General features: G+C 63.9%; 60 protein-coding genes (2 of these 60 cut by a window edge). 19 read left to right on the top strand and 41 right to left on the bottom strand.

Features of this window, described 5'->3' with window-relative positions:
* On the top strand, nt 1–1,023 hold the 3' portion of the coding sequence (locus tag NMG46_RS00855; RefSeq protein ID WP_254815862.1) for an ABC transporter permease. 291 nt of this gene lie to the left of the window's left edge; only the last 1,023 of its 1,314 coding nucleotides appear in the window; its start codon lies beyond the left edge, outside the window; it ends in the stop codon at nt 1,021–1,023.
* On the top strand, nt 1,020–1,985 hold the full coding sequence (locus tag NMG46_RS00850) for a substrate-binding domain-containing protein (protein WP_254815861.1): 966 nt from the start codon (nt 1,020–1,022) through the stop codon (nt 1,983–1,985). Before NMG46_RS00855 ends, NMG46_RS00850 begins: the two co-directional genes overlap by 4 nt.
* A 68-nt stretch (nt 1,986–2,053) precedes the next feature.
* Here the strand turns inward: NMG46_RS00850 and NMG46_RS00845 are convergent, their stop codons facing one another.
* Genes NMG46_RS00845 through NMG46_RS00820 form a run of 6 tightly spaced genes read right to left on the bottom strand, consistent with a single transcriptional unit; the run spans nt 2,054 to nt 9,115 of the window.
* Nucleotides 2,054–2,515: a MarR family transcriptional regulator gene (locus NMG46_RS00845; protein WP_254816362.1), complete on the bottom strand. Its 462-nt coding sequence runs from the start codon at nt 2,513–2,515 to the stop codon at nt 2,054–2,056.
* Nucleotides 2,512–3,096, bottom strand: coding sequence for an amino acid synthesis family protein (locus tag NMG46_RS00840; RefSeq protein ID WP_254815860.1), 585 nt, complete (start codon nt 3,094–3,096; stop codon nt 2,512–2,514). The genes NMG46_RS00845 and NMG46_RS00840 overlap by 4 nt, the downstream gene beginning before the upstream one ends.
* Nucleotides 3,089–3,964, bottom strand: a complete 876-nt coding sequence (locus tag NMG46_RS00835; protein WP_254815859.1) for a UPF0280 family protein — start codon at nt 3,962–3,964, stop codon at nt 3,089–3,091. The genes NMG46_RS00840 and NMG46_RS00835 overlap by 8 nt, the downstream gene beginning before the upstream one ends.
* Entirely contained in the window at nt 3,961–5,505 is a 1,545-nt protein-coding gene (locus NMG46_RS00830) for a 6-hydroxynicotinate reductase (protein ID WP_254815858.1), read from the bottom strand. The genes NMG46_RS00835 and NMG46_RS00830 overlap by 4 nt, the downstream gene beginning before the upstream one ends.
* Nucleotides 5,502–8,255: a molybdopterin-dependent oxidoreductase gene (locus tag NMG46_RS00825; RefSeq protein ID WP_254815857.1), complete on the bottom strand. Its 2,754-nt coding sequence runs from the start codon at nt 8,253–8,255 to the stop codon at nt 5,502–5,504. The genes NMG46_RS00830 and NMG46_RS00825 overlap by 4 nt, the downstream gene beginning before the upstream one ends.
* Complete coding sequence (locus NMG46_RS00820; RefSeq protein WP_254815856.1) at nt 8,255–9,115, bottom strand: xanthine dehydrogenase family protein subunit M; 861 nt, start codon at nt 9,113–9,115, stop codon at nt 8,255–8,257. Before NMG46_RS00820 ends, NMG46_RS00825 begins: the two co-directional genes overlap by 1 nt.
* Before the next feature lie 272 nt (nt 9,116–9,387).
* Here NMG46_RS00820 and pncA point away from each other — a divergent pair, with 272 nt between their 5' ends.
* Nucleotides 9,388–9,987: a bifunctional nicotinamidase/pyrazinamidase gene (pncA, locus tag NMG46_RS00815; protein WP_254815855.1), complete on the top strand. Its 600-nt coding sequence runs from the start codon at nt 9,388–9,390 to the stop codon at nt 9,985–9,987.
* A 40-nt stretch (nt 9,988–10,027) separates the two neighbouring features.
* A complete protein-coding gene (locus NMG46_RS00810) occupies nt 10,028–11,455 on the top strand; it encodes a sodium:proton antiporter (protein ID WP_254815854.1) in 1,428 nt (475 codons plus the stop codon).
* Here NMG46_RS00810 and NMG46_RS00805 read toward each other — a convergent pair whose 3' ends face one another.
* The 8 genes from NMG46_RS00805 to gcvA (NMG46_RS00770) form a co-directional block, all read right to left on the bottom strand.
* A complete protein-coding gene (locus tag NMG46_RS00805) occupies nt 11,456–12,199 on the bottom strand; it encodes an ABC transporter ATP-binding protein (protein WP_254815853.1) in 744 nt (247 codons plus the stop codon).
* Nucleotides 12,192–12,920, bottom strand: a complete 729-nt coding sequence (locus NMG46_RS00800; protein WP_254815852.1) for an ABC transporter ATP-binding protein — start codon at nt 12,918–12,920, stop codon at nt 12,192–12,194. Before NMG46_RS00800 ends, NMG46_RS00805 begins: the two co-directional genes overlap by 8 nt.
* A complete protein-coding gene (locus NMG46_RS00795) occupies nt 12,917–13,879 on the bottom strand; it encodes a branched-chain amino acid ABC transporter permease (RefSeq protein WP_254815851.1) in 963 nt (320 codons plus the stop codon). Before NMG46_RS00795 ends, NMG46_RS00800 begins: the two co-directional genes overlap by 4 nt.
* Nucleotides 13,876–14,757 carry a branched-chain amino acid ABC transporter permease gene (locus tag NMG46_RS00790; RefSeq protein WP_254815850.1) on the bottom strand — a complete coding sequence of 294 codons (882 nt, stop codon included), beginning with the start codon at nt 14,755–14,757 and terminating at the stop codon, nt 13,876–13,878. Before NMG46_RS00790 ends, NMG46_RS00795 begins: the two co-directional genes overlap by 4 nt.
* 107 nt (nt 14,758–14,864) lie before the next feature.
* Entirely contained in the window at nt 14,865–16,169 is a 1,305-nt protein-coding gene (locus NMG46_RS00785; protein ID WP_254815849.1) for an ABC transporter substrate-binding protein, read from the bottom strand.
* A gap of 161 nt (nt 16,170–16,330) precedes the next feature.
* Nucleotides 16,331–17,788, bottom strand: coding sequence for a hypothetical protein (locus NMG46_RS00780; RefSeq protein ID WP_254815848.1), 1,458 nt, complete (start codon nt 17,786–17,788; stop codon nt 16,331–16,333).
* Nucleotides 17,789–17,810: 22 nt separating this feature from the next.
* The gene (gene pncB / locus NMG46_RS00775; protein ID WP_254815847.1) at nt 17,811–19,115 is read right to left on the bottom strand and encodes a nicotinate phosphoribosyltransferase; all 1,305 of its coding nucleotides are present in this window, start codon (nt 19,113–19,115) and stop codon (nt 17,811–17,813) included.
* Nucleotides 19,116–19,306: 191 nt separating this feature from the next.
* The gene (gene gcvA, locus NMG46_RS00770; protein WP_254815846.1) at nt 19,307–20,281 is read right to left on the bottom strand and encodes a transcriptional regulator GcvA; all 975 of its coding nucleotides are present in this window, start codon (nt 20,279–20,281) and stop codon (nt 19,307–19,309) included.
* A 182-nt stretch (nt 20,282–20,463) separates the two neighbouring features.
* On the opposite strand from gcvA (NMG46_RS00770), the gene speB reads away from it, so the two are divergent.
* From speB to NMG46_RS00750, 4 genes are all read left to right on the top strand, one after another.
* Nucleotides 20,464–21,525 carry an agmatinase gene (gene speB / locus NMG46_RS00765; protein WP_254815845.1) on the top strand — a complete coding sequence of 354 codons (1,062 nt, stop codon included), beginning with the start codon at nt 20,464–20,466 and terminating at the stop codon, nt 21,523–21,525.
* Between the two features lie 135 nt (nt 21,526–21,660).
* Nucleotides 21,661–22,470, top strand: coding sequence for a transporter substrate-binding domain-containing protein (locus NMG46_RS00760; RefSeq protein WP_254815844.1), 810 nt, complete (start codon nt 21,661–21,663; stop codon nt 22,468–22,470).
* Nucleotides 22,471–22,476: 6 nt separating this feature from the next.
* Nucleotides 22,477–23,145: an amino acid ABC transporter permease gene (locus NMG46_RS00755; protein WP_254815843.1), complete on the top strand. Its 669-nt coding sequence runs from the start codon at nt 22,477–22,479 to the stop codon at nt 23,143–23,145.
* Nucleotides 23,142–23,789 carry an amino acid ABC transporter permease gene (locus NMG46_RS00750; protein WP_254815842.1) on the top strand — a complete coding sequence of 216 codons (648 nt, stop codon included), beginning with the start codon at nt 23,142–23,144 and terminating at the stop codon, nt 23,787–23,789. Before NMG46_RS00755 ends, NMG46_RS00750 begins: the two co-directional genes overlap by 4 nt.
* Nucleotides 23,790–23,806: 17 nt before the next feature.
* On the opposite strand, the gene NMG46_RS00745 is transcribed toward NMG46_RS00750, so the two are convergent.
* Complete coding sequence (locus NMG46_RS00745; protein ID WP_254815841.1) at nt 23,807–25,210, bottom strand: MATE family efflux transporter; 1,404 nt, start codon at nt 25,208–25,210, stop codon at nt 23,807–23,809.
* Nucleotides 25,211–25,441: 231 nt separating this feature from the next.
* Between NMG46_RS00745 and NMG46_RS00740 the strand changes: the two genes are divergently transcribed.
* Nucleotides 25,442–26,023 carry a histidine phosphatase family protein gene (locus NMG46_RS00740; protein WP_254816361.1) on the top strand — a complete coding sequence of 194 codons (582 nt, stop codon included), beginning with the start codon at nt 25,442–25,444 and terminating at the stop codon, nt 26,021–26,023.
* A gap of 19 nt (nt 26,024–26,042) precedes the next feature.
* Here the strand turns inward: NMG46_RS00740 and NMG46_RS00735 are convergent, their stop codons facing one another.
* From NMG46_RS00735 to gcvA (NMG46_RS00695), 9 genes are all read right to left on the bottom strand, one after another.
* Nucleotides 26,043–27,629: an FGGY-family carbohydrate kinase gene (locus NMG46_RS00735; RefSeq protein WP_254815840.1), complete on the bottom strand. Its 1,587-nt coding sequence runs from the start codon at nt 27,627–27,629 to the stop codon at nt 26,043–26,045.
* On the bottom strand, nt 27,626–28,309 hold the full coding sequence (locus NMG46_RS00730; RefSeq protein ID WP_254815839.1) for an HAD family phosphatase: 684 nt from the start codon (nt 28,307–28,309) through the stop codon (nt 27,626–27,628). The genes NMG46_RS00735 and NMG46_RS00730 overlap by 4 nt, the downstream gene beginning before the upstream one ends.
* A 15-nt stretch (nt 28,310–28,324) precedes the next feature.
* Nucleotides 28,325–29,803, bottom strand: a complete 1,479-nt coding sequence (locus NMG46_RS00725; protein WP_254815838.1) for a mannitol dehydrogenase family protein — start codon at nt 29,801–29,803, stop codon at nt 28,325–28,327.
* A 70-nt stretch (nt 29,804–29,873) separates the two neighbouring features.
* Nucleotides 29,874–30,644, bottom strand: coding sequence for an L-iditol 2-dehydrogenase (locus tag NMG46_RS00720; RefSeq protein ID WP_254815837.1), 771 nt, complete (start codon nt 30,642–30,644; stop codon nt 29,874–29,876).
* On the bottom strand, nt 30,641–31,645 hold the full coding sequence (locus NMG46_RS00715) for an ABC transporter ATP-binding protein (protein WP_254815836.1): 1,005 nt from the start codon (nt 31,643–31,645) through the stop codon (nt 30,641–30,643). The genes NMG46_RS00720 and NMG46_RS00715 overlap by 4 nt, the downstream gene beginning before the upstream one ends.
* A gap of 52 nt (nt 31,646–31,697) precedes the next feature.
* Complete coding sequence (locus tag NMG46_RS00710; protein WP_254815835.1) at nt 31,698–32,522, bottom strand: carbohydrate ABC transporter permease; 825 nt, start codon at nt 32,520–32,522, stop codon at nt 31,698–31,700.
* Nucleotides 32,523–32,533: 11 nt separating this feature from the next.
* Nucleotides 32,534–33,406, bottom strand: a complete 873-nt coding sequence (locus NMG46_RS00705; RefSeq protein ID WP_031195183.1) for a carbohydrate ABC transporter permease — start codon at nt 33,404–33,406, stop codon at nt 32,534–32,536.
* Between the two features lie 114 nt (nt 33,407–33,520).
* On the bottom strand, nt 33,521–34,831 hold the full coding sequence (locus NMG46_RS00700) for a sugar ABC transporter substrate-binding protein (protein WP_254815834.1): 1,311 nt from the start codon (nt 34,829–34,831) through the stop codon (nt 33,521–33,523).
* A gap of 209 nt (nt 34,832–35,040) precedes the next feature.
* Nucleotides 35,041–35,952: a transcriptional regulator GcvA gene (gene gcvA, locus NMG46_RS00695; RefSeq protein ID WP_254815833.1), complete on the bottom strand. Its 912-nt coding sequence runs from the start codon at nt 35,950–35,952 to the stop codon at nt 35,041–35,043.
* Between the two features lie 110 nt (nt 35,953–36,062).
* Here gcvA (NMG46_RS00695) and NMG46_RS00690 point away from each other — a divergent pair, with 110 nt between their 5' ends.
* Complete coding sequence (locus NMG46_RS00690; protein WP_254815832.1) at nt 36,063–36,248, top strand: hypothetical protein; 186 nt, start codon at nt 36,063–36,065, stop codon at nt 36,246–36,248.
* 75 nt (nt 36,249–36,323) lie between these two features.
* On the opposite strand, the gene NMG46_RS00685 is transcribed toward NMG46_RS00690, so the two are convergent.
* On the bottom strand, nt 36,324–37,283 hold the full coding sequence (locus NMG46_RS00685; RefSeq protein ID WP_023722533.1) for a sugar-binding transcriptional regulator: 960 nt from the start codon (nt 37,281–37,283) through the stop codon (nt 36,324–36,326).
* 362 nt (nt 37,284–37,645) lie between these two features.
* On the opposite strand from NMG46_RS00685, the gene NMG46_RS00680 reads away from it, so the two are divergent.
* Complete coding sequence (locus NMG46_RS00680) at nt 37,646–38,278, top strand: HAD family phosphatase (protein WP_254815831.1); 633 nt, start codon at nt 37,646–37,648, stop codon at nt 38,276–38,278.
* A 22-nt stretch (nt 38,279–38,300) separates the two neighbouring features.
* Here the strand turns inward: NMG46_RS00680 and NMG46_RS00675 are convergent, their stop codons facing one another.
* The 7 genes from NMG46_RS00675 to ureC all read right to left on the bottom strand — a co-directional run bounded on the left by NMG46_RS00675 (nt 38,301) and on the right by ureC (nt 43,931).
* Nucleotides 38,301–39,068 (bottom strand): class II aldolase and adducin N-terminal domain-containing protein, encoded by a 768-nt coding sequence (locus tag NMG46_RS00675; protein ID WP_254815830.1) that lies wholly within the window; start codon nt 39,066–39,068, stop codon nt 38,301–38,303.
* A gap of 81 nt (nt 39,069–39,149) precedes the next feature.
* Complete coding sequence (ureG, locus tag NMG46_RS00670) at nt 39,150–39,791, bottom strand: urease accessory protein UreG (protein ID WP_254815829.1); 642 nt, start codon at nt 39,789–39,791, stop codon at nt 39,150–39,152.
* Nucleotides 39,788–40,228 carry a DUF3995 domain-containing protein gene (locus tag NMG46_RS00665; protein WP_254815828.1) on the bottom strand — a complete coding sequence of 147 codons (441 nt, stop codon included), beginning with the start codon at nt 40,226–40,228 and terminating at the stop codon, nt 39,788–39,790. The genes ureG and NMG46_RS00665 overlap by 4 nt, the downstream gene beginning before the upstream one ends.
* Entirely contained in the window at nt 40,225–40,914 is a 690-nt protein-coding gene (locus NMG46_RS00660; protein WP_254815827.1) for an urease accessory protein UreF, read from the bottom strand. Before NMG46_RS00660 ends, NMG46_RS00665 begins: the two co-directional genes overlap by 4 nt.
* Entirely contained in the window at nt 40,907–41,518 is a 612-nt protein-coding gene (locus NMG46_RS00655) for an urease accessory protein UreE (RefSeq protein WP_254815826.1), read from the bottom strand. The genes NMG46_RS00660 and NMG46_RS00655 overlap by 8 nt, the downstream gene beginning before the upstream one ends.
* Nucleotides 41,519–41,574: 56 nt before the next feature.
* Nucleotides 41,575–42,168, bottom strand: a complete 594-nt coding sequence (locus tag NMG46_RS00650; protein ID WP_254815825.1) for a hypothetical protein — start codon at nt 42,166–42,168, stop codon at nt 41,575–41,577.
* 47 nt (nt 42,169–42,215) lie between these two features.
* Nucleotides 42,216–43,931, bottom strand: coding sequence for an urease subunit alpha (gene ureC / locus NMG46_RS00645; RefSeq protein ID WP_254816360.1), 1,716 nt, complete (start codon nt 43,929–43,931; stop codon nt 42,216–42,218).
* Between the two features lie 176 nt (nt 43,932–44,107).
* Here ureC and NMG46_RS00640 point away from each other — a divergent pair, with 176 nt between their 5' ends.
* Both NMG46_RS00640 and NMG46_RS00635 read left to right on the top strand, forming a co-directional pair.
* The gene (locus tag NMG46_RS00640) at nt 44,108–44,491 is read left to right on the top strand and encodes a hypothetical protein (protein WP_023677006.1); all 384 of its coding nucleotides are present in this window, start codon (nt 44,108–44,110) and stop codon (nt 44,489–44,491) included.
* A gap of 126 nt (nt 44,492–44,617) precedes the next feature.
* Nucleotides 44,618–45,112, top strand: coding sequence for a hypothetical protein (locus NMG46_RS00635; RefSeq protein ID WP_254815824.1), 495 nt, complete (start codon nt 44,618–44,620; stop codon nt 45,110–45,112).
* 26 nt (nt 45,113–45,138) lie between these two features.
* On the opposite strand, the gene NMG46_RS00630 is transcribed toward NMG46_RS00635, so the two are convergent.
* From NMG46_RS00630 to NMG46_RS00610, 5 genes are read right to left on the bottom strand one after another with little or no spacing between them, the layout of a single operon-like run.
* Entirely contained in the window at nt 45,139–45,444 is a 306-nt protein-coding gene (locus tag NMG46_RS00630) for an urease subunit beta (protein ID WP_254815823.1), read from the bottom strand.
* A gap of 7 nt (nt 45,445–45,451) precedes the next feature.
* The gene (locus NMG46_RS00625) at nt 45,452–46,045 is read right to left on the bottom strand and encodes a HupE/UreJ family protein (RefSeq protein ID WP_254816359.1); all 594 of its coding nucleotides are present in this window, start codon (nt 46,043–46,045) and stop codon (nt 45,452–45,454) included.
* 35 nt (nt 46,046–46,080) lie between these two features.
* On the bottom strand, nt 46,081–46,338 hold the full coding sequence (locus tag NMG46_RS00620; RefSeq protein WP_254815822.1) for a DUF1272 domain-containing protein: 258 nt from the start codon (nt 46,336–46,338) through the stop codon (nt 46,081–46,083).
* A gap of 19 nt (nt 46,339–46,357) precedes the next feature.
* On the bottom strand, nt 46,358–46,660 hold the full coding sequence (locus NMG46_RS00615; protein ID WP_023677011.1) for an urease subunit gamma: 303 nt from the start codon (nt 46,658–46,660) through the stop codon (nt 46,358–46,360).
* A gap of 28 nt (nt 46,661–46,688) precedes the next feature.
* Complete coding sequence (locus tag NMG46_RS00610; RefSeq protein WP_254816358.1) at nt 46,689–47,501, bottom strand: urease accessory protein UreD; 813 nt, start codon at nt 47,499–47,501, stop codon at nt 46,689–46,691.
* 232 nt (nt 47,502–47,733) lie between these two features.
* On the opposite strand from NMG46_RS00610, the gene NMG46_RS00605 reads away from it, so the two are divergent.
* The 3 genes from NMG46_RS00605 to NMG46_RS00595 all read left to right on the top strand — a co-directional run bounded on the left by NMG46_RS00605 (nt 47,734) and on the right by NMG46_RS00595 (nt 50,042).
* Entirely contained in the window at nt 47,734–47,988 is a 255-nt protein-coding gene (locus NMG46_RS00605) for an acyl carrier protein (protein WP_023677013.1), read from the top strand.
* Between the two features lie 4 nt (nt 47,989–47,992).
* Nucleotides 47,993–49,201 carry a beta-ketoacyl synthase gene (locus tag NMG46_RS00600; RefSeq protein ID WP_254815821.1) on the top strand — a complete coding sequence of 403 codons (1,209 nt, stop codon included), beginning with the start codon at nt 47,993–47,995 and terminating at the stop codon, nt 49,199–49,201.
* Between the two features lie 136 nt (nt 49,202–49,337).
* Nucleotides 49,338–50,042, top strand: coding sequence for a glutathione S-transferase family protein (locus NMG46_RS00595; protein WP_254815820.1), 705 nt, complete (start codon nt 49,338–49,340; stop codon nt 50,040–50,042).
* 21 nt (nt 50,043–50,063) lie between these two features.
* Here NMG46_RS00595 and NMG46_RS29630 read toward each other — a convergent pair whose 3' ends face one another.
* Entirely contained in the window at nt 50,064–50,192 is a 129-nt protein-coding gene (locus NMG46_RS29630; RefSeq protein WP_302893450.1) for a hypothetical protein, read from the bottom strand.
* On the opposite strand from NMG46_RS29630, the gene NMG46_RS00590 reads away from it, so the two are divergent.
* Entirely contained in the window at nt 50,185–50,466 is a 282-nt protein-coding gene (locus NMG46_RS00590; RefSeq protein WP_254815819.1) for a hypothetical protein, read from the top strand. The genes NMG46_RS29630 and NMG46_RS00590 overlap by 8 nt on opposite strands.
* Nucleotides 50,467–50,506: 40 nt before the next feature.
* Here NMG46_RS00590 and NMG46_RS00585 read toward each other — a convergent pair whose 3' ends face one another.
* Both NMG46_RS00585 and NMG46_RS00580 read right to left on the bottom strand, forming a co-directional pair.
* Nucleotides 50,507–51,127: a nucleoside triphosphate hydrolase gene (locus NMG46_RS00585; RefSeq protein ID WP_254815818.1), complete on the bottom strand. Its 621-nt coding sequence runs from the start codon at nt 51,125–51,127 to the stop codon at nt 50,507–50,509.
* A gap of 76 nt (nt 51,128–51,203) precedes the next feature.
* Nucleotides 51,204–52,310, bottom strand: coding sequence for a hypothetical protein (locus tag NMG46_RS00580; RefSeq protein WP_254815817.1), 1,107 nt, complete (start codon nt 52,308–52,310; stop codon nt 51,204–51,206).
* A gap of 220 nt (nt 52,311–52,530) precedes the next feature.
* On the opposite strand from NMG46_RS00580, the gene NMG46_RS00575 reads away from it, so the two are divergent.
* Nucleotides 52,531–53,424 (top strand): D-alanyl-D-alanine carboxypeptidase family protein, encoded by an 894-nt coding sequence (locus NMG46_RS00575; protein ID WP_254815816.1) that lies wholly within the window; start codon nt 52,531–52,533, stop codon nt 53,422–53,424.
* Nucleotides 53,425–53,461: 37 nt separating this feature from the next.
* Here NMG46_RS00575 and NMG46_RS00570 read toward each other — a convergent pair whose 3' ends face one another.
* A complete protein-coding gene (locus NMG46_RS00570) occupies nt 53,462–54,271 on the bottom strand; it encodes a helix-turn-helix transcriptional regulator (protein ID WP_254815815.1) in 810 nt (269 codons plus the stop codon).
* Nucleotides 54,272–54,583: 312 nt separating this feature from the next.
* On the opposite strand from NMG46_RS00570, the gene NMG46_RS00565 reads away from it, so the two are divergent.
* A protein-coding gene (locus tag NMG46_RS00565) for a zinc-binding dehydrogenase (RefSeq protein ID WP_254815814.1) crosses the window boundary here: on the top strand, nt 54,584–54,606 show its start. Its footprint extends 898 nt past the window's final position; 23 of the gene's 921 nt are visible here — the first part of the coding sequence; its start codon is at nt 54,584–54,586; its stop codon lies beyond the right edge, outside the window.

Below are 54,606 nucleotides of genomic sequence, written 5' to 3'. Positions count from 1 at the left end.
GTGCTTGGGGTGCCGACAGTTGCCGTGGCAGCCCTTTGCCTCGGCATTCTCGTCACTCGTTTCATCCTGCTGAACATCGAAAAATCCCATGCCGGCGCGCAGGCGACGCACGACATCAGGCTGGACAGCGTTCGCGGGCTGGTGACGCCCGGCATTGTCGGGGTGATCCTGTGCAGTCTGGTGCTGTGGTTCCTGCTGCCGCAGGTAGGCTCAAAATTCGGCGTGCTCGGCGTGCTGCTGGTGGCGCCGTGCGTCGGCCTGCTGTTCGGCGCGCTCAACGGCTTCATCATCGTCACGGGGCGGCTGCAGCCCTTCATCGTGACGCTGGCGATGATGGTTACTGCGCTCGGCATCGCCCGGCTGACAGCCGGCCAGAACAATGCGGTGCTGCCGGTCTATACCGGCTCGAACGCCACGGCCGATTTTGAAATGCTGCGCTCGCTGGTATTCGGCGTGATCCCGATGCCGGGCCTGTTCTTCCTCGGCGCCATCCTGATCTACGGCGCCGTGCTGCGCTTCACCCCGTTCGGCCGCTATGTCTATGCAATCGGCGGCAATGAGGAGGCGGCGCGGCTGTCGGGCATCGCCGCAGGCCGCGTGAAGATCGCCACCTATGCCGTGTCAGGGCTGCTGGCCGGCATCGCGGCGGTGCTCTATGTCGCGCAGTACCGGCAAGGCAAGCCGGACGCCGGCGCCGGCCTGGAGCTCGACGCGATTGCCGCCGTGGTCATCGGCGGCACCAGCCTGATGGGTGGACGCGGCAGCCTCACCGGGACGTTCTGCGGCGTGCTGATCTTCGGGCTGCTCTCCAACATCCTGCAGCTGCACAACATCAATTCGAACCTTCAGCTGGTGCTGAAGGGGATGATCATCATCGGTACCGTGCTCGTACAGGAGCGCAATGCCGGTGATCTTCTCTTCTATCTGCGGCTGCCCGGTGGGCAAGCGCACAAGGAAACGGCCGCGGCAACGCGGCCGTCGCAAGAGACCGCGTCTCTGAATATTGGAGGAAACAAGAAATGAAACGACGTGAATTGTTGAAGCTCGCCGGGCTGACAGCGGCACTCCTGACCACGACCGCCATGCTTGCCGGCGGCGCCCATGCGCAGGACAAGAAGTGGAAGATCGGCTTTTCGCAGGTGACGACCATCGAACCCTGGCGGGCTCAGTTCAACAAGGACATTCTGGCCGAAGCGGCCAAGCATCCGGAAGTCGAACTGATCATCACCGACGGCGAGGACAAGACCGAGAAGCAGGTGGCCGACGTCGAGAACCTGATCCGTCAGGAGGTCGATGCGCTCTTGGTATCGCCGAAAGAATCCGCCGGTCTGACCGGTGTCGTGCAGCAGGCGATCGATGCCAAGATCCCGGTCTTCGTGCTCGACCGCAACGTCGAAACCAATGACTACACGCAGTTCGTCGGCGGCGACAACAAGCTGATCGGCCGGGCTGCCGGTGAATATGCCGTCGAGCTGCTTGGCGGCAAGGGCAAGGCCGCCGGGAATGTCGTCGAGATCTGGGGCGGCATGGGCACCCAGCCGGCGCACGATCGCCATGACGGCTTCCATGAATTCACCGACAAGGAGCCGGGCATAAAATACCTGCTCGACCAGCAGTCGGGCGACTGGAAGCAGGACCAGGCCTACAACATCATGGCGACCGCGTTGCGCAACAACGAGAAGATCGATCTTGTCTACGGCCATAATGATCCGATGGCCTATGGTGCCTATCTTGCCGCCAAGGACGTCGGACGTGAGAAGGACATCAAGTTCATCGGCATCGACGGCCTGCCCAATGAAGGCGTGCAGCTGGTCGCCAATGGCGAACTGACGGCGACGTTCACTTATGTGACGCCGGGCGCCGAAGGGCTGCGGCAGGCGATCAAGTTCCTGAACGGGGAGAAGGTGGAAAAGACCATCACCCTGCCGACGCAGAAGATCACCAAGGAAAATGCCGCCCAGATACTGAAGGACAACGGCCTCTGAGACGAGGCTTTCCTGCCGGGCGTTCAGCGCCCGGCAGGAACAACAATCAAACGCCGGCAGGCGGCAGATTAAGCCAGCTTGGCCAGCAGCTTCATGAAAATGGCCGCCTCCTTGGCGGAAAGCGGCGCCAGCGTTTCCTGCGTGATCTCGCGGGCAAGCGGAATCAGTCGCTCGATCGCGTCGCGCCCCTCGGCCGTCAGATTGACCAGTAGGCGCCGTTTGTCGACTTCGTGTTTGCTAAGTTCGACAAAGCCACGCGCTTTCAGCCGGTCGATGACACCCTTCACGGTCGCCGCATCCATGGCGATCAGGCTGCCAAGCTGGTTCTGCCAGGTCTCGCCGACGTCGCGCAATTTGGCCAAAGCGGCAAATTGCGGCGGCGTCAGATCGGCGATGTGTGCGGCGAAGATCGAGACATGGCGCTGATGCGCCTTGCGCAGGATGAAGCCGACCTGCTCCTGCAAGCGATAGTCGTTTTCGTCAGGTTCCTCCGCCTCGACCAGCTTGAGCAGATTGTCTTCGGCGCTCACCGCAGCCCGTCCCATGCCTTGATATCCTTGGCCGCCAGCCCGCCCATGCGGTCGTGAACGCGCGGGCCGCAGGTCATTGCGAGGCAGAACAGGATCTCGTCGGGACGCGGGCCATCGCTGATGCCGATTTCCATGGCATCGAAATGGCTGCGCACATAGGCGGCGTTGATGTGGCCGAGCGGCACATCGAGCCGCGCACCGAAAGCGCCGACCTTCTTTGCCGACGGCACGATCGCCTTGGCGTCGCCGAGCCGCTCGCGCATGGCATAGCCGCCCGGCACATGCCACAGCGCGCCATGCTCCAGCTCGCCCGCCATGCCGACGATGGCGCCCTTGCCGTAACCGTCGATCTGTTTCACGTCGCCGCCCAATGCGGCAATAAGCCTGTCCGAGAGCAGCAGCCCGAGCGGCTTCAAATCCTCCATGGCGCTCTGCAGTTCCTCGACGTAACGGCCGGCGAACGGGTTCTTGACCACAGCCATAGCCGCGGCGCGGCGCCGCGGCACCTTCGCCACCCGCCCGCCCTCGTGAAAAATCTCTTCGGTCAGCACGGCGATCTTGCGGATCGGAAACTCAGGCATGAGCAATTTCCCTCTCTAAAGCTTTATTGGCGAGCCCCATCGGACCTGCGATGCGCGCCTGACCGCCGAGGAAAAGCGCCGCGGCGGCAATCAGGCCGCGCCGCCGAAACTCCTCGGCAACGGCAAATCCACCTTCCAGTGCAATAGCGATTTCAGCGGCGGAAAGCGGCCCCACGCCCTGCGTCACCAAACGGTCGCCGAGATCGCTGTCAGGCGCGAGATCGCGCGCCCGTACGCGCCTAACGGCTGGATGACCGGGCAGGTCGACGGCGTTGGCGATCAAGGTCGCGGCGGCATCGGCTTCAGCACCCGTCCGCGCCAGCACCGTGACCGCGTCGGCGATGCCGAGCGAAAAGGAGCGGCCGCGCCAGCCGCTGGTCGCGACGCCGTGGATCGCGTCTTCGGCGCGGATCGTGAGACGATCTGCCAACCCATGACCTGTCCCGGCAATGGCAAGCGTCATCGACTGCCCGTTGCCGAGATGGATCGCGCTGTCGCCGCCATTATTGACATAGGCGCGCTCGAGCCGGCGGCCGGCAAGCAGGGCGCCAAGCACTTCGTCGGCTACCGAGCCGGCGACGGCCGCCATCGGCGTGATGAATTGTTTCGCTAGCGGAACGACCGCCGCTTCCATGCGGCGCGCCGTCGGGCCAGCGAAAGCACGTGGCCGCGAGGCGGCCGGGCGCCGCAGTTCGGGCAACTCTTCGACCAGTTCAACCAGGATTGTCTGGAAGCGCGCCACTGCCTGGTCATATGCGGCGCTGCATTCACTCGCCTCGCCGAAGGCCTCGACGATCAGGTCGATCGGCCCATGATTGAGGTGAAGCCTCCGGCCGTCCTCGAGCCAATGCGCCTGCGGGCCGTTCATCGCCCGGCCCCGTTTACGGCCGCGCGACGCAACTGAGCCAGCGGCGGCCAGGGATTGTCCAGGGGTGCGGCCGTGCCGCGGCGCGGATTGAGATATTCGCCGCCCTTGGCCAGGATATCGTCGACGCTGCGGATTTCGGCTTCGTAGCCGCCAAGCCTGACATAATCGTCGCGGCGCATGGTGAACTCGATCGGTGCCACCAGCGCCGGCGTCGGCACATAGCCGAAGGCACCTTCCGGCACGCGGGTGACGTCGACCATCAGCGTGATGCCGCCGCCCGGCCAGACATAGACCGGCGCGCCGCCGACCGTCACATAGGTCTTGAGGCCCTGCACCGAGCGGGTCAGATTGACCGGGTTCTCGGTGACGCCGGCGCGCAGCGAGCCGCCGGCGCCGCCGACGAAAAGCACGGTGCAGAGCGCCGGCTCGCAATTGTCCTCAATCAGTTCGACCGACTTCCGCAGCCGCTCCGGGAACGGTTTCTGCACAGGCTTCAATTCGTCGTCGAGCTCGTAATAGGCGAATTGCTCGCCGGTGGTCGAGACCATCAGCAGCGACATGCCGGGGCGCGCACCCTTTTTGGCGTTCCATTCACCAAGGATCGACAGCGGGTCGGAGATACTGGTGCCGCCCCAGCCGAGGCCGGGTTCCGACACCTTGAAATAACGGCCGGGCGTCGAACGGCGGCCGATGATCTTGATGCCGGTGTCCTGCCAGCCAAGCACCTTGCCGGCCTGATGCTCGGAGACCACGCCGGTAATATGGTCGTCGACAACCACCACTTCGTCGACAAGGCCACGCCACTGGGTGGCGAACATGCCGATGGTGGCCGAACCGCAGCCGACGCGCATGCGCTGCTCGAGCTTGCCGTCGATGACCGGCGGCTTGCCGGCTTCGACGATGACGGTGGCGCCGCCGTCGATGACGAGTTCGACGGGTTTGCGGTTGCACAGGGCGAGCATGGCGTCGCAGGTGGCGCGCCCTTCAGCCTTCGAGCCGCCGGTCAAATGATGCACGCCGCCCAGCGACAGCATCTGCGAGCCGTATTCGCCGGTCGTGACATGGCCGATCGCCTCGCCTTGGGCACGGACCGTCGCCGTTTCGGGGCCAATATGACGGTCGGTGTCGATCTTCACCTTGACGCCGCAATAGGAGAAGATGCCTTCGGTGACGACGGTGACCAGATCGACGCCCTCGACCTCCTGGCTGACGATGAAGGGCGCCGGCTTGTAATCGGGATAGGTGGTGCCGGCGCCGATGGCGGTGACGAAGCGGCGGCCGGTGTTGACCAGTTCGCCGTCCCATGCCTCGCCTTCCTCGGCAAAGGGTACGATTGCGGCGCCGGTCTCGGCCGCGTGGTCGAGGATGGTCAGCGGATCCATCCGGACGATCCTGCCGCCAACATTGCCGTAACGATCGCAGGCGCCGGTGCGGCCATCGGCGATGTAGCACATTACCGGACAGGCATCGCAGCGGATCTTCTCGGCCACCAGCTTCTCGCCGGGATCATGCGTCTCGAAGCGTTCGGCAAGCTCGCTCATCGGCGCGCCTCCTTGTCCCGGATGGCGGCGCGGATGCGGGTCGGCGTCGCCGGAATTTTGGTGACCAGCACACCTGTTGCATGGCGGATGGCGTTGAGGATCGCCGGCGCCGTCGGGATCAGCACATGCTCGCCCAAGCCCTTGGCTCCGAAGGGTCCTTCCGGATCCGGAACTTCTATCAAGATGGTCTCGATCGGCGGCACGTCGCCGATCGTCGGGATCAGATAGTCGTGCAGGTTTTCGGTGCGGCCGGGGATATACTCTTCCATCAGCGCCATGCCGATGCCCTGGGCGATGCCACCCTCAATCTGGCCCTCGGCAAGCAAGGGATTGATGGCCTTGCCGACATCGTGGGCGGCAGTGATTTTTATCAGCTTCACAGTGCCGAGCTTGAGGTCGACCTCCAGTTCGGCGATCTGGGCGCCATAACCATAGACGGCGTAAGGCTTGCCCTGACCTTTTGCATCGAGCGGCTGGGTCGGCGGGTCGTAGCTTTCCTCGGCCCGGAAGACAAATCCTTCGGCGTCTGCCTTCAGCGAGGAAAGATCGATGCGGCGCGTTGCTTCGCCTTCCCTAATGCTCAGGCTTGTGCCGTCCAGCGCAATCGACGCCTTTTGCGAGACATTGGCGAAACGCAAGATCTCCTCGCGCAAGGCGCGGCCGGCCTTTTCGGCGGCCTTGCCGGTGACGAAAGTCTGGCGCGAGGCCGAGGTCTTGCCGGCGTCGGGGGTGATCGCCGTATCAGCGCCTTTCAGCCGCAACTTCTCCAATGGCAGACCCAACGCGTCGGCGCAGATCTGCGCGATGACGGTGTTGGAGCCTTGCCCGATATCGACCGCCCCCTGATGCAGGACGACTTCGCCCGATATCGAGATGCCGACCTTGATGGTCGACGGATTGGGCAGCGAGGTGTTGCCGCAGCCGTACCAGCAAGAAGCGATGCCGACGCCGCGTTTTTTGATGCCGCTACCGGCATTGAACGCTTCGGCATCGCGAACGGCACGCTGCCAATGTGAACGGAGGGCCTCCAGGCAGTCGGCGATGCCGACGCCCGACTCGAGCCGCTGCCCGGTAACTGTTTCGGATCCGTTCCGAAGGCAGTTCTTCAGGCGAAAGTCGAGCCGATCCATGCCGAGCTTGTCGGCCAGCTCGTCATAGAGGGTCTCCTGCATGATCGTCGCCTGCGGCACGCCGAAACCGCGAAAGGCGCCGGCAATCGGGCCGTTGGTGTGGATGGCACGGCCTTCGGCGCGATAGTTCGGCGTAGCATAGGGGCCGGAGGCGTGCACCGGCACGCGGTTGGCGACCGTCGGCCCCCAGCTGGCATAGGCGCCGGTGTTGAAATCGCCGGCGAAGACCATGCCGGTGACACGGCCGTCGGCATTGGCGCCGATGCTCGCTCTCATCAGGGCCGGATGGCGCTTGGTGGTCGAGATCATCGATTCGGTGCGGCTGTAGGCGAGCGCCGCCGGCCGGCCGGTTTTCATGGCGACGAGGCCGATGAGCGGTTGCAGCGAGACGTCGAGCTTCGAGCCGAAGCCGCCGCCGGTCGCGGTCGGCACGATGCGCACCTTTTCCGGGGTAAGGCCGAGCACTTTTGCCGTGTCGTCACGATCCATATAGGGCGCCTGCGTGCAGGCGACGACGACCAGCGTGTCGCCGTCCATGAAGGCATAGCCGGCTTCCGGTTCGATATAGGCGTGCTCGACATAGGAGGTGTCGATGGCGCCAGAAACGACGAAAGCCGCACCGGCAAGCGCGGCTTCGGGGTCGCCACGCTCGACAAAGCCGGAGGTGAGCAGGTTCGCGGGCCGGTTTTCATGGACCAGTGGCGCGCCGCCGGCCTGCGCTTCGCCAGTTTCCAGAAAATGCGGCAACTCGGTCCAACTGACAGGGAAATCGGCTAGGTCGAGATCGAGGATAGCCTCGCGTTCGCCGGCAACCAGCGCCACCGCCTCGCCGCGAAAGCGCGAAACCCCTTCGGCCAGCGCCGGCTGGTCGGCGAAGGGCGCGATGACGCCGAAACAATTCTTTCCCGGAATGTCGGCTGCGGTGAAGACGCCGGCAATGCCGGGACGGGATTTCACCCAGCTGCCGAGATCGCCGAAGCTGAAGGCGGCATGATAGTGCGGTGAGCGGACCACCAGCACCGACAGCGCATCGGCGGGGAAGGAATCGCCGCCGAATTTTTCGCCGCCAGTGACTTTCGGCACGCCATCGAGGCGGATCGGGGAGGAGCCGACGGCATGGCCAGAGGATGGCATGCGCTGATCGAGACCGCCGTCGTGGCGCCAAGCATCCATCACCGCCGCGACGATCTTGCGGTAGCCGGTGCAGCGGCAGAGTACGCCGCCGAGCGCATCCTGCGTTTCAGCCTCGCTCGGGTAAGGCGTCCTGTCCAGGAGTGCCGTTGCGGCGACCAGCAGGCCGGGCGTGCAGGCGCCGCACTGTGCTGCGCCATGGCTGAGAAACGAGGCCTGCAGTGCCGACAGCCTGCCATTGCCGAGACCTTCGACGGTCGTCACGACGGTGCCGGAGGCGGAAGCCGCGGGCATCAGGCAGGCGCAGACCGGCTCGCCGTCGACCAGCACCGTGCAGGCGCCGCAATCGCCGGCATCACAGCCGACCTTGGTGCCGGTCAGCCGCAGCTCGTCGCGCAACACCGCGGACAGCCGCCGCACCGGCGGCACGCAAACGCTGACGGCGGCGCCATTGACCTCGAAGGCGATGTCGGCGCGCTCCATCCCCATCAGGCCGCCGCCCTTTCGCCAGGGATTGCGCCCACAGCACCAAGCACAGCACGGGCAACGATCTCGCGCGCCGCATCCAGCCGATATTCGGCGCTGCCGCGCACGTCGCCGATCGGCGACAACTCGTCCATTGGCGTGGATTGGATCGCAGCGGCCAGCGCGGGGCCGACGGGCAGGCCGCGCAGCGCCGCCTCGACACTCGCCAGGCGCCTGGCGACGACCGAGCAGGACCCGACGGCGACGGCCGCGTTCCTGACGATACCATTTTCGACAGCCAGGCGTGCGGCGGCCATGGCGATGGAGATGACGAGATAACGCCGCGCGCCGAGTTTCACGAAGGCGGAGCCGCCGGCGGTCGCAGGTTTGGGAATACGGATTGCCGTCACCATTTCGCCGGACTGCAGAGCGGTGCGACGGTTGCCAAGGATGAACTTTGCAAGGGGCAGATGCCGGGTCGCGACCGAGGAACGCAGTTCGACTTCGGCATCGAGCACCAGCAGCGCCGGCACACCGTCGGCGGCCGGCGAGGCATTGCAGAGATTGCCGGCAATCGAGGCAACGTTCTGGATCTGCACCGAGCCGACTTCCCGCGCCGCCTGCTTCAGCGCGTCGAAGGCCGCCGGCAGCGGATGGCGGACGAGATCGGTCCAGGCAGTGCGGGCGCCAATGAGCCAATGGTTCTCGGCTTCGGCAATGCCGCGCAATGCCGCCAGGTCATTGATATCGAGGATATTGTCGCGGAAAGGCTTGCTGCCTTGAGCCGGATAAAAATCGGTACCACCGGCAAGGATGCGCCATTGCCCTTCGCCCAGCAACGCGAGGGCGTCGTCGACCGTGGTGGGTTTTGCGTAACGGATCACGCTTTGCCTTCCCAGAATGGGCTTCCCGAGAGGGGATCCTGCCGAAAGACTTTCCCGAGCATTCAAGGCAGGAAATTCATTCGTATGCAAATGATATCAAGCCGGCAGGAATTGTCAAAGCCAGAGTTTGCACGGCTGTTGGCACCGGTGCGCCCGGAACGCATTTGTTATGCCACGAGAGGTTGACGCAGCCGGCCATCTGGTCAAGTTTCTGCGTCCGGTCGCGTTTTCATTGGAGCCTAAGCTCAGGACGAAGAAAATAAGGAGGCTCCATGGCCGACGAAGCGCTTGTCATTATCGACCTGCAGAACGATTTCTGCCCAGGTGGCGCCCTGGAAGTGGCCGGTGGCGACGAAATCGTGCCGTTGGTCAATGATCTGATCCGGCGGACCGAGCACGTCCTGCTGACGCAGGACTGGCACCCTGCCGGCCATTCGAGCTTTGCCTCCAGCCACCCCGGCAAGCGACCGTTCGAAACGATCGACATGCCTTATGGCGAGCAGACGCTGTGGCCTGATCACTGCATCCAGGGCAGCCTTGGTTCGGACTTCCATTCCGGCTTGGCCTGGAGCAAGGCCGAGCTGGTGATCCGCAAGGGGTTCCGTCCTGCGATCGACAGCTATTCGGCATTCTTCGAGAACGACCGGACGACGACGACCGGCCTTGCCGGCTATCTCCGGGAGCGGAATATCGATACGCTGACCCTGGTCGGCCTGGCGACGGATTTCTGCGTCGCCTTTTCGGCGCTCGACGCGGTCAAGCTCGGTTTTGCGACGTCGGTGCGGCTCGACGCCTGCCGCGGCATCGATCTCAACGGCTCCATGGAGACGATGCTGGGCCGGATGCGCGATGCCGGCGTGGCACTGATTTGAACGTCATCCAGCCGAACCTGACAGACTTTTGAGGGGTTTCATGCGGTCTGCGGCGTTGACGGCAAGTGCTGCACTTATAGCCGCGATCCTTTCTCCGGGAGCGGTTCTCGCGGCCGAAGCGCACGAATTGCCGGGCGCCGCCATGTCGCTGTGGTGGGTGTTGCCGTTTGCCGGGCTGTTGCTTTGCATCGCGACCGGCCCGCTGCTGTTCCATCATGCCTGGGAGCACCATTACGGCAAGATCGCTGCCTTCTGGGCGGCATTGGTGATCGGGCCGCTGGCAATCGCCTTTGGCATCCCGTCGGCCACCCAGGCGGTGCTGCATGCGCTGCTCACCGAATACATGTCGTTCATCATCCTGCTGTTTGCGCTGTTCACCATTTCGGGCGGCATCTTCGTTGCCGGCAACATACACGGCACGCCGCTGGTCAATGCCGGGCTGTTGCTGGGCGGGGCGGTGCTTGCCTCGATCATCGGCACAACCGGCGCCTCGATGATCCTGATCCGGCCGCTCATCCGCGCCAACGATAACCGGCGCTTCAACGCCCATGTCGTCATCTTCTTCATCTTCCTGGTGTCCAACATCGGCGGCTCGCTGACGCCGCTCGGCGATCCGCCGCTGTTCGTCGGCTTTCTGCGCGGCGTCGATTTCTTCTGGACGACAGTTCACCTGTTGCCCGAGACGCTGTTCGTCGCCGGCGTGGTGCTGGTGGTTTTCCTGGCGATCGACATCATCATGCATCATCGGGAGGAAGGCGCGCCGAAGATCAAGGATCCGACGCCCGACAGCAAGGTGCGCATTCGCGGCCTGGCCAACATCCCGCTGCTGGCCGGCGTAATCGCCGCGATCCTGATTTCCGCTGCCTGGAGGCCGGGAGTGAGTTTCGCTTTTCAGGGCGTCAGCCTCGAGCTGCAGAATCTGGTGCGCGACGCCGTCATCCTGATACTGGCCTTCATGTCGCTTGTCGTCTCGCCGAAGGAGTTTCGCGGCGCAAACGCATTCAGCTGGGGGCCGATCGCCGAGGTGGCGAAGCTGTTCGCAAGCATCTTCATCTGCATCGTTCCGGTCGTCGCCATATTGCGGGCCGGCCTCGACGGCGCGCTGGCGCCGTTGGTGCTGCTGGTCAGTTCGCCGACCGGCGCGCCCGACAATCTCGCGTATTTCTGGCTGACCGGAGCGCTGTCGTCCTTCCTCGACAATGCGCCGACCTATCTGGTGTTCTTCGAACTGGCCGGCGGCGATGCGCAGCATCTGATGACCGAGCTCGCCTCGACGCTGGCGGCGATCTCGGCAGGCGCGGTGTTCATGGGCGCCAACACCTATGTCGGCAACGCGCCGAATTTCATGGTCTACGCCATTGCCAGGCATCGCGGCATCAAGATGCCGAGCTTCTTTGGCTATATGGCGTGGTCGGGCGCCGTGCTGATCCCGACTTTCCTGCTCGCCGGCTTGCTGTTTTTTGCCTGATCAGCCGACGCCGACATAGCGACGGACCGCCGAGGGATCGGCACGCAGTTCCTCGACATCGACCGTCTCGCGGTTGCGGCCGTTTTCGATGAAGCAAACGCGGTCCGCGACCGAGAGCACGGCATCGACGCGCTGTTCGACAAGAATTGTCGACACGCCGAGCGCTCGCAGTTTCGACACGGTTTCACGGATCTTGGCGATCATCGACGGCATCAGCCCTTCGGTCGGTTCATCGAGCAGGAGCACCTGCGGTTCCAGACACAGGGCGCGGGCCATGGCCAGCATCTGCTGCTCGCCGCCGGACAGCGTGCCGGAACGCTGCCTGAGGCGCTGGCGCACCAGCGGGAAAAGATCGAGCACGTTCTCGCGCGTCGCCTTGCCCTTGTTGCGGGCCATCAGGCCGATCTCGATGTTTTCCGCCACGGTCATCTCGGCGAACAGCCGCCGGCCCTGCGGCACGTAGGCGACGCCGGCTTTGGGTACCTCATGTGCCGGCAGGCCGGTCAATTCCCGGCCTTCGAGCCGGATCGAGCCGGCGCTTGCCGGCACCAGGCCCATGATCGCCTTCAGCGTCGTCGTCTTGCCGGCGCCGTTGCGGCCGAACAGGCAGAGCACCTCGCCCTCGTTCAACACAAGATCCAAGCCATAGAGCACCTGGACTTCGCCATAGAAGCAATCGAGCCCGGATATGGTCAACGCCTTGGACTGGGCCTTGGACTGGGCCTTGGGCTGGACCTCAGCCATGGGTGGTCCCCAGATAGGCGTCCTGCACCGCGGCATTGGCGCGGATCTGCTCGGGCGTGCCTTCAGCCAAGATCCTGCCGGCGTTGAAGACGGTGATGCGGTCGGCGAGTTGCATGACCACCGGCATGTTGTGCTCGATCAAAAGCACGGTGGCACTATCGGCGATCTCGCGCACCAGCTCGATGAAATTGTCGATCTCGCTATCGGCCAGCCCTTGCGTCGGTTCGTCGAGGATCAGCAGCCGCGGCTTCAGTGCCAGTCCCATTGCCACTTCCAGCAGCCGCTGGTGACCGTAGGACAATTGCCCGGCCGGCATTTGCGCCCGGTCGGCAAGGCCGGTGCGCTCGAGAGCCGCCATGACGCCGGTGTGAACCGCGCCCTTCGAGCGGCCGTCGGTCAGCGTGCGCTGCACCGGCAGGGCAACATTGTCGTAGGCGCTGAGATTGGCAAAGACGCTGGTGATCTGGAACGTGTAGGCGATGCCAAGGCGAACTCGGGCGTAGGCAGGCAGGCTGGTGATATCGGCGCCGTCGAAGACGATCATGCCCGACGAGGGCTCGATGCGGCCGCTGACCAGGCTGACGAAGGTGGTCTTGCCGGCACCGTTGGGGCCGATGATGGCGCGGATCTCGCCCGGCATCAGCGCGAAGTCGACGCCGTCGACCGCGCGCAAGCCGCCGAAACTGCGCGACAAGCCTTTGGTGGTAAGCAGCGGCATCATGGCAACCACCCGAGCCAGCGCTGGCGGATGCTGCCGAGAATGCCTCTCGGGAAGAACAGCACCAGCAGGATGAGCGCTATGCCGACGATCAGCAGATAGGCCGAGGTGTAGCCGCTGGCGATGTCGATGACATAATACATGAACAGCGTGCCGATCAGCGGACCGAGCGTGGTGGCGGCACCGCCTAGCAGCACCCAGAGCAGCGGCAGGATGGAATACTGCACCGAAGCGAAGCTCGAGCCGACATAGCCGAACAGCAGCGCATAGGCGGCGCCGGAAGCCGCGCAGATGCTGCCGGAGATGACGACGGCGGCAAGCTTGCTGGAGAACGTGTCAAAGCCGAGCATCTTGGTCCGCTCCTCGTTCTCGCGGATGGCGACCAGCACACGGCCGTAGCCGGAGCGGACTATCGCCAGGCTTATGAGCAGCACGATCGAGAACAGTGCCAGCGCACTCATATAGCGCACGGTCGCGTTGGTGAGGTCGAATGACGTGCTGCCCAGGACAAGGACCCGCATCGGCTGCGGCACCACCAAGCCCTGGTCGCCGCCGGTCCAGGCGGCGAAATAAAGAATGAGGAGATAAAATACCTGAGCGAACATCATGGTGACGATCATGAAGGCGACGCCGGAGGTGCGCAGCGCCAGCAGCCCGATCACCAGCGCAAGCAGCGCGCCGCAGGCAAGCCCGGCTGCGAAGGCGGCCGGCACGCTCCAGCCGAGATGGATGACGGCAAGGCCGGCGCCATAGAGCCCGGCTGAAAAGAACATGGCATGGCCGAGGCTGAGCAGCCCGACATAGCCGAACAGCAGATTGTAGCCCATGGCGAAGACCGCCAGCACCATAATGCGGGCGAGCAGGCCGTGATGATATTCCGGCAGGACAAAACTAAGCCCGAAAAGCAGGGCGATGACGCCGAGATGCAGCGCATATGGCTTTGCCGGCGAAGCATCCTTCATCGCGATGCTGTCCCGAACAGGCCCTGCGGCCGGAACACCAGCACCATGGCGACAAGCAAGGTGGCTATGATCTTGGCCAGCGTCGGCGAGAAGAACACCGAGATAATGCCGTCGGACAGGCCGATAAGCACCGCGGCGAGTACCGTGCCGCGCAACGAGCCGAGGCCGCCGATGATGACGACGATGAACGAGAGCAGCAGCGGGTCCTGCCCCATCAGATAATGCGCCTGGCTGATCGGCACGATCAGCACGGCGGCCACAGCCACCAGCATGGCGCCGAGCGCGAAAACGCCGGCATAGACTCTGGTCACCGGGATGCCGAAGGCCTGCGCCGTCTCGCTGTCATATTGCGTAGCGCGCATGACGAGGCCGATTTTCGTGCGCGTCAGCACCAGCCAGGTCGCGATCAGCAGCAGCGCCGACGCGGCGATGATCGACAGCTTGTAGCCGGAATAGCCGAACCACGGCAGGAGGATGCGGTAGCTGAACGGCGGCTCGACCGGCCGCGCCTCCGGGCCGTAGAAGGTCAGCGCCAATTGCTGGATGATGTAGAGCATGCCGATGGTGGCGACGATGGTGGCTTCCGGATCATAGTTGAGCCGGCGCAGCACCAGCCGTTCGGCGACCAGCGCGATCAGACCGACGATCAATGGCGCCAGCACCAGGGCGGCCAGGAAGCCGAGCGCAGGATGGCCGGATATCGCCGTAGAAATCGCCCAGGCAAGCACCGCGCCCAGCATGAAAAACTCGCCATGCGCGACATTGACGACGCGCATGACGCCGAACACCAGCGACAACCCAAGCGCCGTCAGCGCCAGCACGGCGGAGGTGACGAGGCCTTCGAGGGCGGCGAGGAGCAGGTGAGGTCCGAAGTGCATCGGTTAAGCACCGGCGGATGCGCGAAGCACCCCCCTCTGGCCTGCCTGCCTGGCCGGCAGGCCAGAGGGGGGTGTCTTGGCGCTCACGCTTGCTGCGGCAGCCAAGCTCACAGCGCCTGCGTCGTGTAATTCCCTTCCGGCTCGTAGAGGCCGTCCTCGATCTTGGTCTTGTGGACGACATTCAGCCGGCCGCCTTCGACCTTGGAGATGTTCTGGATGCCAAAACACTGGTGGATCTTGCCGTTGAAGGTTTTCGGCCCCTGCGGATGCTCGGGCCCTTCGGCGAACTCGGTCAATGCCTCGGTCGCCTCGACCAGCTTGGCGCGGTCTTCCGGGCCCCTGTAGCCGGCGTCTTCCATCGCCTTCTTGACGACGTAGAGCGTTTCCCAGCAGCCGAACATATGCGCGGCGGTGGAGACGTCCTTGGGGTCGCCGACGGCGGCACCATTGTCGTCGATGCCGACGGCGGCGCGGTAGGCCTTCTGCGCGGGGGAATCATCAGGCTGCGCGTAGCGCGGCGAACCTTCCCAGAAATGGCTGCCGTCAAGGAATTCGAGGCCGGGGCTGTTGATGTCGGTAGCTTCGAGCGAATCGATGAAGCCGAACAATTGTGGCCGATTGGAGCCGTAGAACTCGCCGAGCTCCTTGACGAAGGTGAGCACCGCCGGGCCGACCATGACGTGGTAGATCACCTCGGTCTCCGCGGGGATCTGCGGGAAATATTTGGTGAAGGAGGATTCCGTCGGGGGGATGGCGATCTGGGCGATGACCTCGGCGCCTTGCGCCTTCAGGGCCGGCGGCAGGTAGTCGCGATGGTCGTAGCCGAAGGCGAAATCGGGAAATATCTGCGTCACCTTCTTGCCGGCATTGGCGGCAATCCACGGCGCCATCGACTGGATCTGGCTCTTCACATCGGTGATGCCGGGCTGGAAGACGTAGCGGTTCAACTTGGTCGACGCGACGTGGTGGCCTTCGCTAACGACGAAATAGGGCATCTTGGCCTCACCGGCGGCCGGCGCCGAGCCGATGACGACATGCGAAAACAGCGTGCCGTAGACGATGTCGGTCTTGTGCTGGGAGGCGAACTTGCCGACGACTTCGGCGCCCCGGCCGGGATCGGTGCCGTCATCCTCGATGATCACCTCGACCGGCCGGCCGTTGATGCCGCCAGCATCGTTGATAGCCTTGACGGCAGCGGCCGTGGTCTTCTCGTACCAGCGGCCATAGGCGGCGCCGATGCCGGTGCGGTGCGATTGAAAGCCGATCTTGATCGGCGCCGAGCTCTGCGCCTGGCTGTAACGCACGAAACCCGGCGCGACGGCAAGACCGGCGCCGGCGGCAAGGCCCTTCAGCGCCGTGCGGCGGGTGAGAGCGGATCTGGAGAGATCGAAAAACCCATTCTTGTCAGTCACGGCAGTTCCCCTTGTTTTGAGCTTTGACCAATGGCTGTCGCAGGCAGGCCACTCTTGTTAAGAGGGCCGAAAATTGCATGTGTACAAACTAAATCACCAAAGCTCTGACGTGGCAAGCGAGCTTTCCCCAAGGTTCGATTGACGGCCATCGCGCACCTCGTTTATCCGGCGCTCGGCGTCGCAAGCAGCCATAGGCCGAGGACGGTATAGGCGATCATCAGCACGGTGAGCGGGAACTGGCTGAGCGCGGCGCGAGCCGGAACGGGATGCAGCCGCCAGGCCAAGCCATGAGCGACAAGCACTGCAAGCATGTGGCCGGCAATGATGACGCCGGCCTGGAGGTTCCACAGCCACCACGCCGAGCCGGCGCCGGCGACAACGCCGGCTTCAATTGACATGTCGGCGGTACCGAACAGGTTCCAGCCCAGCGCAAACGGGTCGGAAAGAGCGGCAATCGCATATTGGCCGTCGACCAGCAGCGCCGTCAGATAATGCGCGAAGTGGTAGGCGAGCGCGATCGGTACGATCGACCAGACCAAAAGCCCGACGGCGTGACCGAGCGAATGCTTGCTGCCGGCAAGGTGCTGGCCAAGAAAGACGGCGAGCGCGAACACCGCCGCAAGCACGGCAAAGCTCAGCGCAAGGCCGAAACTGCCGATGCCGATCAAAGCGGTGCGTCCAGGAAACTCCAGCGGATTGATGTCGAACCAGCCTAGCCAGAAGAAAGTTTTCGACAGGCCGTCGAAGGACACAGATGACAGCGCAAGCAGCAGGAAAGCGACGCCGCTGAGCGGTAGCGGCGCGGCACCGAGCAGCTTGGCACCCGGCCAGCAGAGTTTGAGCCCGCCGTCCCCGTTACGCTCGACGATGGAGAAGTGCGCTACCATGGAAAAGAACACCGTCAGGAACTCACCGCGCAGGCTCCAGTCGCGGTATCCGAAGACCTGCATGGCGGCAAAGCTCAGCAGCCAATAGGCGCCGGCGGCCCAGGCCAGCCGCGCCGGATCGTCGGGCGCAGGGTCGATCAGCTCGAACCAGGCGAAGGCGAAGAACAGCACGAAAGCCGGCCAATAGCCGAGCCACTGGGGGAGCAACTGCGGCTGCGATCTGCCGAACAGGTGCGAGACGACGCGGCACGGCCCGTACCACGGATTGGCCCACGACCAGAGATCGCCGGCGAGCCCCTGCAACAGAGCCAGGCCAACCCAGAGCAATGTCCATACGGTCAGCGGCAGCGGATTGGAGAGCGGATCGCGGCTGCCGAACAGGCCGGCGGCAATCAGAATTGCAAAGCCGGCAAAGGATACCAGGCTGACGGCAGTTCGCGCGCCGTCGCCGAAGGCGAAAAGCGGCAGGCGTTTGCGCCAGAAGCGGTCGAGGGAGTCCGGCGGGAGTAGAGCGAGGATCAGGAAGCTGGCGGCAACGGCGAGCGCGCCACCCACGACGTAGTAACCGGTGGGAAGCAGCAGGACGTGGCCGCGGTCGGAGGCGTGGGCGAAGGCGGGAGTGGGCGAGAATGCAAAGGCAACAACGACGAGAGCTAGACTGTAACGACAGGGCTCTACGGCGCCCCCCTCTGTCCTGCCGGACAGGACAGAGGGGGGCGCCAAGGAACTCATACTACGCAAGAGTCCCCCCACCTCACACTTTCACCAGTTGCTCCACGCGATCCTTCTGGCCGAATATCCGCAAATAGCGCTCGATCTCTTTCTCGTCGCCGGTCGACTTGGCCGGATTGTCGGAAAGCTTGACCGCCGGCCTGCCGTTGGCTTCGGTGACCTTGCAGACCAGCGAGATGGCGTCTAGCCGGTTGGTCTCGGTCGGCGCGCAGCCCTCGAAATCATTGGTCAGGTTGGTACCCCAACCGAAGGACATGCGCACCTTGCCGCGGAAGTGGCGGTAGGTCTCCTCGATGGTCTCGACCTCTAGCCCATCCGAGAAGATGAGCAGCTTCTGCTTGGGGTCCTTGCCCTTTTCGCGCCACCAGGAAATGATCTTCTCGCCGCCTTCGATCGGCGGCGCGCTGTCGGGGCGGAAGCCGGTCCAGTCGGCGACCCAGTCCGGTGCATCGCGCAGGAACGCCGCGGTGCCGAAGGTGTCCGGCAGTACGATAAGCAAGTTACCGCCGTAGTAGCGCTGCCAGTCCTGCAGCACGTTGTAGGGCGACTGTTTCAATTCCTTTTCCGAATTGGTGAGCGCGGCGAACACCATCGGCAGTTCATGCGCGTTGGTGCCGAGCGCCTCGAGATCGTTGTCCATGGCGAGCAGCACATTGGAGGTACCGGTGAAGGCCTCGCCGATGCCCTCCTTCAACGCTTCGACGCACCAGCGCTGCCACAGGAAAGAATGGCGGCGGCGGGTGCCGAAATCCGAGATGCGGATGCCGGGCAGCGCCTTCAGCCGCTCAGTCTTGGCCCACATCTTGGCCTTGGCGCGGGCATAGAGCACGTCGAGCGCGAACGGCCCGAACGCTCGCATGGCCGCGCGAGATCGAAGTTCATTGATAATTGCCAGCGCCGGGATCTCCCACAGCGTCGTGTACATCCACGGGCCGCTGAAGGCGAGTTCGTATTGGCCGTCGCGCTTGGAAAGCTCGTATTCGGGCAGCCGGAAATTTTCCAGCCAGGCGAGGAATTCCGGTTCGAAGATCTGCTTGCGGCCATAGAAAGTGTTGCCGCCGAGCCAGATCATCTCTTTCTTCGAGAAGCGCAAGGTGCGGGCATGGTCGAGCTGCTCGCGCAGCTCCGTCTCATCGATCTCCTCGGCAAGGCGGACCGAGGTGGTTCGGTTGATCAGCGAGAAGGTGGCGTCGACCTTGGGATACATGCCCCAGATCATCTGCAGCATCAGAAGCTTGTAGAAATCGGTGTCGAGCAAGCTACGGACGATCGGGTCGAGCTTCCAGGTGTGGTTGTAGACGCGCCGCGCTATATCGGTCTTTGCCATCGCTCAATGCGCCTTCGCTGCTCGCTCTAGCTTTTGTCTATCGCAATTCCGGATGGAAAACCGCTGCGCACTTTCCTGGAATTACTCCAAATGCCTCTTAGCATCGAATTTTTGAATGCGCCTCCCGCTTTGCGGGCTGGCCCGACAAAAAGAAGCCCCTGCGGCGAGCGGCGCCTGCGGCAGTTTCGGCCTCAGGATGCGGTCTTGGCGCCGACCACCTTGAGCGCTGGACGCTTGCGGCGAATGCCGATGCGACCTGCCACCGGCGCGTCGGCGCGGCGGTCGGCCTGCTCTTTCTCGGCAAACAGCCAGTCGATGAACAATTGCACGATCGGCGCCGACCGCATCTCGTTGCGGCAGACGACGTAGAAATCGTCGACCGCCGGCACGGAAAGGCTGAACGGGGCGACAAGCAGACCCCTGGCGAGCAGTCCGCTTGCCGTCACCGTATCGCCGAGCGCCACGCCATGGCCGTGAACCGCGGCCTCGGTCGCCATGCGCGCATCGCCGAGATGATGGCGGCGGCCGCGCTCGAGGTCCAGTGCGTCAGCGGCGGCCAGCCAGGTGTGCCATTCGCGGCCGTCATCGCCATGCAGGAAGACGTGATCGGTGAGGTCGCGGACGGTGCGGATCGGGCGGTTGTTGATCAGCGTCGGACTGACCACCGGGAACAGTTCGAGACCCGACCATTTGCGCATCCAGCAGTCGGTCCAGCTGCCGTCGCCATAGTGCACGCAGACATCGATGTGCGGGGCGCGGACGTCCTTGGCGTCATTGGATGGGATCAGCGTCAGCCTGATATCCGGATATTGCGAGGTGAAGCTGCCCAGCCGCGGGATCATCCACAGCAACAGCAGAGCCGGCACGCACGATACCGACAGCGCGCCGGTGCTGGCCGGCCGTGTCATGCGCTGCGTGGCGGCGGCAATGCCGTCGAAGGCGGTCGACACCGCCGGCAGCAACTCGGCGCCGTGCGGCGTCAGCTTCACCCGCTGGCCGGCACGCTCGAACAGCTTGACGCCCAATGATTGCTCGAGCGCCTTGATCTGATGACTGATGGCGCCGTGGGTGACGTTCAGCTCGGCCGCCGCCTTGCTCAGTGAGGCATGGCGCGCCGTCGCCTCGAAGGCGCGCAGCGGGTTGAGCGGTGGCAGACGCTTGGCCATTTGGAACCTGAACTCTGTGAGATTTTCTCACAGCGAACACCCTAACAATATCAATTGATTTTTCAATGCAGCTACAGGACACTTTGCCCAGGCATTGCATCAAGACGTGAAATCTGCAGGCAGCCAACGCTGCGGCTATCGAGGCCGCCGCCCGCGCACCGCACCAGCCATGGAGGACCGACATGGGTTACGACCGCGGCAAGCTCGAAGCGTTGCGCCGCAAATATGGCGAGAGCCATGGCGGCGAAATGTTCGACCCGAAATTCCAGCGTGTCGCCGACAAGATCTTCTCCAAGACCGGCACGCGGCTGGCGCCCTATTCCGGCATCCCGACCTTCCTCGCGGCGCCCTATCGTGAAATCGCCGCCGACAATCCGGATTTCGGCGATCTGCAGGTGGCAATGATCGGCGTGCCGATGGATCTTGGCGTCACTAACCGGCCGGGCGCCCGTTTCGGGCCACGGGCGTTGCGCGCCATCGAGCGCATCGGCCCCTACAATCATGTGCTGGAATGCGCGCCGACGCATGAGCTGAAGGTCGCCGACATCGGCGACGTGCCGTTCCAGAGCCGCTACCGGCTGGAGACCAGCCATGACGACATCGAACGCCGCACCAACCAGATCGTCGACGCCGGCGTCCTGCCCTTGTCCGTCGGCGGCGATCATTCGATCAGCCACCCGATCCTGAAGGCTGTCGGCAGACAAGCGCCGGTGGGCATGATCCATATCGACGCCCACTGCGATACCAGCGGCCTGTTCGACATGACCAAGTTCCACCATGGCGGGCCGTTCCGCAACGCGGTGCTGGACGGCGTGCTCGACCCGAGCCGCACCATCCAGATCGGCATTCGCGGCTCGGCCGAATATCTGTGGGAGTTCACCTATGAGTCCGGCATGACCGTAGTGCATGCCGAAGAGGTGACCGGCCTCGGCATTCCCGCCATTATCGAGAAGGCGCGCAGGATAGTCGGCGACGGCCCGACCTATGTCTCCTTCGATATCGACAGCATCGATCCGGCCTTCGCACCGGGCACCGGCACGCCGGAGGTCGGCGGGCTGACGACGCGGGAAGTGCTCGAGCTGCTGCGCGGCCTGAAGGGCCTCAACATCGTCGGCGGCGACGTCGTCGAGGTGGCGCCACAATATGACGCGACCACCAACACGGCGCATGCCGGCGCGCAGGTGCTGTTCGAGATCCTCAGCCTGATGGTGTTCAGCCCGGCAATCGCCGGCAGGGCGGGCTGACACGCTCGACCATGATCCCGAAAGCGGGAACCGGTTTTCGGAAAAGATCATGGTTCACTAGAGAATCCAAAGGCGACCGCCGCGCTGGAGCCGGCGGTTGCATTCAACAAACAAGCTTCCAGCAGGGGAATGACAATGACACTTCACATGAAACTCAAATCATCCATCGCCGCCGTGCTGATGCTCGGCGCGACCGGTCTTGCTTTCACCACCCAGGCCGCCAATGCCGACGCCATCGACGACATCGCCAAGGCCGGCGCCATCAATGTCGGCATCTTTTCCGACTTCCCGCCCTTCTCCTCGGCCAGCGCCGATATGAGCATCAAGGGCTACGACATCGACGTGGCGCAATCCATCGCCGACCAGCTCAAGGTCAAGCTCAATCTGGTCAGCGTGACCGGCCAGAACCGCATTCCGTACCTGACCGACAAGCGCGTCGACCTGCTGATGAGCGTCGGCTACTCCAAGGAGCGTGAGCAGGTGATCGATTTCGCCGCCGCCTACGCACCCTACTACATCGCCGTCATCGGCCCGGCAGCACTCTCGGTCAAAGGCAAGGAAGACCTTGCCGACAAGTCGATCGCCGTCAATCGCGGCACGCTGGAGGACACCTCGCTGACCGAGGCGGCACCCGCCTCGGCCGACATCCGCCGTTTCGACAACTATAATTCCGTCATCCAAGCGTTCATCTCGGGCCAGACCCAACTGATGGTGGTCGGCAACGATGTCGGCGCCCAGGTGCTGGCTCGCCAGGAGGAACTGAAGCCGGAGCAGAAATTCCAGCTTCTCACCTCGCCCTCGCATATCGGCCTCAACAAGAAGGAAGACCGCCTCAAACAAGCGGTCAATGATGCGGTCGCCAAGATGCTGGCCGACGGCAAACTGGACGAAAGCTCGAAGGCCTGGCTGAAGACACCGCTCGATCCCGCAAATCTCAAGGATTGACGGCCAGTGACCTATAGCCTCGACTTCGGCTGGCTTGCCGGGGCGACAGGGGCGATCGCGCGCGGCGCGGCCACGACGATCCTGCTGATCGCCGTGACCACGCTGGCGGGAACGTTGCTCAGCATCCTCGGCGCGGCAGGGCGGCGGAACGGTCCGCTGCTGCTCAAGCGGGCGATCGGCTGGTATGTCGAGGTGATCCGCAACACGCCGTTCCTGGTGCAGCTGTTCTTCATCTTCTTCGGGCTGCCCAGCATCGGCGTCAGGCTCGATCCGGTGCTGGCAGCCATGTTGGCGATGACGCTCAACATGGCCGCCTACACGATCGAGATCGTTGGCGCCGGGCTCGACGCGGTGCCGCCCGGGCAGACGGAAGCGGCACTGGCGCTTGGGCTCAGGCCGCGCCAGGTCTTCATCAAGATCGTGCTGCCGCAGGCGCTCAAGGTGATCTATCCGGCGCTGACCAGCCAGATCGTCATCATGATGCTGGAATCCGCCGTGGTGTCGCAGATCGCGGTGCGCGAGCTGACCTATGAAGCCGACATGCTGCAGGCGCGCACGTTCCGGGCTTTCGAGACCTATTTCGTGGTGACGATGGTCTATCTCGCCCTGTCGATTGGGCTGCGCCGGCTGCTGGTCGGCGGCGGCCGCCGGCTTCTTGGAGCCGGCGTGTCATGATCGAATTCACCTTCTGGGACATTCTGCGCAATCTGCTGCTGGCGGCGCGCTGGACGGTGCTCTTGTCGTTGGCTGCGTTTATGGGCGGCGCCGTGGTCGGCATGATCGTGCTGTTCTTCCGGATCGCCAAAAATAAATGGGCGCGGCGGCTTGCCTCCGGCTACATCGCGCTTTTCCAGGGCACACCGCTGCTGATGCAGCTCTTCCTGATGTTCTTCGGCTTGCCGATGGTTGGCTTGCGCATCGAGCCGTGGACCGCGGCGGTGCTTGGCCTGACCTTCTTCGCCAGCGCCTATCTCGCCGAGATCTGGCGCGGCGGCGTCGATGCGCTGCCGCGCGGCCAGTGGGACGCCGGCGCCAGCCTCGGCCTGCACTACCTGCAGGAGCTCAGGCTGATCATCCTGCCGCAGGCGTTTTCGATCACCCGCGCGCCGACCGTCGGCTTCCTGGTGCAGCTGATCAAGTCGACTGCGCTGACCTCGATCATCGGTTTCGAGGAGTTGGTGAGGACATCCAACGCGATCAACAATGCGACCTTCGAACCGTTCAAAGTCTATGGGCTGGTAGCGCTGATCTTCTTCGTCATGTGCTTCCCGCTGACGCAATACGCACGTTCGCTCGAGCAGCGGGCGGCGGCCCGCTGAGCCGGGCGACCAGCAATTCAACGCCCGAATACCAGCGGCGGCGCGATTCTGTCCCGCCGCAGCCAGCGCCCCAGCAGGAGTGCAGCAACCACCGCCAGTCCCGACGACAGGCCGATCCAGATGCCGACGCCATGGAAGCCGAAACGGAAGGCAAGCAGCACGCCGAGCGGCAGGCCGATGCCCCAATAGCCGATCGCGGCGTAGATCATCGGCACCTTGGTGTCGTGCAGCCCGCGCAGCATGCCGCTGGCTACCGCCTGCGCGCCGTCAAAAACCTGGAACAGCGCGGCAAAAGCGAGGAACGACACGGCAAGCGCCACCACTTCGGCATTAGCCGGATTGCCCACATCGATGAAGGCGCCGATCAAGAGATGCGGCCACAAGATCATCACCAGCCCCATCAGCGCCATGAAGGAGACACCGACGACATAGGCGGTCCAGCCAGCCCGGCTGACACCTTCCGGATTGCCGGCGCCGTGGGCAAGTCCGACGCGCACCGTCACCGCCTGGTTGAGGCCGAGCGGCACCATGAAGGTGATCGAGGCGATCTGGATGGCGATCGCATGGGCGGCAAGCGAAGCCGCATCGATCAGGCCCATGAGAAAGGCCGCCGCGTTGAAGATCGTCACCTCGAACGCCAGCAGGCCGGCGATCGGCAGGCCGAGCCGCAGCAGGCCCTTGAAGCGCGGCCAATCGGCGCGCCAGAAGCGTCCGAACAGACGATAGCGCCGGAACTTCTTCTCAAGCATCACCACCGTCGCCATGCCGGCGAACATCAGCGTACTGGACAGAGTGGTGGCAAGGCCGGAGCCGGCGATGCCCATCGATTGGATGCCGAGATTGCCGAACATGAACAGCCAGTTGAAGAAGGCATTGCAGGCGACGGCAACGAAAACGATGATCAGTGCCCAGCCCGGCCGCTCCAGCGCCGAAATGAACGAGCGCAGGACGATATAGCCGAAAAAGGGCAGCACCGCCCATTCGAGCCAGCGCAGATAGATACCCGCCTGATGCGCCAGCGCCGGCTCCTGCCCCATGGCCAGCAACACGCTCTCGCCGTGCCAGAGAAGGACCCATATCGGAAGGCAGATGAGCATCGCCAGCCACAGACCCTGGCGCACGGTGCGGCGCAGGTCGCGCACCGAGTGGCGGCGACGGCCGAGCTCGGTCGCCATCATCGGCGAGGTCGCCAGCATCAGGCCAAGTCCAAAGATCAGCGGCATGAAATAGAGGTTGGCGCCAAGCGCGCCGCTGGCCAGCGTGTCCGGCCCCAGCCGCCCCATCATCATGACGTCGGTAGCGGTCATCGCGGTCTGGCCGAGATTGGTCAGCACCATCGGCCAGGCGAGCGCCAGCATCGCCCTGATTTCCCGACGCCAAAGGTTTTCCGGCGCGCGAGCGTCGGCTTCGATCGCAGACATTCCAGTGTTCCGCCTATCCGATTGCGGCACGTCGGCAAGAGCCGGAAGCCGCGTCTCAGCACGGAAACGGCCACGATCGGCCGGATTCCGCATTACGACGGGTTGTCTATGAAATAGGCACCGGTGGCAAGGGGCTGACTTGCGGAAGGGTTAAGCCAGTCAGCTCAATGCAGGCTGTTGGAGAGGCTATGGAAGCCGCTATGGTCACGGTGGATTCATTTGAAAGGCACCCTGATGAGCGCGTTTCCCGAAATCTATCTGGTTCGGCATGGCGAGACGGAATGGAGTGCGTCCGGAAAGCATACCGGCCGGACCGACATACCGCTGACGCCGGCCGGCGAGGACGCTGCGAGGCGGGTCACAGAGCGGCTAAAGGGCCTGTCCTTCTCGGCGGTGTGGTCGAGCCCGTCGCAGCGCGCCTTCAACACCTGTGCGCTGGCCGGCTTCTGCTCTTCGGGCGTGAAGAAGGACGATCTGGCGGAGTGGGATTATGGTGCCTATGAGGGATTGACCACCAAGCAAATCCTTGCCGAACGTCCAGGCTGGCGTCTCTTTCGCGACGGCTGCCCGAGGGGCGAGTCAGCCGCGGACGTCGGCTCGAGGGCGGACCGCATCGTCAGCCAGCTGCGCGAGGCCAATGGCAACGTCCTGGTGTTTTCAAGCTCGCATTTCCTGCGAGTGCTGGCTGCGCGCTGGCTCGGCCTGCCGCCGCAAGCCGGCGCGCTGTTCGTGCTGGATACCGCCAGCATAAGCGTGCTCGGCTATGAGCATGATCTCGACGAGCCGGTTGTTCGGCGCTGGAACCAGCGATAGCGCGTGAAAGCCGTTCGACCTATATAATCGCGTCCAGCGCCCGCCTTTGCCTGTGCATTTCGAGGAACACGCGGTAGTCGCGGTCGAACCGGCCGGCGGCAGCCGGATTGGGCTCTCGCGTCCTGCCGCCTTGCTGCATGGCAACGCAGGCGGCATTCAAATCGGGAAAAAGCCTGGCCGCGGTGGCGGCAATCATGCCGGTGCCGAGCAGCACCGCCTCGTCCGCCAGCGGCTCGACCACCGTGCAGCCGGTGGCGTCGGCATAGAGTTCCATCAACAGCGGGTTCTTGGTGTGGCCGCCGGTGACGTGCAGCGTGTCGATCAGATAGCCGTTCTCGTTCAGTGCTTCCAGCACATGGCGGACGCCAAGCGCGATGCTGACGGCGGTGCGCCAGTAAAGCTTGCACAGGCTGTCGAAGGAGGAATCCAGCGTCAGTCCGCTGATGACGCCGACGGCATGCGGGTCGGCAAGCGGCGAGCGGTTGCCATGGAAATCCGGCAATACATGCAGCCTTGCGGCGAGGTTGCCACCTTCGGCGGCGCGCAGCTCGGCGACGCGGCGGGCGATCCTGGCATGCATGACGGCATCCGGCTCGCCGCCGGCGCCATGCCAGCGGATAATGTGATCGAGCAGCGCTCCGGTGGCCGACTGGCCGCCTTCCGACAGCCAAAGACCGGGAAGCGCTGCGCCATAATATGGGCCCCAGACACCGGCGAAAGGCTGCGGATCTGGCGACATCGCCATGACGCAACTCGACGTACCGGCAATCAGGGCCAGATGGCGGCCGATGTTCGTCGCGTCACCGGCGAAACCGCCGAGCACGCCGAGCGCGCCGGCATAGGCATCGATGACGCCGGCGCCGACCCGGCATTTTTCGGTGAGGCCAAGCTCCGCCGCGGCTTGCGCGCTGAGCGGACCGATGTCTGCGCCGACCGGGCTCGCCTTCTCCGGCAGATTGCCGTGCTCGAAAAGATCGCCGAGCCCGACTGCTTCGAAGAAGTCGCGCCGCCAGCCGGTCGCTTCATGGGCCAGATAGGTCCATTTGGCGGTCAGCGTGCATTGCGAACGGGCGAGCGAGCCGGTCGCCTTCCAGGTGAGGAAGTCGGTGAGGTCGAACAGGTAGCCGGCTTCGTTCCATGTTCCGGTCAGGTTGCGCTTCAGCCACATCAGCTTCGGCGTTTCCATTTCCGGCGACATGACGCCGCCGATATAGTCGAGCACGGCGTGGCCGCTTTCGGTGCATTCATCGGCCTCGGCAATTGCGCGATGGTCGAGCCAGACGATGGTGTCCCAGCGCCTTTCGCCAGTAACGGACACGCTGAGCTGGCCGCCATGCCGGTCCCGCACCACCAGCGAGCAGGTGGCGTCAAAAGAGATGCCGACGATATCCTCAGCCTTCACGCGCGCCTTTTCGCGGGCACCGCGCACGGCACTGCACACCGCCGACCAGATATCCTGCGAATCGTGCTCGGCGTGATCGGCCTTCGGCTGTTGCATGGCGATCGGGTGCTCGGCGCGGCCGAGCAAGGCGCCACCGGTGTCGAGAATGCCGGCACGGGCGCTTCCGGTGCCGACATCGACCGCGCAAACGAAACTGTTGGTCAAGGTGTTCTTGCTCTCGCTCCCAGGCCTGCAATCAGATCGGGCAATTGCAGCATGTCAGCGAATATAAAGTCCGGCTCACTTGACGCAAGCCGCGCTTTCAAGGCCGGGTTGCCGGTGTGCGAGCCGCCGGTGAAGGCAAGGACGCGCATGCCGGCCGCCCGCGCCGCTTCGATGCCGGCCGGGCTGTCCTCGACGACGAGGCAGTTTCGCGGGGCCGCTCTCATTTTATCTGCTGCATGGAGAAAGAGATCGGGCGCCGGTTTGCCCCGCGCCACCATGGCAGCGCTGAACAGGTGCGGCTCCAGCAGCCCAAGCAGCCCCGTAACCTCGAGCGCATAGCGGATGCGCTCCAGCGTGCCGGAGGAGGCGACGCAGCACGGCACGCCGAGCTTCGGCAGGACCTGTGCGATGCCTGGCATCGGTTTCAGCTCCTGGCGGAACTTGCGCATCAGTTCGGAGCGCATCTCGGTCAGATGCTGGTCGGTGAGATCGAGCCCGAAGTCGCTTGCGAGGATTTCGCGGACGCTCTTCATGCTCTTGCCGAGGAAGTGCTCGTAGGCAATGTCCTCGCTGACGTTGCCGCCGGCAAGCGCGATCATCTCCAGCAATGCCGAGACGGACAGCATCTCACTGTCCACCAGCACGCCGTCACAGTCGAAAATGACCAGTTCAGGCGTCATCGCGCTGGATCGGCTTCAGAGGTCGCCGGCGAGATAGCGCGTCAGTGTCGCGCGCGCGCCGTCCGCCCACAGCGATTTGAGCGCATGGGCGAACGCTTCGGCGAAGGGCGGCGAGCGGCCGACATCGCCATAGATGTCGTCCATGGCAAGCCAGGCGCCAGGCATGTCCTTGGCCGCCTTGGCCGTCGCCTGCAACCGGCCCCAGTTCGGGTCGTTGGGCTCGGTGACGGCACCAGAGTCCGTCGTGCCGAAGCAGTAGCGACACCAGAGCGCAGATTCCAGCGCCAGGCCGGTGACGCTTTTGCCAGCCTTCAGCCGGTCGGCGATCGTCGGAATGATGAATTTCGGCTGGCGGTTGGAGCCGTCGAGGCAAAGCCGGCGTATGGTGTCGCCGATCTTCGGATTGGAGAAGCGGTGCTCGATGAGCTGGTAGTAATCTTCGAGGTCGGTGTCCGGAACCGGCGGCACGGTCGGGATGATTTCATTATGCTCGAGCTTGTCGAGGAAGCCGCGTACCAGCGGCTCTTGCATCGCCTCATGGACGAAATGGATGTCCATCAGCCCGGCCGGATAGGCGATGGTCGCATGGCCGCCATTGAGGATGCGGATCTTCATCAGCTCATAGGGCGCGACGTCGCTGACGAACTGCACGCCGACGTTTTCCAGCGGCGGGCGGCCGTCGGTGAAACGGTCCTCCAGCACCCATTGCTTGAACGGTTCGCAAAACACCGGCCAATTGTCGTCGAGGCCGAACTCGCTGGCGAGAATGCCGCGCTCGCGGTCGGTGGTGGCCGGCGTGATGCGATCGACCATGCCATTGGGAAAGGCAACCTTCTCGCTCACCCAGTTTGCCAAACCTTCGTCGATCAGCCGCGCAAGGCCGATGACGCCATCTGAGGTGACATGGCCGTTATGGGGGATGTTGTCGCAGGACATGACGGTGAAGGGCACGATACCGTCGGCGCGGCGGCGTAGTAGCCCGGCGAGGATGAGGCCGAAGACGGTCTTCGGCGTCGCCCCCGGCTCAGCGTCGGCAACGATGTCGGGATGTGTCGGATTGAAGACGCCAGAAGCCGGATCGATGAAATAGCCGCCCTCGGTGATGGTCAGGGAAACGACCTTGATCGCCGGATCGGCAAGCCGCTCGACGATTGCGATCGCGTCGCCAGGCACCAGGAAGTCGATCATGACGCCGGTGACGCGCGCGCTCATATGGCCGCTGTCCTGCTCGACCACGGTGGTCAGCCAGTCCTGCTCCTGCAGCTTGCCGCGGCCGACCTTCTCGCCCTCGAAGACGCCGGCGCCGACGATAGCCCAGTCGTGGCCAACGCCCGAGTTGAACAGGTCGTCGAGGTAGACGGCCTGGTGCGAGCGATGGAAATTGCCGACGCCGAAATGCACGATGCCGGCCTTAAGCGCGGCGCGATCGTATTTCGGGCCGGCGACCTTGGGCGGCAGCTTGGCTAGGATGGAAGAAGAGAGTTTCACGGTCATCTGCTTTACCCTTTAGCGGGACGGCTCTTCCCCCGTGGAGGAGACGGGGAGAAGAGCGCCTTCGCCCCCCTCAACTCATCCACTGGCCGCCATCGACATTGTAGGTCTGGGCGACAATGTATTCGGCCTCATCGCTGGCCAGGAACACCGCCATGCCGGTGAGGTCTTGCGCCGTGCCCATGCGGCCATAAGGCACGGCTTCGCCGACCAGTCTCTTCTTCTCGCCCCTCGGCCGGTTCTCGAACTTGGCGAACAAGGCATCGACATGATCCCAGTGCTCGCCGTCGACGACCCCCGGTGCTATCGCGTTGACATTGATGCCGTGTTTGATCAGGTCGAGCCCTGCCGACTGGGTGAGCGAGATGACCGCCGCCTTGGTAGCGCAGTAGACGGCGACCAGCGCCTCGCCGCGGCGCCCGGCCTGGCTTGCCATGTTGATGATCTTGCCGCCCTTGCCGCGGGCAATCATAGAACGGGCGGCGGCCTGCAACGTAAACAGCGTGCCGGCGACGTTGACCGAAAACAATTTGTCGTAGCTTGTCTTGGTGATCTCGACGATCGGCGCCAGGTCGAACAGGGCGGCATTGTTGATCAGGATATCGAGGCTGCCGGCCCTGGCTTCGACCGCCTTGACGGCCGCATCGATCGACGAGAGATCGGTGACGTCCAGCGTCACCGCGTAGGCATTGCCGCCGATTTCGGAAGCCGTCTTCTCGGCAGCCTCGAGATTGATGTCGCCGATGGCGACGGTCGCCCCCTCTCGCATGTAGGCTTCGGCAAACGCCCTGCCGATGCCGCGCGCCGATCCGGTGATCAGCGCCGATTTACCCCGGAGCCTCATTGCAGCATCGCCTTCCCATCGGTGCCGAAACGATGCAGCTTGGCCTTGTCCGGCGTCAGATAGATCGTGTCGCCGTGATGGGCGGCCAATTCGCCGTCGGCACGCACCGTCAGCTGCCCGACGCCATCCGCCTGGACGTGCAAAAACGTGTCGGAGCCGAGATGCTCGGCAACGCCGACCGTCGCCTTCCAGTCGCCTGACGTCTTCGAAATGTTCATATGCTCCGGGCGGATGCCGACGGTCTTGGCGCCATATTTGGCGGCCGGCGCGCCTTCGATCAGGTTCATCTTCGGCGAACCTATGAAACCGGCGACGAACAGATTCTTCGGCGTCTTGTAGAGCTCCATCGGCGAGCCGACCTGCTCGATATTGCCGGCATTGAGCACGACGATCTTGTCGGCCATGGTCATCGCCTCGATCTGGTCGTGGGTGACGTAGACCATGGTGGTCTGGAGCTGGTGGTGCAGTTCACTGATCTCCAGCCGCATGGTACCGCGCAGCGCCGCGTCGAGATTGGACAACGGTTCGTCGAACAGGAAGGCCGATGGCTGGCGGACGATGGCGCGGCCGATGGCGACACGCTGCCGCTGGCCGCCGGAGAGCTGCCCGGGGCGGCGGTCGAGGTAGTTGGTGAGGTTCAGGACACGCGCGGCGTCCTTCACCTTCTTGTCGATGGTCGCCTGGTCCTCGCCCGCCATCTTCAGCGGGAAGGCGATGTTCTTGGCCACCGTCATGTGCGGGTAGAGCGCATAGGACTGGAACACCATGGCCAGCTTGCGCTTGGCCGGCGCCTCGCCGGTGACGTCGCGGCCATCGATGATGATGGTGCCGCCGCTGGTATCCTCCAGACCGGCGATCAGACGCAACAGGGTGGATTTGCCGCAGCCCGACGGACCGACGAAAACGACGAACTCTCCGTCCTCGATGACCAGATCGAGGCCGGGGATGATGGACGTCGCCCCGAAGGATTTGGAGACGTTCTTGAGCGTGATGTTTCCCATGGTTTCCTCCCCCGAAGGGCTATCCTTTTCGTTTTGCGTCAGGCGATGCCCGCTACTTTACCGCACCGAATGTCAGGCCTCGGACCAGCTGCTTCTGGCTGAACCAGCCCATGATCAGGATCGGCGCGATCGCCAGCGTCGAGGCGGCCGAAAGCTTGGCCCAGAACAGCCCCTGCGGACTGGAGAAGGAGCTGATGAAAGCGGTGAGCGGCGCTGCCTCGGTGGTGGTCAGCCGGATCGTCCAGAACGCCTCGTTCCAGGCGAGAATGATGTTGAGCAGCATGGTCGAGGCGATGCCGGGCACCGCCATCGGTGTCAGCACGTAGATTATCTCGTTCCACAGCGATGCGCCGTCCATGCGCGCCGCTTCCAGGATCTCTCCCGGGATCTCGCGAAAATAGGTGTAGAGCATCCAGACCACGATCGGCAGGTTGATCAGCATCAGCATGACCATCAGGCCGATGCGGCTGTCGAGCAATCCGGTGTCGCGGAAGATCAGATAGATCGGAAACAGCACCGCAACAGCCGGCATCATCTTGGTGGAAAGCATCCACATCAGGATGTCCTTGGTGCGTTTGCCCGGCGAAAACGCCATCGACCATGCCGCCGGTATGGCGACGAGCAGAGCCAGGACGGTCGAGCCGACCGAGAGGAACACCGAGTTTAGGAAGAATTTGAAATAGCCGTTCTGCGCCTGGACCTCGGAATAGCTCTCCATGGTTCCCGACGGGAACAGGTTGAAGCCCTGGATGGCCTCTTGCTCCGACTTGAACGAGGTGATGATCGTATAGAGGATCGGGAAGAAGATCAGCAGGGCGACGATCCAGGCGGCCGCGGTCGCAATCGTCTTGTGCTGGGTGGTGACTGCACGTGCCATCTTATCCTCCCCTATTTGTCCAGGTTCTTGCCGACGGCGCGCATGGCGAAGAAGGCGACGATGTTGGCGAGAATGACGGCGATGATGCCGCCGGCGGACGCCTGGCCGATTTTGAACTCCAGCAATGCCTTCTGGTAGACGAGGAAGGGCAGGTTGGTGGAGGCATAACCCGGGCCGCCATTGGTGGTGACCAGGATCTCGGCATAGACCGACAGCAGGAAGATCGTCTGGATCAGGATGACGACGGTTATGGCGCGCGACATATGCGGCAGCGTCAAATAGATGAAGCGGCTGATGAAGCCGGCGCCGTCCATTTCGGCGGCTTCCTTCTGCTCGCCGTCGAGCGACTGAAGCGCGGTCAACAGGATCAGCGTCGCAAACGGCAGCCACTGCCAGGCGACGATGATGATGATCGCCAGGAGCGGGTGCTGCCCGAACCAGTCGATCGGCTGCCCGCCGAAGAAACGCGCAATATCGGCGAAGACGCCGTATTGCGGATGCATGATCATGTTCTTCCAGACAAGTGCCGCCACCGGCGGCATGACGAAGAACGGCGAGATGACGAGGATGCGGACGATGCCTTGTCCCCACATCGGCTGGTCGAGCAGAAGGGCCAGCAGGATGCCGCCGATCACCGTGATCAAAAGCACGCTGACGACGATGGTGAGCGTGTTGAGGATCGACTGCAGGAATGCCGGGTTGGAATAGAACAGGGCGTAGTTCGAAAACCCGACGAAGCCGTCGCGCATCGGATTGAGCGGGTTGTACTGCTGGAAGGAGAACCACAGCGTGAATGCCAGCGGCACAATCATCCAAACCAGCAGCAGCACCACGGATGGCGCCATCATGAAGCGGGCAAGCGAACGGGTCTGCTGAGTAGCCATGACGGTCACCCTTCGAGGTCGGCCAAGTTTTTCAGCGGCGTAAAGTTGGCCGCCCGAACTGGGATTCGGGCGGCCGGTGCCGGCTGCCATGGGCAACCGGCACCGGGAGGCGCCTTATTTGATGTACCCGCCCTCGGTCATCGTCGCGGTGGCGGCGTCCTGTGCCTGCTTCAAGGCGTCGTCGACGCTCGTCTGGCCGGCAAGGGCCGCCGAGAAGAGCTGGCCGACAGTGGTGCCAAGGCCCTGGAACTCAGGAATGGCGACGAACTGGACGCCGACATAAGGCACCGGCTTGACGGTCGGGTGCGTCGGATCGGCGGCGTTGATGGAATCCAGCGTCATTTTCGCGAAAGGCGCCGCCTTCTGGTACTCCGGGTTGTTGTAGAGCGAGGTGCGCGTTCCGGGCGGAACGTTGGCCCAGCCTTCCTTTGAAGCGACCAGTTCGAGATAGTGCTTCGAAGTCGCCCAGGAAACGAACTTTTGAGCGGCGTCGGCCTTCTGCGTGCCGGCGGGGATGGCCAGCGACCAGGCCCACAGCCAATTGCCGCGCTTGCCGAGGCCATTGTCCGGGGCCAGCGCATAGCCGACCTTGTCGGCGACGGTCGAGTTCTTCGGGTCGGAGACGAAGGACGCAGCGACGGTAGCGTCGATCCACATGCCGCATTTGCCCTGCTGGAACAGCGCCAGGTTTTCGTTGAAGCCGTTGGACGACGCGCCCTCGGGGCCGTCGGCCTTCATCAGGTCGACATAGAACTGCAGCGTGTTCTTCCATTCGGGCTGGTCGAATTGCGGCTTCCAGTTCTCGTCGAACCAGCGCGCGCCGAAGGAGTTCGACATGGCGGTCAGGAAGGCCATGTTCTCGCCCCAGCCGGCCTTGCCGCGCAGGCAGACGCCGTTCACGCCGTTGGCGCGGTCTGTCATCTTGTCGGCGGCCTGCTTGATGAAGTCCCAGGTCGGTGCGTCGGGCATCTTGAGCCCGGCCTTGTCCATCAGGTCCTTGCGGTACATGACGAAGGAGCTTTCGCCATAAAACGGCGCTGCGTAGAGCTTGCCGTCGACCGAAAGGCCGCCGGCTATGGCCGGGATGATGTCCTTGACGTCATAATCGTCGCCGAGCTTGTCGAGCGGCAAAAGCCAGTTCTGCTTGGCCCAGATCGGCACCTCATAGGTGCCGATGGTCATCACGTCGTACTGGCCACCCTTGGTGGCGATGTCGGTGGTGACGCGCTCGCGCAGGACGTTTTCCTCGAGCGTGACCCACTGCAGCTGAATGTCGGGATTTTTGGCGGTGAAGTCGTCGGTCAGCTTCTGCATGCGGACCATGTCGCCATTGTTGACCGTGGCGATGGTGATGGATTCGGCATGCGCGGCGAAAGCGAGGGCGCTGGCCGAGAACAGGCCTAGGGTGAACGTGCGAAGTTTCATCAAAATTCCTCCCATAAACCAAGATGAGCATTTGCCTTGGCTGTGGGCAATTACTCACCTGCGATGAATTATGTCAAGACGGATTCGTTGCTGCAGCGCAGCACGCCGGGTCTCGTGCGGCGACGAGCTGGGACGTTTGCGGCAGGTCTGACGAAGGATTTCAGCCGGGCTGATTGGGCCCGGAGCTGTCGGGCTTGCTGGGATTCAGCCTATTGGCAAGCGATCTCGCTCAGGATCCAATCGCGGAAGGCGCGGATCTTCGGCACGTTGCGCCGCGCCGTCGGATAGACCAGCCAATAGGCGTGGCCGTCGTCACCGACCAGATCAAAGGGCTGGATCAGGCGGCCGTCGGCAAGTTCGGCCTTGAACAGCGCCTTGGTGACGATCGCCACGCCGTGGCCGGCAATCGCGGCATTGGCCTCATAGGCCTGCGCGCCCATGCTGGTGCCGGGGCGCTTGGCCAGTTCCTCGACCGGCAGGCCGGCGGCGGCAAACCAGTCCCGCCACCAGATGTCGCCCGGGTCGAGGATCGGCAGCCGCAGCAGGTCGGCCGGCTCCTTGACGCCGCCGATGCTTGCTGCGAGCTTTGGACTAAGGACCGGCGTGAAATCGGCCCTGAAAAGCATATGGGTCTCGACGCCCGGCCAGTTGCCGCCGCCGGAGCGGATGGCAATGTCGATATCCTCTCTGGCAAAGTCGACAACCCTGTTCGAAGTATCGACGCGCACCGCCAGCGACGGATGCGCTACCTGGAACGAACCGAGATGCTGGGCCAGCCAATTGGAGGCAAAGGTTAGCAGCGTCGAAACGCAAAGCACGCCGTCGGCGCCGGTGCGTGCGGCGGCATAGGCGCCGCTCAACAGCGCGAATGCTTCGCTGACCGCGGGCGCCAGGCGTTGGCCGGGTTCGGTCAGCACGATCTGTTTTGGCTGGCGCAGGAACAGGGGCGCACCGACGCGCTCCTCCAGAAGCTTGATCTGATAGCTTGCCGCCGCCTGCGTCATGCCAAGCTCCTGGGCGGCCTTGGTGAACGAGAGATGCCGCGCCACCGCTTCGAATACCCGGATCGCCTGAAGCGGAGGAAGCTGCGAAACCAGCTGTCGTGAATTGAGCTCCGGCATAAGCCCTCCTTATGGGCAGTGATCGACGTTTGATTGGCGGCACCGGCCGGGCCTACCGATATTCCGTATTGAAGATCAACTACGCCTAGAGATAGCGAAGGCTGACGATCATGACCACAATACAGGAAAAGCTGCTTCTTGCTCCAGCCCATGGCTGGTTTTCACGGTTGGCGCGGGGATTGGCAAGGCACGCGGCGCGGAAACGGGCCTATCTCGACGTCCGGGAGCTGCCGCCGCATCTGCAGCGCGACATGGGCTTTCTCGACGGCAACGATCCTTGCGGCCGGCACCAGTAGTGACGCTCGTTTTATCGGGGATTCAGATGCGTTTCGATTTCACATGATCGTTTCCGACCGCCAGCGGCTCGGAGATCATGCGCCCGCCAGCAAGGCGGCGGCGGTCCGCTCATCGGTGATCAGGCCGTTGACCAGCCGCCGGTTGACGGCGGCGAAGATGCCCGGCAGCTTGCGGTCGCCCATGGCGAGCGCGATCACCAGCGACTTTTCGCGCGACGGCAGCGGTGCCGACGACACCCGATCATTGGTAATACCCTCGATCATGCGGCCGTCACGATCGAACACCCAGCCGACGATCTCGGCGACGCCGCCGGCCTTCTGCAACGCCTTTAATTCACCCTCCGAAATGAAGCCGTCCTCGTAAAGCGGCGCCTTCGGGCCGAGATCGCCGATGCCGACAAAGGTGACGTCGGCCTCAGCCGCAAGCGCCAGCGTCGGCTGGATCATCGGCTGGCTCAGCAGCATCTCGCGCTCCTCCGGCGAGGAGGCGATGACCGGCAAAGGCATCGGAAACGAGCGCGCTTTGACCCTGTCGGCCATGGTGAAGATGACGTTGTAGAAGGCGGCCGAGCCGTCCGGCGAGATGTTGCCGGTCAGCGACACCACCTTGTGCTGCGGGCATTCCATCGGCGGCAGTTGCTCGATCGCAGCCTTCAGCGTGCGGCCGGTGCCGATCGCCATGACGATCGGCGTCGGCGACCGCAGCCGCCGTTCGATCTCGGCCGCCGCCGCCTCGGCGACGCCGATGACGGTGGAGGAAGAAGAAGGGTCGCTGGGCACCACCTCGACCAGATCAAGCGCAAAGCGCGATTTCAGCCGTGCCGCAAGGTCGAGGCAATTGGCGATCGGATGGTCGACGCGCACCTTGATCAATCCTTCGGAGACTGCGAGCGACACCAGCCGCTGCGCCGTCTGGCGGGAGATGCCAAGCGTGGCGGCGATCTGGTCCTGGGTGTTGCCGGCAACGTAATAGAGCCAGCCGGCGCGCGCCGCATCGTCCAGCCTGTTGCCGCCGCTATCCTGCCGCGAATTCAAGTTCCTGCCTCCCAACCCCGCCGGGCAAAAGAGGCGGAGCGCCGTAGTTTCGCAGGGAATGAACTTGCGCGCAATTGCCTATTGCAAGAGCAATTGCTTAGCGCTGAGACTTGGGTGTTTGGAGCGAAGCGGCGGGTCGACCCAGTCTCGTTGCAACAGCAAGGCTGTGGAGGTCGCACAATCTCGGTCCAAAGCGCGTCGCGTTCAATCGGCCTTATGCGATGCGCTTTAGATTCTTGCTTTCTATGCATGTCCGTATCGCAAAACCGCTGCACACTGTTGCGGAACATGCATTAGCGGGGACGCCGCGGTTTATCTCCCGCGCCAAACGCTTTAAGGGGTTTTTGAGAATGGAGCCTTGCATGACGCCGAAAGCGGTTTTCTGGGATATGGACGGCACGCTGGTCGACAGCGAGCCGCTGCACGAAGCGGCGCTGATCGCGGCGCTGCACAGTGTCGGCATCGTACCGCCGGCCGACCTGCATGAGCGCGTGCTCGGCATCGCCGCATGGCCAGTCTACGAAATGCTGCGCGACGAGTTCGGCCTCGACCTGCCTTTCGACGACTGGATCGTGCGCAAATACGATCACTATCTGCCGATGGCCCAAACGCTGACGCCGCGCAGAGGCGCGATCGAGATCTTCAACGAGTTGCGCGCGCTTGGCGTACCGCAAGCGGTGGTCTCCAACTCGGACAGGCTGATCGTCGATGCCAATCTGCGCGCCGTCGGCCTCGTCTATCCCGGCATGAAGACGGTCAGCCGCAACGACGTGCGCGAAGGCAAGCCGCATGCCGAACCTTTCCTGCGCGCCGCCTGGCTGGCCGACGTCGATCCCGCCGAGGCCGTGGCGGTCGACGACAGCGTGACCGGCGCCACGGCGGGGCTGGCAGCGGGAATGAAGACGATCTTCTGGCCAGAGGTGCCTATGGAGGGGCCGCCGGGGGCGATTGTCATCAACAGCGCCGATGAATTGCGAGCCGAACTCGGGCTTTAAGCCAGGCCCGGCGGGACCGCGCTCAACTCCGGTAGGCGGGTTCCTGCTCGTCGAGGATCGCCTTCAGTTCGGAAAGGTGGCGTTCGGCCTGGCCGGGATAGTCTTCCTGTTCCCTTGCCGCCTTTTCGGCGATCTCATCCGACAGTACCCGCAGCGGCCGCCCGGTCCACAGCGCCTTGATATAGGTTTCGGCGGCGCGCTCGAAATAGAACATGCGGTTGAAGGTGTCGGCGACGCTGTCGCCGATGACCAGCACGCCATGGTTGCCCATCACCATCACCTTGACCTTCGGGTCGACAAGAAGCTGCGAGCAGCGCTCGCCCTCTTCCTCGAAGGCCAGCCCGCCATAATGAGCGTCGACGACATGGCGGTTGAAGAAGATTGCCGAGTTCTGGTCGACCGGCGGAAGCGTCGAGTCGGCGAGCGAGGCAAGCACGGTGGCGTGGATCGAGTGGACATGCATGACGCAGCGCGCATGACGCACATTGCGATGAATGGCACCATGCAGGCCCCACGCCGTCGGATCGGGCGCATTCGGGCCGGAGAGCGTGCCGGGATCGTTGGCGTCGATCAGAAGCAGATCGCTCGCCTTGATGCGCGAGAAATGCACCTGGTTGGGATTCATCAGGAATTGCGAACCATCGTCGTTGACGGCCAGTGAGAAATGGTTGGCCACCGCCTCGTGCATGTTGAGCCGCGCCGTCCAGCGGAAGGCGCAAGCCAGATCGACGCGCTCCTCATAGAACGGCAGGTTGGTCAGCACTTCCTTCTGCAGGCGCGTGATGCTCATCGTAAACCTCCGTGAAAGAAGCAAGGATGCCGCGCGGCTGGAACACGCGCAACCGGTTTCGTTTGGTACAGGCGAGCGCCGTTATGCCGCCGTGCTGGTGGCCGCGCCGACCCGAAGCCCGCCATGCTCGACGATGAAATCGATCACCTCCTGCAGCCCCTTGCCGCGCGACAGGTCGGTGAAGCCGAACGGCCGCTTGCCGCGCATGCGGGCAGCGTCGCGTTCCATGATGTCGAGATTGACGTTCACATAGGGCGCAAGGTCGCTCTTGTTGATGACCAGGAAATCGGACCGGGTGATCGCCGGCCCGCCCTTGCGCGGGATCTCCTCGCCCTGGCAAACCGAGATGACGTAGAGCGTCAGGTCGGCAAGGTCCGGCGAGAAGGTGGCGGCGAGATTGTCGCCGCCCGATTCGATGAAGACGATGTCGAGATCGGGGAATTTTCTGGTCATCTCGGCGATCGCCTGCAGATTGATCGAGGCGTCCTCGCGAATGGCGGTGTGCGGACAGCCGCCGGTCTCGACGCCGACGATGCGATCCTCGGGCAGGGCCTGCAACCTGGCCAGCATCATGGCGTCTTCCTTGGTGTAGATGTCGTTGGTGACGACGGCGATCGAAAACTCGTCACGCAGTGCCTTGCAGAGCTTTTCGGTAAGCGTCGTCTTGCCCGAGCCGACCGGGCCGCCAATGCCGATGCGAAGAGGCCCGTTGGGCGATATCATGCGGGGAACTCCGTGACGGCAAGAATGGCGAAGCCAAGCCCGATCAGCAGGCACAGCGGCGAATAATAACGCAGATCGAGCCGCGCGAAAGGCTGTTCGGGCGTCAGCCGACGCCACCACGGCGTGAAGCCGGCAATGCCGCGCGCCAGGAAAACCAGCGCGATGAGCAGCGACGTGGCGGCAAGCCCGGCTTTGGGAAACGGCGTGGCAAAGATGCCCTCGAGCGCCATCGGCCACAGTGTCGCCAGGCCAAGGCATGCGGCAACGGCGAAGCTGGCAAAGGGTGCCGGCATCTCGTCGACGCCATGAAAGCCGATGACCGCACGAGCGCAGGAAGCGGCGTCCCTGCCCGGCCAGATGCCGCCAATGCCCCAATAGACATGCAGTGCTGTGATCGACAGCAGGACGAGCGAGAGGGCGAAAGCGAGGACGATCATGAGCGGAACAACCGCGAATACTGGGCCTCGTGCTTCATCGCCACGATATCCGAGGCGAACGCGCAGCCGCCGAGATCGTCGAGCGTCGAGCCGGCAGCCCGGTCGGCCGTAGCCAGGGCAAGCGGCTCGAAGCCGGCGAGCAGCGCCGTGGCGCCGGTCTGGCCGACGGCGCCGAGCCGGATCGCGGCCTGAAGAAGGTTGGAGAAGAAGGCCTGCAGGAAGGCGGCCAGGGCGTCCCGCAGCGAAATGCCGTGATCGCCGGCAACAGCGCCGACGGCAACGCAATAGGCACATTCGGTCGGCAGGCGATCCAGCACCTGGCACGGCCAGGCGCAGGCTGCTTTCAGGAAAGCGGCGCCCTGCAGCATCGTCTCGGTATGACGCTCGCGCGAGCCTGCCAGAGCTTCGGCAAGGGCGACGATTTCATCGAGATCGCCGGTTTCGCGCGCCCTGCGCCAGCTTTGGGCAAACAGCACCGCATCATTCCAGCCCGAACCCATCTCGACGAGCGTTTCCAGCCACGCGGCGAGATCTTTGCTGTCGGCAACAAGCCCGGCATGCACGGTTTGTTCCAGGCCATGGCTGTAGGAAAAGCCGCCGACCGGGAAGGAAGGCGACAGCCACGCCATCAGCCGCAACAAAGCAATATTGGAAGGCTGGGCAACGCTGGAAGGCCGGTCAGTCATGGTCATGGTCGTGCGAATGGCTGTGGGAATGCGAATCGCTATGGCTATGGGAATGCGCTTCGTCGCTATGGCTATGGGAATGCGCTTCGGCGTGGCTGTGCGCATGTGCCTCGGCATGGGCATGGCCGTGCCCGCCATGCGCGGAATAGGCGCCGCGCACCGGCTTGAACGGTTCGGAGACGTCGCTCACAATGGCGCCCAATCCCTCCAGCATCGCCTTGATGACATGATCGCGCAGGATGAGGATGCGGTTAGCCTCGATGGCGGCGGCGAGATGGCGGTTGCCGATGTGCCAGGCGAGCTCGGCGAGATGGATCGGGTCGCTGCCCCTGATATCGTAGAGCGGCTCTTCGGCCGCGATGATCTCGATGTGGCGGCCATCCTCCAGCACCAGCCGGTCACCATGGTTCAACGTCACCGGTTCGGGCAGGTCGACCAGCACCTTGTCGCTACCGGCCGTTTCGATGGCACGACGGCGCAGATGCCGCTCGTCATGGGCAAGCACCGCCCGGTCGTATGGCGTGGTGGTTCCGGCTTCGCCTGCGGCCAGGACGGCGACGGCGCGCGGGAATTTGGTGAAGTCGGTGCGAATATCGAGCTTCATGTAAAAACTGCCTCTCCCAAAAGCCTAGCCTATCGCGTCCGCCGCCCCAATGGCGCTCAAACAATCGTGTCGAAGAGCCGCAGGATAAACGATATCTGATAGACGAGCGCGCCGGCGACAAAGGCGATGTGAAAGCGGCGGTCGCGCAGCAGGATCGCAATGACGCAAAGCGCGACGAAAACCGGCGTGCGGATCAGATATTCAACGCCGAAATGGGCGAAATGCGCCGGCCCTTTCAGCAGCGTGTCGACCACGTCGAGCAGATAGGTCGCCGCCAGCAGGCCGAAGAACCAGGCCCGGCGCGAATAAAAGAAATCCTCATAGCTGGTGTAGTCCAGCATCGCGTCCGGAAACAGCAGCGCGCAGAGCAGGAACAGCGTGACGGCGTAGAAGATGATGAACAGGTATTTGCCGAAGGTCCAATCCTCGATCTGGAACAGACCGAACTCCCACCACCAGAAATGCACCAGCATCAAAAGCACCGACGCAACCCAGGCGAGGTGCACGGGATAGAGCCGGTACTGGCCGGGATGCTGGACGATGCGGGCGAGCCCCGACAGCAGGCGGGTGACGCCAAGCCCGATCACCATGCCCAGGACAATGCGGATATGCGGGAAGATGTCGTGGGCGTAGGGGAGTTGCTGGTCCATAGGCCTGGCGCGGCATGTTCTACATCGGTCGTTCTAACGCCTATGGTTCAGAACAGGAAGTAGCGTTGCGCCATCGGTAGCACGGTGGCCGGCTCGCAGGTGAGCAATTCACCGTCGGCGCGGACCTCGTAGGTCTCGGGGTCGACCTCGACATGCGGCGTGGCGTCGTTGAGCACCATCGAATGCTTGCCGATGCCGCCGCGGGTGTTCTCGACCGCCACCATCTGCTTGTCGACGCCGAGCCTGCCGCGCAGGCCGGCGTCGAGCGCGGCCTTCGAAACGAAGGTCACCGACGAATTGGTCATCGCCTTGCCGTAGGCGCCGAACATCGGCCGATAGTGCATCGGCTGCGGCGTCGGGATCGAGGCGTTGGGATCGCCCATTGGGGCGGCGGCGATCATGCCGCCGATCAGCACCATGTCCGGCTTAACGCCGAAGAAGGCCGGGTTCCACAGCACAAGGTCGGCGCGTTTTCCGACCGCCACCGAGCCGATGTCCTTCGACAGGCCATGCGCGATGGCCGGATTGATGGTGTATTTGGCGATGTAGCGGCGGACGCGGAAATTGTCGTTGTCGCCGGTCTCCTGCGGCAGCGAACCACGCTGGCGCTTCATCTTGTCGGCGGTCTGCCAGGTGCGGATCGGCACTTCGCCGACGCGGCCCATGGCCTGGCTGTCCGACGAGATGATCGAGAAGGCGCCGATGTCGTGAAGAATGTCTTCGGCGGCGATGGTTTCCTTGCGGATGCGGCTTTCGGCAAAGGCGATGTCTTCGGGGATCGACGGCGACAGATGGTGACAGACCATCAGCATGTCGAGGTGCTCGGCCAGCGTGTTGACCGTGTAGGGACGCGTCGGATTGGTCGAGGACGGAATGACGTTGGGCAGACCGCAGACCTTGATGATGTCAGGCGCGTGGCCGCCGCCGGCGCCTTCGGTGTGGAAGGCATGGATGGTGCGGCCCTTGATCGCCGCGACCGTGTTTTCGACGAAACCGGACTCGTTCAGCGTGTCGGTGTGGATCATCACCTGCACGTCGTAATCGTCGGCGACCGACAGGCAGCAGTCGATTGCAGCCGGCGTCGTGCCCCAGTCCTCATGCAGCTTCAGCGAGCAGGCGCCGGCGAGCACCATCTCCTCGAGTGCGGCAGGCAGCGACGCGTTGCCCTTGCCCGACAGGCCGATATTCATCGGGAAGGCATCGAAGGACTGGATCATGCGCGCCAGATGCCACGGCCCCGGCGTGCAGGTGGTGGCCAGCGTGCCATGCGCCGGGCCGGTGCCGCCGCCGAGCATGGTGGTGATCCCCGACATCAGCGCTTCCTCGATCTGCTGCGGGCAGATGAAGTGGATATGCGCGTCGAAGCCGCCGGCGGTCAGGATCTTGCCTTCGCCGGCGATGATCTCGGTGCCGGGACCGATGATGATGGTGACGCCGCCTTGGGTATCCGGATTGCCGGCCTTGCCGATCGCGGCGATGCGGCCGTCCTTCAAGCCGATGTCGGCCTTGACGATACCGGCGGTGGCATCGACGACCAGCGCATTGGTGATGACGGTGTCGACCGCGCCTTGCGCGCGTGAAACCTGGCTCTGGCCCATGCCGTCGCGGATGACCTTGCCGCCGCCGAATTTCACCTCCTCGCCGTGAACGGTGAGATCCTTTTCGACCTCGATGAACAGCTCGGTGTCGGCGAGCCGGACTTTGTCGCCAACGGTCGGGCCGTACATCTGCGCATAGGCGGCGCGGGTGATTTTAGCCATCAGCAATTGCTCCCGAAATACAGCCCGAAAATACCGCTTGTCGAAGGCGGGCCCCACATTGCCGCCATCCTATGATCACGCAATGACCCGCTGAGCGACACTTTCCGATCCCATTTGGCGTTTGAGGTGGCCGGGTCACCCCAAAACGACCATTTGCCAATCGATGGAAAGGAACATCCATGCGCAAAACGACCCTTCTGGCAGCCGCCGCCACGCTGGTGCTCGCAACCGCCGCCAGCGCCCAGCAACAGCCTGCGCAGCAGCCCAGTCCGGCGCCGGCCGCGCCTGCTCCTGCCGCGCCCGGAGCGCAGCCACAGGCGCCCACCATCCAGGCGATCAACGTCGTCGACATCAAGGATCTGCCGGCGGACACTCAAGCCAAGGTCAACGAGGTGATCGCCAAGCGCAGCGACGCCGATCTGCAGAAACTGCGCGGCTCGATCGATGCGACACCGCAGGTCAAGTCCGCACTCGAAGCCAAGGGGCTCACCTCGGCGCAGGTGATCGCCGCCAGCATGAGCACCAATGGCGCGCTGACGCTGATCACCAAGAAAGCGAGCTGACGAGACGAGGCGGCGGGCCGGCGCCCGGTCAGCCCGCCGCATCGCAAAGGGAACCTTCACGGGGGACGTTACGTTTCGGTCCTGTCGCCCTGACACAAGCCTCGAAAAGGACCCTGAGAACGAGCGATGGCGATCACCACCTTCTCTGACACCAGATGGCTGAATGGCATTGCCGCGACCGCGTTTCTGGCAGCCAGCATTCCGCACGCCGCGCTGAACGCGCAGAGCCTCGACAGCACCGAGACCGTCAACCGGATCGTCGGCTCGGAGGTCGGCCAGGAGGAGACCAAGACAAATGCGGAAGCCGGCAGGGTCAGCTCGGCGATCGACCGCACGCGTGAGAACATCGCTGCCGTGCGAAAGACATCCAAGCTCGACAAGGTCGATATCGTGTTTCTTACCGACGCCGCGCGCACCGAAGGCGGCCCGCCGCCGGCGATCGAAAGCAAGGTCAGGCAACATCGGGACGACATTGCCGAGCTGCGCAAGGAGATCGAGGCGAACGCATTGCTGTTCAACGCTATCGACTCGCGGCGAGTGCAGACCGAGGACGTTCTGGCGGTTGAATTCGACGATTCGGGAAAGGTCGTCATCTATGCGGCGGCCAAGCCGCCCGGCTGAGCCGAAACTGCTCGACGCCTTCGATCTCACAGCTTGCCCATGATCTTCTGCTGAAATCCGTAGACCTCACGCTTGCCGCCGAGCGGCACCAGGGTAACGTCGCGCTCCTGGCCGGGCTCGAAGCGCATCGCGGTGCCGGCGGCGATGTCGAGGCGCATGCCGCGGGCCTTGTCGCGATCGAATCTCAGCCCTTCATTGGTCTCGAAGAAATGATAGTGGCTGCCGACCTGGATCGGCCGGTCGCCGCTGTTGGCCACCTTCATGGTGACCGTCGGCAGTCCCTTGTTCAGTTCGATCTCGCCGCTTGCCGTGATGATTTCGCCGGGGATCATCGCGGCCTCACAGGATGCCGAAGGCGAGGCCGGCGCCAATCGCGGCACAGGCGGCGCCAGCGGCGCGGGCAAGCCCACTGAAGCGCCGGCCGAGGCCGAGACCAGCCGTGATGCCGACGGCATGGAGCAACGCGGTGGCAACGGCAAAGCCTGCGGCATAGCCGAGCCCAGCGGCATTTTCAGGCACCTCGGTGCCGTGGGCGTAGCCATGGAACAGCGCAAACAGGCCGATGACGGCGACGCCGGCCGAGACGGGAAGATCGACGGCGAGCGCTACCAACAGCCCGAGTGCCACGACGGACGCCAATATGGCCGGCTCGACGAAAGGCATCGGCACATGCAGCATACCGAGCCCGCCGCCGGCCAGCATGACGCCGACGAAAGCCAGCGGCCATGCCCAGATCGCCTTGCCGCCCCTGAGCGCCGCCCACAGGCCGACGACAATCATCACCGTCATATGATCGAGGCCGGAGAGCGGGTGGGAGAAGCCGGCGGTGAAGGACGAAACCGTGCCGACGCCGACATGGGCATAGGCTGGCATAGCTGCCGCCAGCAGCAGGACCGCCGACAGCGTCGTGCATTTCATCGTAGCGGAGATCATCGGCGTAGCTTCCATCTTCGAGATCATCATGCCTCTCACGCCGCCTTGCGGGCCGGACCGCAGCCTTCTGCCTTGAGGACGCGCTTGGTAGAGGCCGGATATTTCGTCAGCAGCGCTGCCGGACGGATCGGGCGAGCCGAGAAGTTGCCGCCGCAATTCGGGCAGGCGCCGCCGAGCACGTTTTGTGCGCAGTCGGCGCAGAAGGTGCATTCGAAGGTGCAGATCACCGCGTCCGTCGCATCGGGCGGCAGATCCTTGTCGCAACATTCGCAGTTTGGACGCAGCTGAAGCATTTTCCTCTCCTTGGCAGCGTTATCTGATCGGCTCGTGCACGGTCACCAGCTTGGTGCCGTCTGGAAACGTCGCCTCGACCTGCACATCGTGGATCATTTCGGCAATGCCTTCCATCACCTGGGCCCGGGTGACGACGTGGGCGCCGGCCTCCATCAGCTCGGCGACGGCGCGGCCGTCGCGGGCACCCTCGACGACGAAATCGGTTATCAGCGCGATCGCTTCCGGATGGTTGAGCTTGACGCCGCGTTCGAGCCGCTTGCGGGCCACGATCGCCGCCATGGCGATCAGCAGCTTGTCTTTCTCCCTCGGCGTCAGATTCATGCGTCTTCCTGCAGTGGTACAATCGAAATCAGAGTGACCATAATTTGGGCAGGCCCGCCCGTCCGTTGAGCAATTCGACAAGCGGCACCAGCCGCTTGCGGAGCTGGTAGCCGTCCTCGGCGAACAGCCGAGCAAGAAGCTTGCCAGATTTCCGCACGCTCCAGAAACTGACGCCGCCCTGGCCGCCGACCATGGCTCGGGCCGGCTCGAGCAAAGCTTCTGCCCGCGTCGACACCATCAGCAGCGTCGCCACCGCGATGCCGCCGCCGGCAACCGCCGTACGATTCAAGGTACCGGCAATGTCCGGGCCGATGCGAAACTCCTCGGCGTGAATCAGCGCCCCGTCCTGGCGGACGCGCCAGCGGTCATGGAATTGGCCTTGCGAAGCCCGTTCACCCATGGCCAGGCGGCCGAAGACGGTAGCTTCCAGGATCAGCGCCTCGGCTCCGGCGGCAAGCTCCACGTCAAGCGTGCGGGCAAAGGCCGAGCGGTCGAAGACGATGGTTTCCTGCGGCAGCCAGGCAATGTGGCCGCCTTCGCCGGCGCTCAATTGCACCCGCACTTCGGCGCGGTCGGATGCGGCGCGGTAGATTTTCTCGCAGGCCTGCGTCGTTATCGTTGCGGACGCGCCGGCACCGACATCGACCTCCCAGGCGAGACGGTCGCCACCGGTCAGCCCGCCGGCGGTGTTGATCAGGACGGCTTCGAGCGGATCGGCCGAGACTGCCGGCATGCGGATCTTGGCCGAGCCGTCCTGGTACAGGCGCCGAAGACGCGTGCGGCCTCCGTTCCAGTCGCAGCCAAGCCGTGCAACGCCGGCAACGCGCTGGGCCGGCGGCACTGAGGTCAAGCTATATGCGATCGTGTCCACGACACCAACGTTAAGCACTGCGGCGGCTTTGTCGATATATAGCTTGTTGCTTGACAGCGTTTCGGTTTCTATAGAGGGAGCCACCTTGGTACGGTCACCGGCGCCTGGCGGGGGTAAAAGGCGACGATGGCGACGTAATCGAGGACAAAAGGGGCGCTGATCAGTTGGCGTCGGGAAACGACAGAGTTGGGGAAGAAACCGAATGGCTGACCAGCTGGCAAACGATATCATCGCCAAGATCAAGGCTCATGCCGAGCCGGGCGGCGAGGAAATCACCACCAGTACCGAACTGACCGCGCTTGGCATCCATTCGCTGGAACTGACGGAGATCATCTTCGATCTCGAGGAAGAGTATGGCATCGAAATCGAGATGAACACGGTCGATGCCTGGAGCAATCTGAAGAATGTCGGCGACATGGTCGAGGCGGTTCGCGCGCTGATCGCGAAAAAAGCCTGACTGAATGCACAAGCGCATCGTCATCACGGGCATCGGCGGGTTATGCGGCCTCGGCACCAATGCACCGGCAATCTGGAATGAGATGCGCGCCGGCCGTTCGGCAATCGGCGCGATCGACAATCCGCTGCTGCATGATCTGAAGGTCAAGGTCGGCTGCGAAATCAAGGCGCTTCCCGAGCACGGCATCGACCGCAAACAGGTCGTGTCGATGGACCGCTTCAGCCTTCTGGCGACGATCGCCGCGCGGGAGGCGGCACAGCAGGCGGGATTGAACCCGCACGCGGCCAACACCTACCGGATGGGCACCATCGTCGGCGTCGGCGTCTGCGGCTGGGAGGCAATCGAAGAGAACTATCGCGCCATCCTGCTCGAAGGCAAGAACCGCGCCGGCATCTTCACCGTACCGAAAGTAATGCCGGGCGCAGCCGCCGGCCATGTCAGCATGAATCTTGGTCTGCGTGGACCGGTGTTCGGCATCACCTCTGCCTGCTCGTCATCCAACCACGCCATTGCCTCGGCGGTCGATCAGATCAGGCTCGGCCGGGCCGACGTCATGGTCGCCGGCGGCACCGATGCGCCGCTGGTCTGGGGCATCCTCAAGGGCTGGGAGGCCCTGCGGGTATTGTCGCCGGACACCTGCCGGCCGTTTTCGGCCGACCGCCAGGGGCTCGTGCTCGGCGAAGGCGCCGGCATGGTGGTGCTGGAAACCTATGAGCATGCCATGGCGCGCGGCGCCGCCATCCTTGCCGAAATCGCCGGTGTGGGCCTTTCCGCCGACGCTTCCGATATCGTCGCGCCAACAATCGAAGGGCCGGAGGCGGCGATGCGCTTCTGCCTCGTCGATGCCGGGCTCAATCCGGAGGACGTCGACTATCTCAACGCGCATGGCACCGGCACCAAGGCCAACGACCAGATCGAGACGGCGGCGATCAAACGCGTGTTCGGCGACCATGCCTACAAGCTTTCTGTCTCCTCGACCAAATCGATGCATGCCCACTGCCTCGGCGCATCCGGCGCGCTGGAAATGATCGCCTGCGTGATGGCGATCCGCGAAGGCATCGTGCCGCCGACCGCCAATTATCGGGAAGCCGACACCGACTGCGATCTCGACATCACGCCGAACGTGGCACGCGAGCGCGCGGTGCGCACCGCGATGAGCAACAGCTTCGCCTTCGGCGGCACCAATGCGGTGCTGGCGGTCAAGGCCGTGTGACCACACCCCTTGCGGGCCTTTCACCGGGGCCGGTGAAACTTTCCATGCGCATATTGATCGCGCCAGGCGTCGCGCCTAACTCTCTGCGACCCGCCATGACCATGCCGCTCGGCGCGGTCCCCGACCAGGAGTTTCGATGACCGATCTGTCCGCGTTTCCGATCGCCAGGCGCTGGCCGGCGAGCCACCCCGACCGCATCCAGCTTTATTCGTTTCCGACGCCGAACGGGGTGAAGATATCGATCGCGCTGGAGGAACTTGGCCTGCCTTACGAGCCGCATGCCGTCGACATCGGCAAGAACGAGAGCTGGACGCCGGAATTCCTGTCTTTGAACCCGAACGGCAAGATCCCGGCGATGATCGATCCGGACGGCCCGGGCGGCAAGCCGATCGGCCTGTTCGAATCCGGCGCCATTCTGCTTTATCTCAGCGACAAGACCGGCAAGCTGGTCCCGGCAGACGCAACGCTGCGTTACGAGACGATCCAGTGGGTGTTCTTCCAGATGGCTTCCATCGGGCCGATATTCGGCCAAGTCGGTTTCTTCCACAAATTCGCCGGGCGCGAAATCGCCGACAAGCGCCCGCTGGAGCGTTATCGCGACGAGTCGCGACGGCTGATCGGCGTCCTCGAAACGAGGCTCAAGGGCCGCAGTTGGATCATGGGCGACGATTACACCATCGCCGACATTTCGATGCTTGGATGGGTGCGCAATCTGATCGGCTTTTACGAGGCGCGGGACCTCGTCGGTTTCGACGATTTCCCCGGCGTGGGCGCATGGCTGGAGCGTGGCCTTGCCCGGCCGGCGGTGCAGAGGGGCCTCACCATTCCGGCCAGAGCCTGATCAGAACCCTGACTGCCCCGGCTATTTTGCCTTGGTCCGGGGTTTCGAGCCGCCCTTGCCGACTACGGAAGCGGCAAGCGACGCCGCACCTTTGGCGGTCGCAAGCACGGCACCGGCGGCGACATTGGCCGTTGCCTTAACGGTGCGCATTGCGCTGCCGGCGATCGATCCTCTGCTGCTTGCCGACCTTTTGGCCTTGGGTGCAGCGGCTTTGGCCGCGGCAGGCATCACCTTTTTCGGCGCCGCCTTGCCAAAGCTGGGCTTTGCCGCATCCTTGGAGTGGGCCGCCCCTGCCGGGCCGGCGCTGGTTTTCGCTCGAGTGATTTTTGATCGTGTTACCTTGCCCTTGGCGGGCGCAGGCTTTCTTGCCATGGTTTCCATCGAACCGTTCCCTCATGCGGCACAATTGCCGTGTCCGGGATAACGGCCTGAAAGTGTTAAGGTTCCGGCCCGTCCTTACCAGATCAGGCCTGTCCACCGACCACCAGGTCGGCGGGCCGCCGACGGGCAAGCACGCGATCGATGTTCGGCATGTCGTTGGAAGCAATCCAGGCGCGCGCGTCCTGGTCGGACCGGCCGTGCTCGTGCCATCGCTCGAGCAGTCGGCGCTCGAGCTCGGCGCGCGGCACGTCGACGAAGATCGAGTAGTCGAACAGCGGCGCCAGCCGCGTCCATGGCTCTTCGTCGAGCAGCAGGTAATTGCCTTCGACCAGGATGAATTTGGTCTCGGCGGCGATGATCGCAGCGGCAGCGCGCGACAGCTCCATGCTGCGGTCGAACACCGGGATGGCGATATCCGGCTCGCCAGCGCGGATGCGCTTCAGCAGCGCTTCGAAGCCGGCAAAATCAAAGGTTTCCGGGGCACCTTTTCGCTGGCGAAGGCCGCGCCGCTCGAGCACGACGTCATCGTAGTGGAACCCGTCCATCGGCACGACTTCCGCCGTGCCTTCCGGCAGCAGGTCATGCAAGCCTGCCGACAATGTCGACTTGCCGGCGCCGGGCGGACCCGCAATGGCAACAATGAAGCGCGGCGCCTTGCCGGCGCGCTTGAAAATGGTAGCGGCGAGATGTGCGATCTCAGACATTGGCATCCGTTAAGATGGTTCTGGCGCATTTTGGCGGCAGTTTTCGAAAATTTCAAACGCGGCTTGTGCCAGGCCTTCAATCGGGCCTGGACTGGCTGATCCGCAGGAAATCGCTGTCGAAGCCGATGTCGCGCTCGGCACCGTCAGCCGCCAGGATGCGCATGCGGCCCGGCGAGGTCGTGACGTCGCGCGGCGGCTCGCCGGATGGCCATGGCAGTGCGCCGATGACATGGCGGAACGAAAAGCGGCGCCCTTCAGCAAGGGCAAAGGCGGTCGCCACGCCTTCATGCTTCAGCCAGTTGTCGCCGAGCGAGGCGGCATGGCCGACGGCCGTGCGGCCGTCCTCGATGCCGAGCACGCCGCGGTGGCGGCCGCTCCATGGCGCGTAATCGCGCCCGCCATTGCTGACCCACAGCATGGTGACCGGCAGTTCGGCCGGGTTCTTCAGCACCAGCACGAGGTCGGCTTCCGCCTGGCGCGCCAGCGCGGTCCAGCCCGGTCCGCCATGGTCGGCCTCGACCAATGTGACGAAGTCCTCACGCAGCTGGTCCATGCGATAGCCGGTCAGGTCGATCGTGCCGCCGTCGGCGGCGGGAAAGCGCGTCAGGTCGGTGCTGCGCGCCGGGTAGGCGAGCAAAGAGCGGCCGCGGGCCGGATCGGGCTCCGGCGGCTCGTTCGGCGTCGCGGCAAGGCGCTTCGGCGAGAAGGCCAGCCTGCCGCCGGCCTTCATCACCGTCATCGGATGGTGGGCGACCGGAATGGCGCCGGCCCCGCCGGAAAAGACGTGTTCCTGATAGAGAAAGGGATGATCGTCGCGCACGATCAGGATCTTGTCGACGGTTGCGCCCATGACCAGGCGCTGCAGCCGCAAGACAGCGCGCCAGCCATCGGCCGTTGCCGCGCTGTCGACGACGTCCCAGCGACTATTGGCCGGCCAGCCATGCAAAGGTGCCGCTTCGACGTCGCTGATCGAGAACGGCGCGCAGAGGAAATCGCCGGACAGGTGGACCGTACCTTCAGGCAGATCTTTCGGCAGCGTCTCGCGCGGCTCGCCGACCCAGGGTGCGCGATGCAAAGGGTTCAGCCGAAGGCCATCGATATCGACCGCCATGTCGGCGAGATGGCCGACGGCAAGATCGACCGATACCGAAATGCCTTTTGCCGTGATCGTGACCGTATCCATGTGCACCTACCGATTCTGCCGGCGCCAACAAAGCCCACTCGCCGCCGGTTGCGCAAGCGTGGTGGCCGGCAATTCTCATCAGACGGCTCGGCACAGCGGCCATGTCGGCCTGTGGACAGGGCACCAATCCAGGCCCCGACCGATATTAACCAAATGGACTGTGCCTTTGCGGTAAGATAGCTTCGCCTCGTCTCGGAAACAGCCTGCCTTCGGAACCGACTTGTCCGCCTTGCGCTTCTTTTCGCTCATCCACAATTACGTCGCGGTGCTGGCGCTGCTGCTGTTTGCCGCCGGCTGCACGACGGTGACGCCGCCCGACAGCGTGCTGGCCGTGCCGGCGCCGCCGCAGAAATATGCCGCGATGGTCATCGACGCCGGCACCGGCAAGACGCTGTTCGAGGTCAATTCCACGGCGCCACGCTATCCGGCGTCACTGACCAAGATGATGACGCTCTACCTTCTTTTCGAGGCGCTGGAGTCGGGGCGGATCAGCAAGGAGACGCAAATTCCGGTATCGGACAACGCCGCGCGGCAGCCGCCGACCAAGCTGCGGTTCAGGCGCGGCGAGACGATCGACGTCGATTCGGCGATCCGCGCCATCGTCGTCAAATCGGCCAATGATGTGGCGGTCGCCGTTGCCGAATATCTCGGCGGCAGCGAAGAGGCGTTCGCCGGCATGATGACCGCCAAGGCGCGCCAGATCGGCATGAGCAGCACCGTCTTCCGCAACGCCTCGGGCCTGCCGGATGGCGACCAGCACACGACGGCGCGTGACATGGCGGTGCTCGGTATGGCGCTGCACACCCGCTTCCCGCAGCATTTCCACTATTTCTCCGACAGCGACTTCATGTTCCGCGGCAGGCTGGTGCACGGCCACAACGACATGCTCGGCCGGGTGCGCGGCGTCGACGGCATCAAGACCGGCTACATCAGAGCTTCGGGTTTCAACATCGTTACCTCCTATAATGCAGACGGGCACAGGCTGATCATCGTGGTGATGGGCGCCGACAGCGCGCGCCAGCGCAACGACCACGTCGAGGCGCTGATCCAGCGCAGCCTGTCGACGGCGACGGCGAATGCGACGACGCGGCTGCTGTATGCCGAGCAGCAGTGAGGGTTGACGTCCGGGGGGCGGCGGATCGGGGCGCTCATCAGGCGACAAACGCAGAGCCGCCATTTTGCGCGACACTGCTAAGATACTTTGCCGGCGGCTTGCCAAGCGCTTTCTTGAACATGGTGATGAAGGCGGTGACCGATTCATAGCCGAGATCGGCCGAAACCTGCTGCACGCTGGCGCCGGAGGCCAGCTCGCGCATCGCGACGATCAAGTGCAATTGCTGGCGCCAGCGCCCGAAGGTCAGCCCTGTCTCCTTGACCACGAGACGTGCGAGACTGCTCTCGCTGAGCGCAACGCGATTGGCCCATTCCGCCAGGGTGCTGCGGTCGGCAGCATCTTCCGCCAGCGCCGCGGCGATGCGCCTCAAGCGCGGCTCGGACGAGATCGGCAAATGTAGCTGCTGGACAGGCATGCGCGGCAGTTCGGATAGCAGTACCCTGGTCAGGAGTTCGCCCCTCGCGTTATCATCCTCACCGCGATCCGCCAGCTCGATGATGAGCTCGCGCAGCAACGCCGAGATCGAAAGCGTGCAGCACCGGTCCGGCAGGTCGGTGGCTCCAGGCTCGACATAGACGAAAAAAATCCGGGCATTGGCGGTCGCGACGTTGCTGTGCTGCATGCCACCCGGAATCCACACCCCGCGATGAGGCGGCACCATCCACAGGCCGCTGGGAACGCGACATGTGACGCCACCTCCCAGCGCGAAGACGAGTTGCGCCTTGCGGTGGCGATGGTCCGGCACCTCCGCCCTGGTCTCGGGAACGTCGACGCGCACGGCAATTGCCGGGGCAAGGACGTCATCGGGATCGAAATTCGGCCAGGGGTAGCGAAGCGGCTGTCTCATTTTGACTGATTTTAGCGATCAACTGGCATAATAGCTAAATTCTTCCATCAGCAAAGTCGATAGGCTCCGAGTTGCGAACGGGTCAGGAGCCTGCAAATACGATGACAAAGATTGTTCAGACGCCCGGTGGCCGCGCTGAAAGACCGGGCGGTGGATCGCATCGTCGGCGGCCATCGGAGACGGCGACGGCTTGGCCTGTTCGGCCCGCTGCATCGACGTGCGGCTGGGCTCCGAGATCCTCCGCCCCGCGCCTGCCCCGCCAAGCCGGGCACGTCCGAGGCATGGCACGCCGCAGCAAGGACGCATGACGCCATGCTCGCTTTAATCACCTCTCT

Source organism: Mesorhizobium sp. LMG 17147 (assembly GCF_024297145.1).
In the GTDB taxonomy this organism is placed as follows: domain Bacteria; phylum Pseudomonadota; class Alphaproteobacteria; order Rhizobiales; family Rhizobiaceae; genus Mesorhizobium.
The sequence above is the reverse complement of the archived record's forward strand: the minus strand, read 5'-3'. Positions and strand labels throughout refer to the sequence as shown.

Bases quoted from the DNA above. Each gene is read 5' to 3' on its own strand.
- NMG46_RS00850 (WP_254815861.1), top strand. From the start codon at position 1,020: ATGAAACGACGTGAATTGTTGAAGCTCGCCGGGCTGACAGCGGCACTC.
- NMG46_RS00840 (WP_254815860.1), bottom strand. From the start codon at position 3,096: ATGCCTGAGTTTCCGATCCGCAAGATCGCCGTGCTGACCGAAGAGATT.
- NMG46_RS00835 (WP_254815859.1), bottom strand. From the start codon at position 3,964: ATGAACGGCCCGCAGGCGCATTGGCTCGAGGACGGCCGGAGGCTTCAC.
- NMG46_RS00830 (WP_254815858.1), bottom strand. From the start codon at position 5,505: ATGAGCGAGCTTGCCGAACGCTTCGAGACGCATGATCCCGGCGAGAAG.
- NMG46_RS00825 (WP_254815857.1), bottom strand. From the start codon at position 8,255: ATGGGGATGGAGCGCGCCGACATCGCCTTCGAGGTCAATGGCGCCGCC.
- pncA (WP_254815855.1), top strand. From the start codon at position 9,388: ATGGCCGACGAAGCGCTTGTCATTATCGACCTGCAGAACGATTTCTGC.
- NMG46_RS00810 (WP_254815854.1), top strand. From the start codon at position 10,028: ATGCGGTCTGCGGCGTTGACGGCAAGTGCTGCACTTATAGCCGCGATC.
- NMG46_RS00805 (WP_254815853.1), bottom strand. From the start codon at position 12,199: ATGGCTGAGGTCCAGCCCAAGGCCCAGTCCAAGGCCCAGTCCAAGGCG.
- NMG46_RS00800 (WP_254815852.1), bottom strand. From the start codon at position 12,920: ATGATGCCGCTGCTTACCACCAAAGGCTTGTCGCGCAGTTTCGGCGGC.
- NMG46_RS00795 (WP_254815851.1), bottom strand. From the start codon at position 13,879: ATGAAGGATGCTTCGCCGGCAAAGCCATATGCGCTGCATCTCGGCGTC.
- NMG46_RS00790 (WP_254815850.1), bottom strand. From the start codon at position 14,757: ATGCACTTCGGACCTCACCTGCTCCTCGCCGCCCTCGAAGGCCTCGTC.
- NMG46_RS00780 (WP_254815848.1), bottom strand. From the start codon at position 17,788: ATGAGTTCCTTGGCGCCCCCCTCTGTCCTGTCCGGCAGGACAGAGGGG.
- pncB (WP_254815847.1), bottom strand. From the start codon at position 19,115: ATGGCAAAGACCGATATAGCGCGGCGCGTCTACAACCACACCTGGAAG.
- gcvA (WP_254815846.1), bottom strand. From the start codon at position 20,281: ATGGCCAAGCGTCTGCCACCGCTCAACCCGCTGCGCGCCTTCGAGGCG.
- speB (WP_254815845.1), top strand. From the start codon at position 20,464: ATGGGTTACGACCGCGGCAAGCTCGAAGCGTTGCGCCGCAAATATGGC.
- NMG46_RS00760 (WP_254815844.1), top strand. From the start codon at position 21,661: ATGACACTTCACATGAAACTCAAATCATCCATCGCCGCCGTGCTGATG.
- NMG46_RS00750 (WP_254815842.1), top strand. From the start codon at position 23,142: ATGATCGAATTCACCTTCTGGGACATTCTGCGCAATCTGCTGCTGGCG.
- NMG46_RS00745 (WP_254815841.1), bottom strand. From the start codon at position 25,210: ATGTCTGCGATCGAAGCCGACGCTCGCGCGCCGGAAAACCTTTGGCGT.
- NMG46_RS00730 (WP_254815839.1), bottom strand. From the start codon at position 28,309: ATGACGCCTGAACTGGTCATTTTCGACTGTGACGGCGTGCTGGTGGAC.
- NMG46_RS00725 (WP_254815838.1), bottom strand. From the start codon at position 29,803: ATGACCGTGAAACTCTCTTCTTCCATCCTAGCCAAGCTGCCGCCCAAG.
- NMG46_RS00720 (WP_254815837.1), bottom strand. From the start codon at position 30,644: ATGAGGCTCCGGGGTAAATCGGCGCTGATCACCGGATCGGCGCGCGGC.
- NMG46_RS00715 (WP_254815836.1), bottom strand. From the start codon at position 31,645: ATGGGAAACATCACGCTCAAGAACGTCTCCAAATCCTTCGGGGCGACG.
- NMG46_RS00710 (WP_254815835.1), bottom strand. From the start codon at position 32,522: ATGGCACGTGCAGTCACCACCCAGCACAAGACGATTGCGACCGCGGCC.
- NMG46_RS00705 (WP_031195183.1), bottom strand. From the start codon at position 33,406: ATGGCTACTCAGCAGACCCGTTCGCTTGCCCGCTTCATGATGGCGCCA.
- NMG46_RS00700 (WP_254815834.1), bottom strand. From the start codon at position 34,831: ATGAAACTTCGCACGTTCACCCTAGGCCTGTTCTCGGCCAGCGCCCTC.
- gcvA (WP_254815833.1), bottom strand. From the start codon at position 35,952: ATGCCGGAGCTCAATTCACGACAGCTGGTTTCGCAGCTTCCTCCGCTT.
- NMG46_RS00690 (WP_254815832.1), top strand. From the start codon at position 36,063: ATGACCACAATACAGGAAAAGCTGCTTCTTGCTCCAGCCCATGGCTGG.
- NMG46_RS00680 (WP_254815831.1), top strand. From the start codon at position 37,646: ATGACGCCGAAAGCGGTTTTCTGGGATATGGACGGCACGCTGGTCGAC.
- NMG46_RS00675 (WP_254815830.1), bottom strand. From the start codon at position 39,068: ATGAGCATCACGCGCCTGCAGAAGGAAGTGCTGACCAACCTGCCGTTC.
- ureG (WP_254815829.1), bottom strand. From the start codon at position 39,791: ATGATATCGCCCAACGGGCCTCTTCGCATCGGCATTGGCGGCCCGGTC.
- NMG46_RS00665 (WP_254815828.1), bottom strand. From the start codon at position 40,228: ATGATCGTCCTCGCTTTCGCCCTCTCGCTCGTCCTGCTGTCGATCACA.
- NMG46_RS00660 (WP_254815827.1), bottom strand. From the start codon at position 40,914: ATGACTGACCGGCCTTCCAGCGTTGCCCAGCCTTCCAATATTGCTTTG.
- NMG46_RS00655 (WP_254815826.1), bottom strand. From the start codon at position 41,518: ATGAAGCTCGATATTCGCACCGACTTCACCAAATTCCCGCGCGCCGTC.
- NMG46_RS00650 (WP_254815825.1), bottom strand. From the start codon at position 42,168: ATGGACCAGCAACTCCCCTACGCCCACGACATCTTCCCGCATATCCGC.
- NMG46_RS00640 (WP_023677006.1), top strand. From the start codon at position 44,108: ATGCGCAAAACGACCCTTCTGGCAGCCGCCGCCACGCTGGTGCTCGCA.
- NMG46_RS00635 (WP_254815824.1), top strand. From the start codon at position 44,618: ATGGCGATCACCACCTTCTCTGACACCAGATGGCTGAATGGCATTGCC.
- NMG46_RS00630 (WP_254815823.1), bottom strand. From the start codon at position 45,444: ATGATCCCCGGCGAAATCATCACGGCAAGCGGCGAGATCGAACTGAAC.
- NMG46_RS00625 (WP_254816359.1), bottom strand. From the start codon at position 46,045: ATGATCTCCGCTACGATGAAATGCACGACGCTGTCGGCGGTCCTGCTG.
- NMG46_RS00620 (WP_254815822.1), bottom strand. From the start codon at position 46,338: ATGCTTCAGCTGCGTCCAAACTGCGAATGTTGCGACAAGGATCTGCCG.
- NMG46_RS00615 (WP_023677011.1), bottom strand. From the start codon at position 46,660: ATGAATCTGACGCCGAGGGAGAAAGACAAGCTGCTGATCGCCATGGCG.
- NMG46_RS00605 (WP_023677013.1), top strand. From the start codon at position 47,734: ATGGCTGACCAGCTGGCAAACGATATCATCGCCAAGATCAAGGCTCAT.
- NMG46_RS00600 (WP_254815821.1), top strand. From the start codon at position 47,993: ATGCACAAGCGCATCGTCATCACGGGCATCGGCGGGTTATGCGGCCTC.
- NMG46_RS00595 (WP_254815820.1), top strand. From the start codon at position 49,338: ATGACCGATCTGTCCGCGTTTCCGATCGCCAGGCGCTGGCCGGCGAGC.
- NMG46_RS29630 (WP_302893450.1), bottom strand. From the start codon at position 50,192: ATGCGCACCGTTAAGGCAACGGCCAATGTCGCCGCCGGTGCCGTGCTT.
- NMG46_RS00585 (WP_254815818.1), bottom strand. From the start codon at position 51,127: ATGTCTGAGATCGCACATCTCGCCGCTACCATTTTCAAGCGCGCCGGC.
- NMG46_RS00580 (WP_254815817.1), bottom strand. From the start codon at position 52,310: ATGGATACGGTCACGATCACGGCAAAAGGCATTTCGGTATCGGTCGAT.
- NMG46_RS00570 (WP_254815815.1), bottom strand. From the start codon at position 54,271: ATGAGACAGCCGCTTCGCTACCCCTGGCCGAATTTCGATCCCGATGAC.